The sequence below is a fragment of the Pollutibacter soli genome (assembly GCA_029269725.1).
GTDB classification, from domain to species: domain Bacteria; phylum Bacteroidota; class Bacteroidia; order Chitinophagales; family Chitinophagaceae; genus Pollutibacter; species Pollutibacter soli.
This window is the reverse complement of the sequence record JARJHS010000006.1, coordinates 288,356-346,026: the sequence shown is the minus strand read 5'-3', so window position 1 is coordinate 346,026 and position 57,671 is coordinate 288,356. Positions and strand designations below refer to the sequence as shown.

40 protein-coding genes (2 of these 40 running past the window's edge) are annotated in these 57,671 nt (G+C 41.6%); 17 read left to right on the top strand and 23 right to left on the bottom strand.

Annotation, left to right across the window (positions count from 1 at the left end):
- A protein-coding gene (locus P2W82_RS16580) for a glucosidase family protein (protein WP_336517031.1) crosses the window boundary here: on the bottom strand, window positions 1-966 show its beginning. 1,065 nt of this gene lie to the left of the window's left edge; 966 of the gene's 2,031 nt are visible here — the first part of the coding sequence; it begins with the start codon at window positions 964-966; its stop codon lies off the left edge, out of view.
- Window positions 967-1,109: 143 nt separating this feature from the next.
- On the opposite strand from P2W82_RS16580, the gene P2W82_RS24830 reads away from it, so the two are divergent.
- From P2W82_RS24830 to P2W82_RS16565, 3 genes are all read left to right on the top strand, one after another.
- Window positions 1,110-1,463, top strand: coding sequence for a DUF5763 domain-containing protein (locus P2W82_RS24830; RefSeq protein ID WP_419555721.1), 354 nt, complete (start codon window positions 1,110-1,112; stop codon window positions 1,461-1,463).
- Between the two features lie 386 nt (window positions 1,464-1,849).
- Window positions 1,850-9,643: a PKD domain-containing protein gene (locus P2W82_RS16570; protein ID WP_336517029.1), complete on the top strand. Its 7,794-nt coding sequence runs from the start codon at window positions 1,850-1,852 to the stop codon at window positions 9,641-9,643.
- A 6-nt stretch (window positions 9,644-9,649) separates the two neighbouring features.
- Window positions 9,650-10,669 (top strand): PorP/SprF family type IX secretion system membrane protein, encoded by a 1,020-nt coding sequence (locus P2W82_RS16565; RefSeq protein ID WP_336517028.1) that lies wholly within the window; start codon window positions 9,650-9,652, stop codon window positions 10,667-10,669.
- 9 nt (window positions 10,670-10,678) lie between these two features.
- On the opposite strand, the gene P2W82_RS16560 is transcribed toward P2W82_RS16565, so the two are convergent.
- The 4 genes from P2W82_RS16560 to P2W82_RS16545 form a co-directional block, all read right to left on the bottom strand.
- A complete protein-coding gene (locus tag P2W82_RS16560) occupies window positions 10,679-11,524 on the bottom strand; it encodes a hypothetical protein (protein WP_336517027.1) in 846 nt (281 codons plus the stop codon).
- Window positions 11,525-12,018: 494 nt separating this feature from the next.
- Window positions 12,019-12,801 (bottom strand): 3-keto-disaccharide hydrolase, encoded by a 783-nt coding sequence (locus P2W82_RS16555; protein ID WP_336517026.1) that lies wholly within the window; start codon window positions 12,799-12,801, stop codon window positions 12,019-12,021.
- 389 nt (window positions 12,802-13,190) lie between these two features.
- Entirely contained in the window at window positions 13,191-14,396 is a 1,206-nt protein-coding gene (locus P2W82_RS16550) for a hypothetical protein (protein ID WP_336517025.1), read from the bottom strand.
- Window positions 14,397-14,546: 150 nt separating this feature from the next.
- Complete coding sequence (locus tag P2W82_RS16545) at window positions 14,547-15,599, bottom strand: helix-turn-helix transcriptional regulator (RefSeq protein WP_336517024.1); 1,053 nt, start codon at window positions 15,597-15,599, stop codon at window positions 14,547-14,549.
- A 1,065-nt stretch (window positions 15,600-16,664) separates the two neighbouring features.
- Between P2W82_RS16545 and P2W82_RS16540 the strand changes: the two genes are divergently transcribed.
- Window positions 16,665-18,698, top strand: coding sequence for a DUF2779 domain-containing protein (locus P2W82_RS16540; RefSeq protein ID WP_336517023.1), 2,034 nt, complete (start codon window positions 16,665-16,667; stop codon window positions 18,696-18,698).
- 18 nt (window positions 18,699-18,716) lie between these two features.
- On the opposite strand, the gene P2W82_RS16535 is transcribed toward P2W82_RS16540, so the two are convergent.
- Together P2W82_RS16535 and P2W82_RS16530 are read right to left on the bottom strand one after the other, a co-directional pair.
- On the bottom strand, window positions 18,717-19,493 hold the full coding sequence (locus tag P2W82_RS16535) for a hypothetical protein (protein WP_336517022.1): 777 nt from the start codon (window positions 19,491-19,493) through the stop codon (window positions 18,717-18,719).
- 45 nt (window positions 19,494-19,538) lie between these two features.
- A complete protein-coding gene (locus tag P2W82_RS16530) occupies window positions 19,539-19,736 on the bottom strand; it encodes a hypothetical protein (protein ID WP_336517021.1) in 198 nt (65 codons plus the stop codon).
- 244 nt (window positions 19,737-19,980) lie between these two features.
- On the opposite strand from P2W82_RS16530, the gene P2W82_RS16525 reads away from it, so the two are divergent.
- Entirely contained in the window at window positions 19,981-20,499 is a 519-nt protein-coding gene (locus tag P2W82_RS16525; protein ID WP_336517020.1) for an exonuclease, read from the top strand.
- Between the two features lie 3 nt (window positions 20,500-20,502).
- Here the strand turns inward: P2W82_RS16525 and P2W82_RS16520 are convergent, their stop codons facing one another.
- From P2W82_RS16520 to P2W82_RS16505, 4 genes are read right to left on the bottom strand one after another with little or no spacing between them, the layout of a single operon-like run.
- Window positions 20,503-22,476, bottom strand: a complete 1,974-nt coding sequence (locus P2W82_RS16520; protein WP_336517019.1) for a hypothetical protein — start codon at window positions 22,474-22,476, stop codon at window positions 20,503-20,505.
- An 11-nt stretch (window positions 22,477-22,487) separates the two neighbouring features.
- Window positions 22,488-23,519, bottom strand: a complete 1,032-nt coding sequence (locus P2W82_RS16515) for a 3'-5' exonuclease (RefSeq protein ID WP_336517018.1) — start codon at window positions 23,517-23,519, stop codon at window positions 22,488-22,490.
- A gap of 55 nt (window positions 23,520-23,574) precedes the next feature.
- Window positions 23,575-24,090, bottom strand: a complete 516-nt coding sequence (locus P2W82_RS16510) for an ImmA/IrrE family metallo-endopeptidase (protein ID WP_336517017.1) — start codon at window positions 24,088-24,090, stop codon at window positions 23,575-23,577.
- 6 nt (window positions 24,091-24,096) lie between these two features.
- Entirely contained in the window at window positions 24,097-24,513 is a 417-nt protein-coding gene (locus tag P2W82_RS16505; RefSeq protein WP_336517016.1) for a helix-turn-helix transcriptional regulator, read from the bottom strand.
- A 636-nt stretch (window positions 24,514-25,149) separates the two neighbouring features.
- Between P2W82_RS16505 and P2W82_RS16500 the strand changes: the two genes are divergently transcribed.
- The 4 genes from P2W82_RS16500 to P2W82_RS16485 are packed head-to-tail and all read left to right on the top strand — an operon-like array spanning window position 25,150 to window position 29,385.
- A complete protein-coding gene (locus P2W82_RS16500; protein ID WP_336517015.1) occupies window positions 25,150-26,199 on the top strand; it encodes a CBASS oligonucleotide cyclase in 1,050 nt (349 codons plus the stop codon).
- A gap of 2 nt (window positions 26,200-26,201) precedes the next feature.
- A complete protein-coding gene (locus tag P2W82_RS16495; RefSeq protein ID WP_336517014.1) occupies window positions 26,202-26,690 on the top strand; it encodes an HORMA-1 domain-containing protein in 489 nt (162 codons plus the stop codon).
- The gene (locus P2W82_RS16490) at window positions 26,684-27,583 is read left to right on the top strand and encodes an ATP-binding protein (protein WP_336517013.1); all 900 of its coding nucleotides are present in this window, start codon (window positions 26,684-26,686) and stop codon (window positions 27,581-27,583) included. Before P2W82_RS16495 ends, P2W82_RS16490 begins: the two co-directional genes overlap by 7 nt.
- A 23-nt stretch (window positions 27,584-27,606) precedes the next feature.
- Entirely contained in the window at window positions 27,607-29,385 is a 1,779-nt protein-coding gene (locus P2W82_RS16485; RefSeq protein ID WP_336517012.1) for an SAVED domain-containing protein, read from the top strand.
- An 89-nt stretch (window positions 29,386-29,474) separates the two neighbouring features.
- Here the strand turns inward: P2W82_RS16485 and P2W82_RS16480 are convergent, their stop codons facing one another.
- The 6 genes from P2W82_RS16480 to P2W82_RS16455 form a co-directional block, all read right to left on the bottom strand.
- Window positions 29,475-31,328: a DUF2075 domain-containing protein gene (locus P2W82_RS16480; RefSeq protein ID WP_336517011.1), complete on the bottom strand. Its 1,854-nt coding sequence runs from the start codon at window positions 31,326-31,328 to the stop codon at window positions 29,475-29,477.
- 90 nt (window positions 31,329-31,418) lie between these two features.
- Window positions 31,419-31,748 carry a nucleotide pyrophosphohydrolase gene (locus P2W82_RS16475; RefSeq protein WP_336517010.1) on the bottom strand — a complete coding sequence of 110 codons (330 nt, stop codon included), beginning with the start codon at window positions 31,746-31,748 and terminating at the stop codon, window positions 31,419-31,421.
- A 149-nt stretch (window positions 31,749-31,897) separates the two neighbouring features.
- Complete coding sequence (locus P2W82_RS16470; protein ID WP_336517009.1) at window positions 31,898-34,030, bottom strand: DEAD/DEAH box helicase; 2,133 nt, start codon at window positions 34,028-34,030, stop codon at window positions 31,898-31,900.
- Window positions 34,030-35,343 carry an ATP-binding protein gene (locus tag P2W82_RS16465; RefSeq protein WP_336517008.1) on the bottom strand — a complete coding sequence of 438 codons (1,314 nt, stop codon included), beginning with the start codon at window positions 35,341-35,343 and terminating at the stop codon, window positions 34,030-34,032. The genes P2W82_RS16470 and P2W82_RS16465 overlap by 1 nt, the downstream gene beginning before the upstream one ends.
- Window positions 35,343-37,868 carry a tellurite resistance TerB C-terminal domain-containing protein gene (locus tag P2W82_RS16460; protein ID WP_336517007.1) on the bottom strand — a complete coding sequence of 842 codons (2,526 nt, stop codon included), beginning with the start codon at window positions 37,866-37,868 and terminating at the stop codon, window positions 35,343-35,345. Before P2W82_RS16460 ends, P2W82_RS16465 begins: the two co-directional genes overlap by 1 nt.
- On the bottom strand, window positions 37,858-38,526 hold the full coding sequence (locus tag P2W82_RS16455; protein ID WP_336517006.1) for a potassium channel family protein: 669 nt from the start codon (window positions 38,524-38,526) through the stop codon (window positions 37,858-37,860). Before P2W82_RS16455 ends, P2W82_RS16460 begins: the two co-directional genes overlap by 11 nt.
- A 333-nt stretch (window positions 38,527-38,859) precedes the next feature.
- Here P2W82_RS16455 and P2W82_RS16450 point away from each other — a divergent pair, with 333 nt between their 5' ends.
- Window positions 38,860-38,985, top strand: a complete 126-nt coding sequence (locus P2W82_RS16450) for a hypothetical protein (protein WP_336517005.1) — start codon at window positions 38,860-38,862, stop codon at window positions 38,983-38,985.
- A gap of 384 nt (window positions 38,986-39,369) precedes the next feature.
- On the opposite strand, the gene P2W82_RS16445 is transcribed toward P2W82_RS16450, so the two are convergent.
- Together P2W82_RS16445 and P2W82_RS16440 are read right to left on the bottom strand one after the other, a co-directional pair.
- The gene (locus P2W82_RS16445) at window positions 39,370-40,608 is read right to left on the bottom strand and encodes a T9SS type A sorting domain-containing protein (RefSeq protein ID WP_336517004.1); all 1,239 of its coding nucleotides are present in this window, start codon (window positions 40,606-40,608) and stop codon (window positions 39,370-39,372) included.
- A gap of 377 nt (window positions 40,609-40,985) precedes the next feature.
- The gene (locus tag P2W82_RS16440; RefSeq protein ID WP_336517003.1) at window positions 40,986-41,558 is read right to left on the bottom strand and encodes a hypothetical protein; all 573 of its coding nucleotides are present in this window, start codon (window positions 41,556-41,558) and stop codon (window positions 40,986-40,988) included.
- Between the two features lie 242 nt (window positions 41,559-41,800).
- Between P2W82_RS16440 and P2W82_RS16435 the strand changes: the two genes are divergently transcribed.
- Window positions 41,801-44,374, top strand: a complete 2,574-nt coding sequence (locus tag P2W82_RS16435) for a hypothetical protein (RefSeq protein WP_336517002.1) — start codon at window positions 41,801-41,803, stop codon at window positions 44,372-44,374.
- 829 nt (window positions 44,375-45,203) lie between these two features.
- Here P2W82_RS16435 and P2W82_RS16430 read toward each other — a convergent pair.
- A complete protein-coding gene (locus P2W82_RS16430; RefSeq protein ID WP_336517001.1) occupies window positions 45,204-46,520 on the bottom strand; it encodes a hypothetical protein in 1,317 nt (438 codons plus the stop codon).
- A 736-nt stretch (window positions 46,521-47,256) separates the two neighbouring features.
- On the opposite strand from P2W82_RS16430, the gene P2W82_RS16425 reads away from it, so the two are divergent.
- The gene (locus P2W82_RS16425; protein ID WP_336517000.1) at window positions 47,257-47,622 is read left to right on the top strand and encodes a BRO family protein; all 366 of its coding nucleotides are present in this window, start codon (window positions 47,257-47,259) and stop codon (window positions 47,620-47,622) included.
- Window positions 47,623-47,633: 11 nt separating this feature from the next.
- Window positions 47,634-48,089, top strand: coding sequence for a hypothetical protein (locus tag P2W82_RS16420; RefSeq protein WP_336516999.1), 456 nt, complete (start codon window positions 47,634-47,636; stop codon window positions 48,087-48,089).
- Window positions 48,090-48,331: 242 nt separating this feature from the next.
- Here the strand turns inward: P2W82_RS16420 and P2W82_RS16415 are convergent, their stop codons facing one another.
- The gene (locus P2W82_RS16415) at window positions 48,332-48,646 is read right to left on the bottom strand and encodes a hypothetical protein (RefSeq protein ID WP_336516998.1); all 315 of its coding nucleotides are present in this window, start codon (window positions 48,644-48,646) and stop codon (window positions 48,332-48,334) included.
- Window positions 48,647-49,054: 408 nt separating this feature from the next.
- Here P2W82_RS16415 and P2W82_RS16410 point away from each other — a divergent pair, with 408 nt between their 5' ends.
- From P2W82_RS16410 to P2W82_RS16395, 4 genes are all read left to right on the top strand, one after another.
- The gene (locus P2W82_RS16410; protein ID WP_336516997.1) at window positions 49,055-49,690 is read left to right on the top strand and encodes a TetR/AcrR family transcriptional regulator; all 636 of its coding nucleotides are present in this window, start codon (window positions 49,055-49,057) and stop codon (window positions 49,688-49,690) included.
- Between the two features lie 34 nt (window positions 49,691-49,724).
- Complete coding sequence (locus tag P2W82_RS16405) at window positions 49,725-51,107, top strand: TolC family protein (protein WP_336516996.1); 1,383 nt, start codon at window positions 49,725-49,727, stop codon at window positions 51,105-51,107.
- A 6-nt stretch (window positions 51,108-51,113) separates the two neighbouring features.
- Entirely contained in the window at window positions 51,114-52,154 is a 1,041-nt protein-coding gene (locus tag P2W82_RS16400; RefSeq protein ID WP_336516995.1) for an efflux RND transporter periplasmic adaptor subunit, read from the top strand.
- A gap of 66 nt (window positions 52,155-52,220) precedes the next feature.
- Window positions 52,221-55,271 (top strand): efflux RND transporter permease subunit, encoded by a 3,051-nt coding sequence (locus P2W82_RS16395; RefSeq protein WP_336516994.1) that lies wholly within the window; start codon window positions 52,221-52,223, stop codon window positions 55,269-55,271.
- Window positions 55,272-55,649: 378 nt separating this feature from the next.
- On the opposite strand, the gene P2W82_RS16390 is transcribed toward P2W82_RS16395, so the two are convergent.
- Together P2W82_RS16390 and P2W82_RS16385 are read right to left on the bottom strand one after the other, a co-directional pair.
- On the bottom strand, window positions 55,650-56,084 hold the full coding sequence (locus tag P2W82_RS16390) for a nuclear transport factor 2 family protein (protein WP_336516993.1): 435 nt from the start codon (window positions 56,082-56,084) through the stop codon (window positions 55,650-55,652).
- Between the two features lie 377 nt (window positions 56,085-56,461).
- On the bottom strand, window positions 56,462-57,671 hold the 3' portion of the coding sequence (locus tag P2W82_RS16385; protein WP_336516992.1) for a PKD domain-containing protein. 476 nt of this gene lie beyond the right edge of the window; only the last 1,210 of its 1,686 coding nucleotides appear in the window; its start codon lies off the right edge, out of view; its stop codon occupies window positions 56,462-56,464.

Genomic DNA, 57,671 nt, shown 5'->3' with positions numbered 1-57,671 from the left:
TGCGGCGATGATTCCTTTGTCATAACCCAGCAACGGAAAGAATGGCCCGCTATATTCCGCCTGGTCGTTGGCCCAGATGCCCACGTAGTAATTGCCACCACCAGGTGAATGCACCAATCCCATTTTCGAATCAAAAATGCTTTCAGCTGCCCGTATTTTGGAAAAATAAAACAGCTGATCCAGTACAGGATTGTTTGTCTCGAGTACAAGGTTATTTTGCATGAATGCCATGAAATCATCCCGCTCTTTTTCAACAGCAGCGAATTCAAATCCGGTCACAGGTTCATCATCAATGGCTGCAGCAAAATAAATGGCAAAACTGTAAGTAATGCCAGGTGCCAATGTGATTTCCGTTTTGGCTTCGCTGTAAGTATTGTTATGGTAAATGCCTTTGTAACCGGAAATTGTCGATTGTGTTGCATTATTACCAACTTGCAGTTTTTTAGAAATTGTTCCATTATTTGTCAGTGTCCATTTCTCAACAAACAATCTTCCCGACATCGACGGAAACAGTGTACGCGTGAGCGTGATTTCGTGAACCGGCGTATGATAAAAAACCAGTTTGCCATCGATCCTTACCGAATCAACTTTGTCAAAAACAATGGTCACCATGCTGTCGGTAATAGTTGGCTCGATCTCCGAACCATAGGTTAGTCTGCGATATGCGCGAAACTTCTGCCAGCTCACGCCATTCGTGCGGTCGTATGTACGCAGTTGCGGAAAGATGATATCGCGATGAAGAATGAGTTGTTTGTTTTTATTGATTTCGTAATTGATGATGGCAGATACCTTGGTTCCTGACAGTTCGATATGATCAGCATGGGGGAGTTGCGGGGATTGGGAGATGTTCCAGGTGATACCACCGGCGGAAGAAAGGTTCCAGAAATTTTGGCGAGGATTCTCCTGTGTTAGTGCCGGAAGACATCCTATAAAAAAAGCGAAAGAAAGAAACAATCGAATCATCATTTCCAGGGTTAAGAAAGTCAAATTACGATCATTGGTGGACAATTGAATTTCAGAGGCGAATAAAATCCATCGCTGTATTTCTTCAGTGAGCAACAACCACATTACCCCTACGTTTATCAGGAAACAATCACCTTTGATACACCATGAAGCTATTACTCCTGCTGGTTTTCACCCTGGTCGGTTATCTTTCTGATAATACAGTTGATAACAAAGTCCTGATATGTAAAAGCACCGGCGCTTATGCCTATCATTCGCATAATTGTCAGGGGCTGAGGCAATGCCGTGCCACTATTGAAAAAGTTACGATTGAGGAAGCAAAAAGACTGAGGCGGAAAGCTTGTGGGTATTGTTATGGAAACAACATTGCAGGCAAAAATTCATCTGATGACAACGATTCGGGAAACAGTAGCCTATCCCAATGTCGCGCCACAACCAAAAAAGGTACAAGGTGTTCGAGAAATGCAAAGAGCAGCGGATATTGCTGGCAACATGAGTGACTTGCATTAATAAATAATAATACGTATTTTTCGAACCGCTAACGAAAATTCAACTTCGCCGGAAGAACCACCCTGGTCGTTACAGACTTTAAATCCGGTCAGCCTCATCCACTCCTATTTAAGTCCTCGTTTCCTTCCATCCATTGAAATCCCAGACGTTCAAATTTCAATAATCATCAATAGCTCGATAAGTTATTGGTAATTGTATTGTTTCGTAATGCCCTAATGTATAGACTTACAGCTCACCCATGAACCCACCAGGATTAAGATATATTCTGACATTACTTTTTGTTATTGTCTCATCAATAACCTTTTGCCAGGTACAAACGGCCGGGAAACCTGTTTCAGGTCAACGGAAAGCATCACCTGTAAAGGCAAAAAAACCTGTGTCATTTTCCTTAAGAACTACAGCAACAGGAGATACTATCAGGTACACACAACCGCTTAGTTTTTGTCAGGGCGAATCTGTTCTTTTGATTGCTAATAATGCACCTGCTGGCGCTAGCTTTCAATGGACAAAAGATAATGCTGATATCAACGGAGCTATTGCATCCAGCTACAGAGCCAATACCAGTGGTAGATATAGTGTCGTAGTAACCTCCGGCGTTACAAAAACTTATTACGATACCCTGCGCGTTACCGTTTGGTCGAAACCGGTGGCAGATTTTACTTTCAATAACGACAGTACCTGTTCCGGTACCGTCATTAATTTTAATTCAACGGTTACCAATGGCACTGCGCCATTTACTTATGCATGGACTTTTGCTGACGGATCAAAAGCAACTGCTGCAGATGTAAACAGAGGATTGCAGGTCCTTGGATGCGGAACATTTTCCGGCTTCAATCAATTGATCGTCACCGATGCGAATGGGTGTTCGGATACAGTTAGAAAACCGATAAAAGTCATTCGTAAACCGGAAGTAAGTATCCGTGATCTCAATATATTCTCTCCGTTCAGCAATTGTGAAAATTCACCAACCGTCAATAATCCGAACTACACTATTAAAATTGATAATAATTCCCCGGATAAAAACTGTATATCCACTTACACGGTTAACTGGGGTGATGGTACTGTTCAAAATAACCTTACCGCCGCAAGTTTTCCTTTAGAGCATACCTATACAAAACTCGGTGCATTCAATCTCGCGATAACAGGAAAAGGAACAAATGGCTGCAGCAACACAGCGACTTATGTTGTAGCTAATCAAAGTAATCCTGCAGGTGGATTGGGCACCCTGGGAAATACAACAGGATTGTGTGCGCCGGCGACATTGCCATTCATCATCAGCAACTGGCAGGATAATTCTCCGGGAACATTTTATGTGTTGAATTTTGGTGATGGGGATTCGGTTATTCTGACTCACCCATTGAACCCGGGAATGACGCCGGACACCGTGTATCACACCTATACAAAATCATCCTGCCCGAATCCCACTTTTGTGGCGGTTCTCAAAGTAATCAACGCCTGTGATGTTACACCGTACACTGCAGGTAATATCCAGATCAGGATAAAACCGGAGGCCGCGATTGATTCCATCCTTCCGGTCTGCGTAAATCAAAACGTGTGCTTTGTAAACTCTACTATCCTTGGCAATTGGGGATCGACATGCAGCGAGCTTACGGAATACAGCTGGAATTTTGGCGATCCCTCGAGCGGATCAAACAACACTTCAACACAAACCAATCCCTGTCATACCTACGCTGCACCTGGAATTTATACGGTGACGCTAACCGCAAAAAACCCTTGCGGCACGACCACGGCTACACGAACCGTCTGCGTAATGCCGAAGCCTGTGCCGTTATTTTCTCTGGACAACAGTTCAGGTTGTGCACCATTTACAGTTAATATAACAAATAACAGTACCGGCGTTAATGGGTGTAAACCTGCGACGTATAAATGGACCGTTGATTATGCTAGTGATTATTGCGGAACCAGTGCGGATTGGAAATTTGCTGCCGGTTCTTCCGAAACATCTGCTGATCCGAAAATCATTTTTAATAATCCGGGTAAATACGCGATTAAACTCACCGTTACCAGTCCATGCGGTGAAGTCACCACCACAAAAATTGTTGAAGTAAAGAAACCGCCAACGGTAATAATTAAGCCTATCCCAACGTCATGCGGACCTACTACGTTCACTCCATCAGCAACCATTACAAATTGCGGTAATTCTGCATTGACCTATCTATGGACTTTCGAAGGCGGAACTCCTGCTACATCAACAAATTTAAACCCTGGCAATGTTAGTTTCAGCACTGCAGGCGTACACAAAATAACACTTGCAGTTACCAATGAATGCGGAACAACGACAGCGTCAGAAACTTTTATCATAAATGCTTTACCCGATTTGCAGATCCCCCAGTCAGATTCCGTATGTAATAATGCCAAGGCCGGACCTTATCTGTTTTCAAGTGCTACGCCAGGTACAAGTATTACGTGGGTAAGTTCAAATCCGAATATCGGACTACCGGCATTAAGCGGATCAGGCAATATTGCTGAATTTATTGCGAAAAATACATTTGCAGTACCGCAATCTGCAACAATTACAGTCACTGCAACACAGGGTGGTTGCAAGTCGGATAACAGCTTTATCATCAAAGTGAATCCATCACCGTCAGCACCAGTGGTTGTTTCACCTGTACAATATTGCCAGGAAGAAAATGCCGTTCCATTATCGGCGACGCTGACAGGAAAAAATTTAAACTGGTACGGGACTGAGACGGGCGGAACAGCGTCATCAACTGCACCTACACCTTCCACTGTTACCGTCGGGACAAAATCGTATTGGGTCAGTCAGACTTCATTCAGCGTTTGCGAAAGCCCAAGGTCGAGAATAAATGTTATTGTCAATCCGATCCCTTCCATCACAGGAAGTTTTACAAGCCCGCTGAATTGCGGATCAGCTACAGGAAGCATTATATTAAAAGGTCTTACAACAAATACCCTCTTTACAGTCCGTTACCTTAAAAACGGTAATGCACAAACGATTTCAGCGAATTCAGGTACTGCGGGTGAAATAGTTATCTCATCATTGTCGGCTGGTACATACAGCGAGATCTATGTAGAATCCACCGGATGTCCTTCCAATAAAGTCGGTCCATATACGCTAACAGATCCCAATCCACCAACCACACCTGTGGCAACAAGTAACGGACCGATATGCAGTGGGTCTGAATTGAAACTCATGTCGACGGGTACAGGAGGTATATTCAGGTGGACAGGTCCGAATGGATTTATAAGCACATCACAAAATCCGGTCATTCAGAATGCAGGCGTTAATGCGTCAGGATTATATACTGTCACGCGCGAAGTGAATGGTTGTTTATCAGTTCCGGCATCAGTGACGGTCACTGTTAATCAGACACCTTCAATCACACAAATAACCAGCAACAGCCCGATTTGCGAGGGGAATCCCCTACAGTTATCAGCAACTGTCGCGGGAAATCTTTCTTTGAAATATTCATGGAGCGGACCGGATAATTTCACCAGCGATGAAAGACAGCCGTTATTGCAAGTAACTAAAACGAGTTCGGCCGGTGAGTACAGATTGAAGATAGAAAATAATGCGGGAGGATGTTCTGATTCGGATCGTGTTCAGGTGGTGATAAAACAAGTTCCACAGATTACAGATATTGTATCAAATGATCCGGCCACCTGTAATTCTTCCTCTGGTTCCATTCAGTTGAAGGGACTGAAAGGTAGTACTACTTATCAAATCAAATACAAGCGCAATGGTGTACAGATAACAAACGTTCTTCAATCAAATGCGACAGGTGTACTCGAACTTATCAACCTGAATGCAGCGACTTATTCTGATTTCATCATCACCCTCGATGGTTGTAGCTCCGATACGGCAGGACCTGTTGTTCTCAGCGATCCAAATCCACCAGCTAAACCGGTTGCGGGTAACGATCAGGAAGTATGTACGGGCGGCAATGTAAATCTTACTGTCTCTGGCGCCCCGGCGGGAGCAATTTATACCTGGACAGGACCTGCTGGTTTCACAAGCAATCTGCAAAACCCATCTATACCATCGGCTACGTTAGCCAATGGCGGAATTTATACCGTATTCGTTACCGTTAGCGGATGTGTGTCCCCATCGGATACAGTAGTGCTGACCGTTCACCCGACGCCGGAAAATATTTCGGTAAAAAATAACGGACCTGTTTGTGCCGGTGCAGATGTATTGCTTTCGGCTTCTGCTTCAGGCGCAGGGAATCTAAGTTATCTGTGGTCGGGACCCGATGGTTTCAGCAGCACCGAACAGAATCCAAAAATCATTGCAGCAGCAGAAAAAAATGCTGGAACTTATACAGTGAAAATAATCGGTGAGAAAGGAAATTGTTCCGTTACCGGAAACACGCAGGTTATTATTCATAAACTTCCGCGGATCACCGGCAGCCGCTTCAACCATCCCACGAGTTGCGCATCATCGACTGGATCAATTACACTCAGCGGACTGGATGCAAATACAAATTATCGTGTCAGCTATAAGAAAAATGGAATTGCTCAATCCGCAGAAATTATATCAAATGCATTGGGTGAGTTAACCATTACATCATTGTCATCAGGGGCTTATACAGATGTACAGGTCACGCTTAATAATTGTCCTTCCAATGTTGCAGGACCGTTTACACTGTCGGATCCGAATCCTCCACTCCCACCAACTGCCTTATCAAATGGGCCGGTCTGCGCAGGCGCAACGATTCAGTTAAATGTATCTGGAGTTGCTGATGCTGGAATCACATATGCATGGACAGGTCCTCAAAATTTCATCAGTACAGATAAATCTCCAGTAATCCCGAACGTTACCTTGGAGAATCAGGGCGAATATAGAGTAACCGTAACCGTAAATAATTGTACCTCCCAACCTGGAAAAACAGTTGTTGTAATCAACCCATTACCTGTCGCACCAAAAGTGCAATCGCCAGTGGAGTATTGTATCGGCGCTACCGCCAGTCCTTTGACTGCTGAAGCACTGCCTGCACATCAGCTACGTTGGTATACCACCGAAATTGGTGGAACAAATCTTCCGCAGACGCCGACACCATCTACATTACAGACCGGCAATGCAGATTATTGGGTGAGCCAGGTTTCTGATAAAGGATGCGAAGGACCAAGACAAAAAATTACAGTAATCATTCGTCCCGATGCGAAAGCTGCCATCAGTGTTCCTGTGGATACCGCATGTACGCCGTTTGTCATCAGCATTGCAAATACATCTCCCGCAGGAATCAACAGCAACTATCATTGGTTTGCGGATCAGACGCAGCTTAATTCCGGTGTACAATTTCCGGGATATACTTTGAATAAACCGGATGATTCCGTAACGATAACCATGGTTGCGGTAAGTGTTTTTGGATGTAAGACCGATACAGTAAGACATGAATTCTATACGAAGCCTGTTCCTGTTCCATCCTTTACAATTTCAGATAGCATCGGATGCGGACCATTGACTGTTAGAATAACCAATACCACTCCCGAGATGAATAGGTTTAGTTTCCTCTGGGATTTTGGTAATGGTATAAAAACGAATGTTGCACAACCGGGAGATATCATCTTCCCACCTGATCCTGATTTTGGTGATACAACGTTCACGATCCGTTTGAAAGCGTTTGCGGGTTGCGATACTGTTATACTTCAGAAAACAGTGCTCGTGAAATCAAAACCAAAATCATTGTTCACACCGGATAAAAGTTTTGGATGTTCACCCATGCGCGTAGTCTTCACTAATATATCCCGCGGAAATGATATGAACTTTATCTGGGATTTTGGTGATGGACAAAGAACGGAAACCAGCGTCGCTGATACTATTTCGCATACTTTCTTCAGTGGAACTAAGGATACATTCTTTGTAAAACTGATTTCCCGGAACAGTTGCGGATCCGATACGATGCAGTATGCGATTGCTATTGCACCAAACAATATCAGGATCGATATGGCAGTAAATGCGACTGAGCTTTCCGGTTGTTTGCCACACACAGCGAACCTGATCAATAACTCGAGGGGAGCATCGCTTTTCAAATGGGATTTCGGCGATGGTACAACACATACATCAACAAAAAATATCGATACGGTTCGTCATACTTATCTGAAGGAAGGAATTTATATCGTAAGACTGAATGCATCCAACGGCTGTTCTGATACCAGTACAACGGAAACGATCAAAGTATTTTCCACTGCCAATGCTGCGTTCACTACACAAACGATCAACAGTTGTTCCGGTGATTCTGTACGCTTCATTAATCAATCGGATTCTGCGGATTCTTATCTCTGGCAGTTCGGAGATGGTCAGCAGACCTTTAATAAAAATCCTGTTCATTTCTTCAAAGCGCCCGGAACATATAATGTAAAGCTGACCACCTTCAGACAAAATCCGGATGGATTCAGTTGTTCTGATACTGCCGTTCAAACCATTATTGTAACACAGAAAATTCCTGATGGAGTTCTGATATACGAAGGCGGAAATAAATGTGTGACCGCGGGAGTAAGATTTGAATACAGGGGAAATTTCACCGACACACTGATCTGGAATTTTGGAGATGCAACAACCATTAAGACGACAGAAACGATTGTCTTCCATCAGTACACAACACCAGGCAAATTTGTTCCTTCTCTGCTGATCATATCTGCGAACGTATGTAGCATGTCTATTGTGGGGAAAGACACGATTGTAGTGGACAAAGTAGAAGCTGGATTCAGCCATTCTGTGCAAAATTACTGCGGATACAGCATGCTAAATTTCAAAGACAGCTCACAGGTATATTTCAGCAAAGCATCGGTTCACTGGTTGTTTGGCGATGGCACTGAGGGAACGGGAACGCAGATCAGTCACAGATACGCTGCGGAAGGCCAATACAATGTGTCGATGATCATCACAGCAGCGAGCGGTTGTACGGATACGCTGACGAAGAAAATTTATGTTGATGTTTTTGATGTTCCTCTTGCTTCGATTAACAAGGACATTTTTGGATGTACCGAAAAGGATAATCTGTTTACAGCAGTGGTACAGTCGCGCGATTCTGTAAATCTTTATAAATGGCTGACTTCTTCCAACGCAACCGGCAACACCAGTGTGTTCAACTTTAAACCGACGCTGACGGGCAATTACAATATTCAATTGATTGTGGGAACAGTGAATGGTTGTTTTGATACTGTTGCTACTACAACAGCGATTTATAAAACGCCGCAGCTGGCACGCATAGAAGATAAGACGATCTGTGCGGGAACCTCGGTAAAACTCGTAACAACGGGTGCATCCCAATATCAATGGCAGCCTGCTTCCGGTTTGAGTTGCAGCAATTGTGCAGATCCGGTGGCCAGTCCGAACGCGACAACAAATTACATTGTCCGAGGTATCAATGCAGAAGGGTGTTTCAGCCAGGATACGATACTCGTGAAAGTGATTCATCCATTCAAACTGCAGGTGAAATCTGTCGACACTTTGTGTATCGGACAATCGGTGACATTGAATGCAAGCGGCGCATTCTCTTACAATTGGACACCATCCACCGGCCTAAGCAATCCGAATATTCCGAATCCGGTCGCCAGTCCGGCATCGACTACCCGTTACCGTGTGATTGGTTATGATGAGAATCATTGCTTCAGTGATACGGCCTTTGTCGAAGTGGCAGTGGGCGGTTATTCAACGATCAGTCTCGGACCGGATGTAACTGTACCTACAGGTACGCAGCAGGTGTTGCAGAGTACGATTACAGGGCCGCCGGTGAAAACCTGGTCATGGGATCCGGGCACCAATCTATCCTGCAGCAATTGTGCTGATCCGGTTGCGACTGTGAAAAACAACATCATCTACACGGTGAACATCACAAATATTTATGGTTGTCCGGCGACAGATACCCTTCAGATAAAAACCTTCTGTGAAAATGCACAGGTATTTATTCCGAATGCGTTTACGCCGGATGGTGATGGTCACAATGATAAACTCCTCGTGCGTGCGAAAGGTATTGCGACGGTGAAGTATTTCAGGATTTTCAACCGCTGGGGCGAGCTGGTATTTGAAAGAAATAATTTCCAGCCCAATGATATCAACCAGGCATGGGATGGTAAAGTGCGCGGAAAAGTCGGTGGTCCGGAAGTGTTTGTATATACGGCTGAAGTCATCTGCGAAAACGGCGCAACCTATGTCTATAAAGGAAATGTTTCCATCATAAAATAGAAGCGTATGAAAAGAATTTTAATCGGAGTTTTTATGATTTGCTGCGGTGCACATGCCATTGCGCAGGACATTAACTTTTCGCAGTTTTATGAACTGCCGCTGTTGCGGAATCCGGCATTGTCTGGTTTTTACCGCGGCGATATCCGCGTCACCAGCGGATTCCGAAGGCAGTGGGGGAGCGTGACCGTTCCATTTCAGACGATGGCACTCGGGGTCGAAACAAAATTCAATGTCAGCGACCGCTCGGGTGATTATGTAAGTATCGGTCTTCAGACCACCAACGATATTGCAGGTGATTCGCGACTTGGAAAAACGCAGGTGATGCCTGCCGTTACCTACCATAAAACACTCAATGGTGAAGACAGTTATCTCTCACTTGGGTTTATCGGCGGTTTAGTACAGCAACGTTTTGATCCATCGCGTTTGAGTTTCGATGATCAGTTTGTGAACGGCTCTTATTCGGCTACGAATCCAACGAGTCAGACGTTTAACAACACCAATCTCTCTTATTTCGATATGTCTGTCGGGGCCGCATACAGTACGAGTTTTGGCTATGAAAGCAAGATGTACATTGGTGCTGCATATTTTCATTTCAACAAACCCAAAGTTGCTTTCAGTCGCGAGCATGATATCAGTCTCAATCCAAAAATTGTCTTCAATGTCGGCGTCAACACACCTGTCAGCGAAATCGATCAATTGTTTTTCTATGGTGACTTTTTCTATCAGGGCGGCAGCTACCAGGGGCAGGGAGGCGCATTGCTGAGTCATTCATTTGTAGAGGAAGAAGAAGACTACAAACTCGCGATGGGCGTCGGTTTGTTTTATCGCTGGAATGATGCGCTGGTGCCGTTGGTGAAATTTGATTATTATAATCTGAGTCTAGGAGTTAGCTATGATGTGAATGTGAGTAAACTGAAAACCGCTTCGCAGATGAAGGGTGGATTCGAGCTGACGCTGAGTTACAGGAATTATTTGAATATCAGGAGTAGTTCGAGCAGGCAGCAGAGGTGTCCGGTGGAGTTTTGAAAAGACCTGTTAGGTCTTTTTCATTTTCTTCACATGATTCATCGTTTTTTTATAAACCTCCGCTGCCAGTGCCGGATCAAGGCCCACCTGCTTTGCGATAGCATCAATGTCAGGGGACTTTCCGGATTTGATTGATGGCAAAGCAAGTTTCATGAAACGATTTAGTTTTTCAATTTCATCTGCTGTTTCCGGATCAGGAGGAGTTTCAAATAATTTACTATAAGGGTTCAATTCGATCTTTCTTTTGAGTATGGTGTCTGCAGTTGAAATCATTGAAGGATGCAGACTGATATCAGGATCTGGTGGCATATTGGAAATATGCTTGTTTAACAGGTTATATAGTTTGTGATACCCATTTTCCGTCATCGCTGATAATAATAAAAGCTCATCTTCTTCATCAAAATACGCTTCCGCGAAATGAGGTATTTCGGAAGTTTTTCCCTTCGTCAGTTTGTAAACTGGTTTCTTGTATTCAACTGAAAATAATTTTTTCAATTGCTGAAATTCATTTTTTGACACCGGAAACTCACCAACCTGATGAATCAGGTCAAATTCCTTATGCCTGATTCCGGGCGTACGCGACCCGCTGAACAACATCATGTATGGTATAGGGTTAGTTTCCAGGTCCAGTAAAAGGTCCTCCTGCTCCATGATGTCCGGATTAACTTCGGTTGCGAAAAAGAAAATATCATCAGGATCAAATGAAGCAAATCCTGTAAGAGGGCCGAAGGTTTCCCAGCACTGACCATTAAAACCTATCAGGTTCAACCAGAGTACCGGATGATTTTCATCGATGAGAATTTTTGCGGAAGGCGAATACAGTAAGAATTCGTCATCTGTGAAAACGTCGACCATATTATAGAAATCCGCTGCAGGGCTATCGAGAATGAAACTGAAACTGAAACGCCAGGGCGTGGTGGCGTTAAGTTGGAGAAATTCCCGTTCCTCGTGTAAAAGATTTTTAAACGCTGAATGATTCAGGTATTTATTGATCAGCCCACCTACTCTGAAAATACGGTGTGCGATGTATTGGACTTTGCAACCTTCCTTCCAGGTTTTAGGCTGCTTTGAAGTTATATGCGAATATTTTGCGACGCGCTGATCAAATTCGCGATCCAGTTTGTCGCGTTCAATGGCATAGTGTATCAGAAACCCTTCAAGTAATGGCGAAAAATCTTTTACCTTCTTGCAGTGGGCGTAATTTTAGTGTAATCTGGCATGAGGGTAAAATTAGTGGAATATAGGATTCTGTGAGGTCAACATAGATTGTGTTGATATAGAGAAACAAAGACCAACCCTGACAAAAACACCTCCGAGGTTTAAGATCTCCTGGCGAAAAAAAAAGAAAATTACGGTTTCAGATTCCGCAGGTATATATTTCTGAAATCGATCGGCTGACCTTCACTTTGCAAGGCGATATAGCCGGATTTCAACGGAGTTCCCGGTTTCCAGAGAATCGGGTCGTATCCCTCCACTACGCCACCACCCATAGTAGGTTTACTGTATTGCAATACCGTATCACCGTTGATCACGTGGGTGATCAGCGAGTCGTGCCAGACGATCAACTCGGCTTTTACCCATTCATTCTTGTCGATCGTGCGGGAGCTGGAATTCAGGCAATGGCCATCGTACAGTTTTCCCTGGTAAACAATATCTGTTCCGGGTGAACACATGTTTCCGGTAGGGCGTGGATTACCATCACCCAGGCCCGCCAGAAACTGCATTTCTACAGAAATAGGCCAGTTCTGTTCTTTCGGCATTTTCATCGGATCCTGGGAATGAAACATAACGCCGCTGTTGAGTAAGGTGTAAGATGGCGCACCTTTTTGTAATTCACCTGTGAACCGATACTCCAGTTGCAAATGGAAATCAGAAAAAGGCGTTTTATAATACAGGTGACCAAACTGATCGTTGAAATCCTGGTAATTGTCGTACCGCACCTGAATCATCCCGTCTTCGGTCCGGAAGGTGTTACCGAAATTTTCACCGGGTTCGTGATGGTGAATTTTCACGACCCAGTCGCTGAGGTCCTTTTCGTTGAATAGTTTTTTCCACTCATTCTTTTGCTGCGGTTGATGTCTGGAACAGGACGTGATGAAGAGCATACTCGTTGCGAAGATCATTAACCTCATAAGGTGGACTTAAAAAGTTTTATATTGAATAATTGTGCGTTTTAAGATACGAAATGTGTTGATCATCTATGGAGCGTGTTAAAAGGCAACCGTCTCCCTGATGCTTTCATATATCAGTTAAAAGATCGCTTAACTGAGTCCCGCGTCAATCCATATAGTCCTTATCGCCTCACTTACCCTATTGACTTTTTCATCCATTCAGAAAATAGAAAGCGTGAAAATTCCTTTACTCGGACAGAAAATTCTGTTTGGGTAAAGTTTTTTTCACTTGTTTTTTTCGAACTGGCTTTCGAAATTGCTGAAAGCTCCCACGTATCCGATACTTGCAAGTATCGGATACGTGGCGGAAAAATTTTCGAAGGATATTTTTCTCCGATTCTGGCGTGTTTTCACCTTGGTTTGTTCACCTGTGTCATTGCATTGTTGAAAATCTGTGTCGCAGTTTCGATGTCAATTCCTGTTTCGTTAGCGAGCAACTCCAGGTCAAATTTTTCTCCTGAATTTATCAAAGGAATCAATGAGGAAATAAAATGATTCAGCTTTTGTTCGACCTCAGGATCTTCTGATGGGGTATCCGGATGAAACAAATCGCTATATGGATTGAGAATAGCGGGTTTGTTCAGAATATCTTCGGTTAAAGCAAGCATTGGCAAATGCACACGGATATCGGGTTCTGTTGATGCATCAAAGCCGTGTTTCTGAAGAAGCCCCGTTAATTCAATGAAGCCATAATCGGTCATCGCACTTACTAAAATGATTTTCAAATTTTCATCTAAAAATACTTCAGCATAATGCGGCGGCAATGACAGGGCCTCGTGCTTTAAGTTGAATACCGTCTCTTTGTGTTCAATCATAAAGTCCTGTTTCAGCTTTTCTATATCAAAACCGGAGGCCGGAAATACACCTTGCTGCAGCACTTGTTCATATTCGCTTTGTATCGTTAACGGATAACGGGATCCAAAGAAAAGCATCATGTACGGAACCGGATTATTTTCAAGATCATCCAGCAGATCATCGTCATCTTCAATAGAATGATCCAGTTCGCTGGCAAAAAAGAAAATATCATCAGGTTCGAAACTGGAATATCCTGCTATCGGACCATAAGTCTCCCAGCATTCACCGTTAAAGCCGATCAGGTTCAACCATAAAATGGGGTTGTTCTCTTCTATCACCTTTTTCACAGATCTGGAATACAATAGAAATTCCTCACCTGTAAATACATCTTCCATTTCATAAAAATCAGGTGCAGGATTTTTATTGATTACACCGAAGCAAAACCTCCAGGGTTTTGACGACATCAGTCGCAGATAATCCTGTTCGTCTTTGTCAAGCTTTTTAACTGCGGAATGGTTCAGGTATTTTTTAATTAAGCCTCCCTCCTTGAAAACTTTGTGAATGATGTACTGTGTTTTACATTGATTTTTAAAGGCATCGGGAAACTGTGAGGTGATGTGTTTAAATTTCGCCACTCTCTTATCAAATTCAACAGCCAGCTTGTCCTGGTGTGCGGCATGATATACCAGGAACTGATCCAGAACTTCGGTGTATTTTTTCTGTTGCTGACAATGGTGGAGTATTTTTTTGTATTCGGGCATGATATAAAATTAGGGTAATCATGGATCTTAGAATAACTCAGTTAAAGAGCGGATTTATTTTGAGATACTGCCATTTATTCCGGCACTTTCCAATGTTTTTGCAAACTGAAAGTTGGATATTTTTCCAATTGAAAAATCGGCAATATCAACTCATCGTTTCCTTCTCCTGGCACTGTAGGAAGAAGCAGCTTTTTTCAGACTATTTGCAATTCGATCTGCCAGTGTCGAAGGTTGAATCACCTTTACATGTTCACCATAAGCAAGGATGAGTTGTACCAATTCCGGTGTATCGTACACTTCAATTTGTACAGTTAAAATATTCTTTTTCTTGTTGTAAGTAGTTTTCTGTGAATGATGCAGCGGATTATTCTGAATCATCGTAATGTAATCGTTGAACTGCAGCTTCACTTTTATTGGCGGACGATTGTGCCAATGCCAGATGCCGAGGCTGTACCTGAAATAATCAGATGCATTAAAATCCGGATCTGAAAAAAATCGTTTGTTGGAAGGAAGCAGTTGCCGAATGCTTTCAAGTGCGAAAACGTTGACTTTTTCTTCTCTGTCGCAATACTGATCATGTGCGACCAGGAACCATCTGTTGCGGTATTGCCTGATGAGGTACGGACTGATAAGTTTGGTACTGATACCTTTTTCAAAAGTATCATACTCCATCTCCAGTGCCTGTTGTTCAAAAATGGCTTCGAGCAGTGTATCGATCCACTGTGTTGCTTTTTCCGTATCCGGAAGATCCAGTTGAAAACCTGGTGGTGTTTTTGCAGTTTCTCTATCAGTAAAATTACTGCCTTTGGAAATTTTACCAACGAGCTGCTCAAATCTTTGTTGCAAAGATGTGCCCTTGAAGAAGGTAAACATATTCTTCGCCAGATCCAGCATCTGGTTATCATCAGTGTTCAGATCGGAACTGTATAAAGAGAAACCGGGTTCTGAATAATAAAATCCTTTAGATGCAGAATTCAGTAATCGAATTCCTGTCCCTGACTCTTTCAATTTTTCCCTCAGATAACTGAGATCACCATCGAGTGTTCTTTCGCTGATCTTACTGCTGAGTTTTGCATTGAGGCGTTGCAGAAGTTGCTTTCTATTTCCAACATGACTATATTTTCTCAACAGTTCATCGATCATTTTTACACGATCTTCAGCATGTGCTACGCGACCTGACGATGTATTTTTAAGCGCTGGCATTTGTTTAAAATAATGAAACTTTCAGATGAAATAGGCGGTTTGATTAGTAAATGACGTATGTACAAATTTACGACGAGTGCGCGCAGTGACGATTCGATTAAATTTAATGTAAGGCGAGTCCCGCGTGAAGAGCAAAGTCTGCGATATGGCACGGCGAGTCCGCGCAGTGACGATTCGATTTGATGTGACCTGATGCGAGACTCGCCTGGGGCGTTGCGGGGCAGTGCTATAAGGTGAGTCTCCGCGTGAAATGCAAGGTCTGAAATATTTACCAACACCTGGCACTCTAATGTCCGCGGGACTCGCCGCGAAATTCATCATCGACTCTACACGTTAATGCGGCAACTATCGCGGACTAAGATGCTACCCAACGTCACGGCGAGTCCGCGCAGTGACGTTTCGATTCAATTTAACCTGATGCGAGATTCGCCTTGGGACGTTGCGGGGCAATGCTATAAGGCGAGTCTCCGCGTGAAATGCAAGGTCTGCAATATTGACAAACAGATCGCACTCAAATGTGCGCGCGACTCGCCGCGAAATTCATCATCGACTCTACACGTTAATGCAGCAACTATCGCGGACCAAGATGCTACCCAAGGTCACGGCGAGTCCGCGCAGTGACGATTCGATTTGATGTGACCTGATGCGAGACTCGCCTGGGGCGTTGCGGGGCAGTGCTATAAGGCGAGTCTCCGCGTGAAATGCAAGGTCTGCAATATTCACCAACACCTGGCACACAAATGTGCGCGGGACTCGCCGCGAGATTAATCATCGACTCCACTATTTAATGCAGTCACCATTGCGGGCTAAGATGTTGCTCGGCTTCACGGCGAATCTCCGCTTGAAATGCAAGGTCTGCAGAACGCTCATTGAAGAATAGCATCGATTACCTGACCTGTTAGGTCTGACTCCCCCCTTCCCCCCTCTATCGCGCAGCGAGAGAGGGGCCGGGGGTGAGTCCGGTGGTGCCCCGCAACGACTTCGCAATTACCTTGCAAACTCCTTTTGTAAGTTTATATCCGGCTATGATGGTTTCAAAATAGCCGCGAATAAAATAGTTTATTTATGCCCTACTTCACCAAATCAAAATTCCGGCTCGCGCTCGATTGCCCGACCGGACTGTATTACGGCACGAACAAAAATTTGTATGCCGATAAAAATGTCGAAGACAGTTTCCTGCAGGCGTTGGCTGAAGGTGGCTACCAGGTTGGAGAGCTGGCGAAATATCTGTTCTGCGACGATCCGGTAAAAGAAAACATTACTGTCGACACGCTTGATTATGATGAATCGCTGGCTATCACCGCAGAGAAACGAAATCAACCCGGGCGAAAGGTAATTGCCGAGGCTGCTTTCCGGTTCGAACAGTTTTTTGTGCGTTGTGACCTGATCGTTGAAGAAAGCGACAGGATCGATCTTTATGAAGTAAAAGCTAAATCCTGGGATGAAACGGTTGAATTTCTTACAGAGGTTAAGAAGGGGCCGGAGCGGGGAACGTACAGGATGAACAAAGCCTGGAAAAATTACCTGTACGACGTTGCTTTTCAGAAATGGGTCATAGAAAAGGCAAATCCCGGAAAGATTGTGCGCGCTCACCTGATCCTTGCTGATAAGACCAGCACAGCAACGATCGACGGCCTGAACCAGTTATTCCGGATTGGGAAAGATGCAAACGGAAGAACCAGGATTTCGGTCAGGCCCGAAGTTACAGCTGCCGATCTCGGGCAGATTCCTTTACGGATAATCAATGTGGATGATGTTTATGAGTTTATACTCAACCATCCTGTTGACATTGAACTTCCCGAAGAATATGCGTTTGAATCACTGCTTTATTTTCTGAATGAAAAATTACAGGCCAACGAGATTATCTGGTCCGGGGTGGGGAAAAAGTGCAGGGATTGTCAGTTTGTGAATGCAGATTATCCCGATGGTTTGAGCAGCGGGTTTCATGAATGCTGGGTACATGCAAAGAGATTCAGCGATGAAGATTTCAGGCGACCACTGGTATTGAATTTATGGGCCGGAAAAGCTGGAGCAAGATCCATAGTGAATGATCTGATCACTAATGGAAAGGTTTTTCTGACAGATGTCGAGACCACCGATTTTGCTTCCCGTACCTGGGTCGATGATGGTGGTGATCGTCTGGATGCGACGAAACGCCGGTCGGTACAGATCATCAAATCGCGCAACAAGGATTACAGCCCGCACCTGGAAATGGATGGTCTCCGCCGGTTATTTGACGAGCTTCAGCCGCCTTATCATTTCATCGATTTCGAGACAACGATGGTGGCCCTGCCATTTCATAAGAAGCGTCGGCCGTATGAAGCCATTGCTTTTCAATATTCTTATCACCTGATGGATGAGACTGGTAATATCCGTCATCAAAGTCAATACCTGTCCTTCGACCGTGGTGCGTTTCCCAATTATGATTTTCTACGTTCTCTCCGTCGCGACCTGGAAGGAAAACCGGGAACCATTTTCCGTTACCACGATCATGAAAACAACTATCTCAACCACCTGCACAAACAGTTGTGGGTTGAAAGCATAACAGATGTGCCGGACAGGAACGAATTGTTGAAATTTATTGAAACCATCAGTACCAGTACCAATACGAACGGGAACAAGTGGCAAGCCATAAATCCCATGCAGGATCTGTACAAAATGGTGATTGAACATTTTTACAGTCTCCACGCCGGCGGTTCCAATTCGATCAAATACATCCTTCCCGCAGTGATCCGCAGCTCCGATGATATCCGTGAAAAATACAGTCGGCCTGTATATGGAGGAAATGGTATTCCCAGTCTGAATTTTTCCAATCCGCATGTCTGGATCCGCGAAGACAAAGATTTCAATCCATACAACACCCTCGCCTCACTGCCCGGCATACCTGAAAACCTTAACCTCGATCTCAACGATTCCACCGATATCGAAGTAAAAGACGGTGGCGCCGCTATGATGGCTTTCGCTAAATTGCAGTTCTCCGAAATGCCGGAGGCAGAACGGATCCTATACCGCGATGCGTTGTTGCGTTACTGTGAGCTGGATACGATGGCGATGGTGATGATCTGGGAATGGTGGGGGAAGGAGTTGGGGAGGTGGTGAGGAATTATCTTAAAGGCCTTAAGAAATGAAGTGTTCTTTTAAATTTTCTTTTAATTTTTCAATTTCGATGTTTGAAAAGTTTGCACCGGATGAAAGCTGTTTAAAGAAAATGAAACTTGTGTAAGGAATTTTTTCAGTCTCGGGTAAGGATTTTACATTATAAACCCCATACAGTGATTTCCTAATTTTCAAAGTGCAGTTTGAATTTTTTGAAAGATTTAATTCGTCTCGAAGCAACTCTGAAACTTTTTTGTTTAATATCAAAATTGTTTTAAAGCCTGTTTCAAGCATGGAAGTTAAACGTTTAACGGATTGCTTATGGTAATCAATGAGCACAGGGTCGTCCTTAAATCCAAGGCAAATTTTTGAATTCGTTGCTCGGAAAGAGTACAAATCATAATGAACGATTTTTTTTGGCACGATTAGTTGGGAGATGTGTTTTTGAATTACTTTGAAGTAAGGGTGGGCTTTATCACTGTATATTTGGTTTTGTTGAAAATCTGCTATTTTCGATACACTGTAACAAAGGTCAACCATTTTCAGCGAACTTAAGCTTTTCCAGGAAAAGATGGAATCACCATTCTGTTGCCGATATTCAGCATCAGACAACGAAGGGTTTAGACCGATAATAAGTAAATTTGAAGTATCCTGAAAGTCGTGTTCGTCATAAAACATTGGAGATATACCTGAAATATGGTGTCTACCTTTTCTATCAAATTGAATTGCAAAATTGTCTAATTGGGTAGAATATTGTTTCGTTAGATCAAATATATCCTGATTGATTTTCCACAACATTTTTAAACAGCTTTAGGTTGTTGTTACATGATCCTTATCTCTAATTTATTGCATGATTTCGAAACCGGTGATTCCAGGCTCGGAGAAACGCAGTTGATGCCTGCCGTCACCTACTATAATACCTTCAATGGCAAACACAGTTATCTCTCTCTCGGATTTATCGGTGGCCTCGTGCAGCGGCGCTTTGATCCCTACAGGCTGAGCTTCGATGATCAGTTTGTCAAGTGTGCCTAACAAGTACATAGGTTCATTTGGCTAGAATTTGGCATGTAGCTTTTGTTGAACTTGATTTCTGGAATCTTTAATGAATTAATTCACTAAATTTTTACTAATCCGTTTTTGGAATTGTCTCATATTATAACCAGTACTGAGATATTATTATATTGGTGAGTATAGTGAGTTGCGTACAATCATCTTATTATCTAAGGGAAAGTCTTAATATAGGCATCTAAATTTATGGTAAACCAAATCCAAAATTCACATTTTTATGGCATACATAATGGTAGATGTTGAAAGCGATGGTCCCATACCAGGTGACTACTCTATGATATCCTTCGGAGCTGTACTAGTTGACGAACATTTGGACAAAACCTTTTACGGCCGGCTTAAGCCAATTTCAGAGAAATATATTCAAGAGGCCCTTAATGTCTCCGGTCATTCACGGGATGAAACTCTATTCTTTGATGATCCAAAAGAGGTCATGGAAAAATTTTCTAACTGGATAAAAACTGTTGTGAAAGACAGACCTGTTTTCATTAGCGATAATAACGGCTTCGACTGGATGTTTATCTGTTGGTACTTCCATCATTTTACGGGTTCAAATCCTTTTGGGCACAGTTCACAAAATCTAGGGAGCCTGTACAAAGGAATTGTAAAAGACATGTTTCAAAATTTTAAGCATCTCCGGCAAACGAAACACACGCATAACCCTGTTGATGATGCGAAGGGCAATGCTGAGGCATTGTTAATTTTGAAAAACTCCCAAGATCTGAAGATTAAATTGTAGTACCTAAAACAGGGTTCCAGAACTTATATATTCATTAAACATTTCAAGCAGCTTTTTGCCATCCTTCTTTAGGACTTTATGTTGGCTCTTTAATTCTTTAAGAATTTCTTCAGCATTCTTCCTTTGAAAAATAGAAACAAATTTTTCGAATTCAATGTCCAGTTTTCCCTTTATATATTTATTGTAAAACTCCTGAAATCTTACGGCCACATCTACTTTCTCTACGCGACCATTCCCATGTTCAAGCGGCTCAGGTTCTGAGATATTGTCTTCCTCCAATCTGTTTAATACGGTCAATCTATTTGGAAAACCTTTTTTCAAATAATTGTCAATTTCATTCTGCAACATTTCACTTTTGTTATCGAAAATATATTTAAGAAAATTTCCGCTAGTGTTTGCAAACCCATTAAAAAGACACCAAAAACTATTACTCATCCATTTTTTATCAATTTCTTTGACTTCAGTATAATTTTCCAGGCTCTCCAGACTATCAATGTTAAAAATGAAAGCAACGAAATTTTTCATTACAATTGAAGACGCGTTCTCGATAGAATAATCGTTTATCTCATTATTAAGATATCGGTATAATCTTGTTTGCCTACCCCCATTTGTTTTATTTGTTTTATTCCCTGTTTCTTCTACAATAGTTAGTATCTGTTCTTTTTTTGCCTGACCTTTACCTACTTTTGGTGTTTGCAAAATAATATTTACAATCATTTGATATTCTTCTAACTCATGATCTTTCAAACCACCAAACCCTTGAGCAATAGAAATAGCTATTGTTTCAGGATTAAACTTGATCGACTCAAAATCTAGTCTTTTTGTCTCTCTTTTTGGAAGTAAGTTTTGTTCAGCAAACTTTGAAAGCTCATGCAAGGACTCCTTAAAATCATCAACAATGTTTGGATTCCCTTTCTTGCTCGAATTCCAATTTGAGGTTGCTAACCCTTTTGTAGATTTTTCGGCTACGGCCTTCAAATTCTCATAATGAACCGAAGGATCCATTTTTCCCGTTTCATTTAGATAGATAGTTTTTATTTGTTGAAACCCGTTTGTTCCAAGAAGTTCGTCATCTAGAATCTTGTATGATACATATCGTAAAGCCTCCTCCAATGTCTTTAAGCGTGGCGCTTTTATCGAGAATAGGTATTTAGCAATTTCTTCTTCTGTGATAATTTGGGGTGGAAATAAATCATAAAATAACTTTTGCGAAGTTGCAATAGCATAAACTAACTTATCATAAAATATTTTCACTTGACCTTGCCCAGTGCCAAACGTTTTTGAATATCGTGCGTCAAGGCCCTTCTGTTCATTTTCCTTTCGATTTCGTAACTCTGCAAAGCAATTAATAATTTCCTGGAAACTCCTTTTTATCGCTACTTCTTCTTTAGACTTCTCCCTTAGCATTCCTGCCGCAATGCCATATATAAAACCTTTAAATGTATTGTACAATCTGTCGTGGAATAGAGCCTCCCTTAATCTTTCGTTATCAATTTTAAATTGCTCGATATTTGAAAAATCAGTTTTTCTACAATCACTTTCATTAATCAGTTTAAAATTAGTAGAATATTTTCCTAAACCTTTTGTTGGCAGTGAAGTTTCAGATCGCAGGCATACAACCTTTTTGTCCGATTCAGAGAAAAATAGGATTTCAAAATTATCCTTGTCAAGGTAGATTGTTTTTTTATAGCCAATTATTCCGTTGTCTATGCTTATTATTTCAGTTTGATCAAGGCAATCCCTATTTATTGCTAAAATGAATTTGATAATATTGGAGTTGTTACTACCGGTTTCAAAGACGGGCGGCTCCTCGAAAAGAATAACTGCTTTTTCATGATGCACTTTTGGAACTTTATAAAAATAATCTATTCCAAAACCACGCTTGGAATAAAAAATGTATGGAGAAATGCTTTCACTTGCGAAAATATTCTCGAACGTAAAATCTTTTGAACACAACGGATAATAATAGTAACTCATTAGGTTTCTCCTTATTCGTATTTAGTAGGCGGTATGCCTCTAAAAAATGGTGTTAATCTTTCAGAGTATGTTAAATATAAATTTCTATAGCTTCTTGTTAGCGCAACATAAAGTGGGTTTCGATATTTGCTGACAAACCATCTGTCATGGCCTGGGAAATCACAGAATGGGATAAATATAGTTTCAAATTGCAGCCCCTTTGAACTGTGATAAGTCATCACTTTCGGTAGCTCAGAATCGAAATTCAAGTCCATTGTCTCATTAAATTTATATTCGAGGCTTACCCCAATAGAATCATAGTATTCCTTTACTGTTTGAATATTTCTATGAAAGTTATTATACGGTGCTGCTGGTACATCATTAAATGGCAACAAGATTGCAACATCCGTGTAATTCCTGGTTCTAATTTCTCCAATGATATAATTAAGTTCCTCTTGCCATGAATTAAATTTTTTAAGCCTTGGCTTGTTTGTTCCTGTCTTTACACATTTTTTTTCTAAATCTTTATCATTTCCTAAATGGGCAGCGAAAGACGCAATTAACTTTGGCAGCCGATAATTTTTAAAAAGTTCCTTCTCAACTAATCCTAATTGCTTTGCAATTTCCTCTGTTGAAAGTCTGTCATTATAAATCTGCTGCTGACTATCCCCATATAACATAATCGATCTTATTCTTGCGGCATTAAATCCATCAATATCTTCCTTTTTAAAATCCTGCGCTTCGTCAATAATCAAGTGATCAACCTGATTACCATCCCACTGATCAGAGTAAATTACTTGACGTGGGCCAATTCCGAGTTCGCGAATCCCAGATCGAATGAATGATTGAAGGGCTTTAGTATAAACGACCATAGTGAAGCTTGGAGTTTCCCCCTTTGCAATAGCTTCAATACGAATGTCATTTGCCCTGTACAATGCAAGTATTGTTTTTCCGCTACCGGCACATCCTTTAACGATGTAACTGTCTTCAATGCTTAATTCCCGTATTCCTCTTTGAAATTCGTCTAATTCTGCTGGATCAACCAACCATTTTTCTCTAGGCATAAGCACTAGTTTTGATAGTTAAAATTGGTGCAGGATTAAAAACGCGGCTAAGCTATCAGAACATTCCCAGACTGGAGATTCGTATAGACATCGCTGTTGTACTGACTTCAAAGATCTTTGCCAATTCTTTTATCGCTTCTTCGCTTCCAAGATCCATATTTGCTTTCTCAATTGCTTTTCTTACCTGGTCTGCTGGCATTAGAATCGCAGAGGCAAAATAATTTGCTTCCTGTTCCATTGCCTGGTTCACAGCGGTGTTGCCAGAATTCTGACTTCGATAAATAAATTGTTTATCGACGAAAAGGTCTGATTTTTCTTTATGTAGCTCATAATGGCCAAGTTCATGGGCAATTGTGAATCGCCGTCTTACTTTGGGCTCATTCTTATTATAACCTATAGTACCAATTCCATCCTGTATAGCAAGCAGACCCGAAACATCATCACCTAACGGATAGGGAATTACCTTAAGTCCTCGCATTTTCGCAATTTCTTCAATGTTGATTGGCAAACTAATATCAGATAAGCTTTTTAAGATAGCATTCACTTTGCTATTTACAAGCTTAATATTCATACTCTATTACTTTTGAATGGTCGATAAAAAATTACTAATAGCAGTTCGTGTGGATTTGCCAATTTTCTCTTGATCAGTTACTATATTGTTATTGTTCAATTCTTTTGATAAGTCAGTCTTTTTCCGTCTAGTTTTCTGTATTTCGTATGGAACCAATGATGAGTAATCTATCTGGAAAAAACTTGCGATTTGAATCAACTGGTAAATTGACGGTCGGTGCCTACCTTTCTCCAGATTTATGACCGATGCCCTTGTTAATTCTAAATGGTCACCTAGACTTTTTTGACTAATATCCCTTTTAATTCTTTCGCTTTTTATTCTTAGGCCGATTTCTTTGTAAAAGCTATCAACATCAAGTAACATGATACCAAGTCTTTTTAGGATTGTAAATGCAAAGATAACGTCAATCGAGTGGTTTTTCAAAAAGAAAGTTTATAAAACTTTACATTTAATTTTATAATACTTTACATTAACGGAAGTGGGTATAAAACTTTTCATTTTGTAAGGAAGAATTTATATATTTGTACTTGTGATGAGTTCTTTTTAGAACGATTTAGAGCGAAATGCGGCGATAGATAAGATAGTTTCCCGAATTGATCGGGGCATTTCAAAATATAGAAGATGATAGAAGACACATCCTGAAAATGCCGGTAAGAATTGGTCTTACCGGCGGAAAGTTGAAGACAAAGCTTCAGATAAAACGCACCCAAATATATTCCTATTTGGCTATTTGCAAGCGTCGTTCGGATATTTCCCTCCCATAATACCACTTCATTTAAGCTGACCTATATTAATTGTTCCTGCGGACCCAGGTTAGTCTGCACAGTTCATTTATTGCTTAATACTTCCTCAATTAAATAAAATAAGAATGAAACTTAAAAGATACTCAACCGATAAGTTAAGGATTAATTACAAAGGTGTATCTCTATTTGCAACTGGATCTTTGGCGAAAGTGATTACATATAGTCTTGTGGGGTTGGTAATATTAATTGGCATTGTTACCACCCACCGTGCATTCAACAATCATAACAGTTAATCATGTTAAAATAAAAAATTTATATGAGTCAGTTAACTACACATTCAATATTGCATAGTTGGTTATCCTGTTTTATCAATTGGATAAAACCAGACCCTGATAAAAAGGATGATAATTCCGAGAGAGCGGATCTGGTAACAAAAAATGTAAAGCAAAATGCTGAAGCCGATGGAATAGAAGTCACCAATACCCCGGAAGGAGGGTCGGATGCGAAAGATACCGGTCTTCGCCGTCATTATCGAGGTCACTCTGAGATTGATGGGTATGATATAGATCGACCAATAGTGATAAAGGAAAAAGATATAAATGGAGATAAAGTGGAGAACCCCTTGGAAAAATTTGAAGGATATGTCCGCACCTCATATCCCAATTCTGAAATAACTCCTACCAATAGCTCCGTCAATTTGAAATTTTCAGATGATCTGTACTTTGACATTGTTCCAATGTTTGCTACTGATAAGAAAGATGAACAAATAATCATAAAAAGAGACGGTACTAAAATCCGAACCTCGATTCAAAAACACAATGAGTTTGTAAGAAAACGCACTCGCCTGAGCAAGGAAAGTCCAGGCAGAGTAAAATTCAACGAATGCATTCGTGGTATTAAATGGTGGAAAGAGTTTCAGGCAGATAATTCTTATTACCTCTCTTATGATGAGTCAACGGATAAGGATAATAGGCCACCATCTGCACTGATTGATTGGTTGGCTGCCTATGCGTTTGATCGGCTCGGTGTTGAGAAAACGTATGCAGAAACATTTGCAAAGTGGTTTGGATTTCTTGCGGATGTTGTCAGAAATAAAAAACCAGTCTACTTCACAGATTATTATACAACACCATCATTAGAAGGTAAAACAGGCTGGATAGTGTTGGATCCAGTCAACCCCGACAATAACATTACTGGCAAATGGGATTCGAGCAAGTTAAATGAGTTTGCAACCTGGTTTGAAAAAGCCAGAGATAGTTGGAGTAGAATTATTCGATATGATATTGATGGCGAGAAAAATATGGCAATGAATGAACTTGTAAAATTATTTGGTAACCCATTTAAAAACCATTGTGAGGAGGATTAATCATGACTGGAACATATTCTCGTAGCGTAAGCGATACCTACACCGAAGCAAGAGCCCGTTATGTAATGGGCAAAGTTTATGACCACTTGGTCGGCCTTTATATGAGAGGCTTAATGACAAAGGCCGAAGCTGACAGAATGCGTAACGATATTTTATATCTTATGGACCGAAGAGCGGTAACTTATTTTCAATTGCAATTTAAAGCTCCAGGCTACGCTGACAGGGGGCTTCACTATGAAGTTCGCGCTGATTCCACAATATCTATGGATGACGAATCAGGGGGCTTAAATTTTTGGAGCTTGAGCGATAATACAACTGTTAGCCTGGTAGTACAATTGAATTACGCGTCTCCTCATATTGTAGAAGTAAACAGACAACTCGAAGCATGGGGCTGGGGAACTGCTTCTGCTTTGAGCGGCTCATACCAAGCATCCAAATCGTTTTCTAAAGATGGATATGGCTTAAAAGAATCAATTGTAGGAACATGGTAGATAATACACTTAAATTAACGGAATATGATCATCCGAGCAAGGAGGTTATGAAAGACTATAATCTCCTTGTCGGAATTGATGAACAGAAGAAAGAACTGCTGAAAACTTTGTCAATGCTACTTGATCACAAAAAAATTCAGCAGTGGGAAAAGAAGTACCATAATAAAGGATTGCCACTCATGGCCCACTTGAAAACCAGCAGTCCATTAGTTATCTTATCCGGTGAAGTCGGCTGTGGCAAAACAGCATTGGCTCAGTCAATCGGAACTCCGTTGGCTGAACTTTTGAAAACACCGGTAAAGGTATTTGAAACACCTACAAATATCAGAGGCAGTGGTTTAGTTGGGGAAATTTCCAACCGGATTACAGAAGTCTTTGAATCAGCAAAGGCAAGATTGAAAAATGATGAAGTGGGTTTGTTGATTATTGATGAGGCCGATGATTTAGCTACCAGCAGAGAACAGAACCAGGCGCACCATGAAGATCGCGCCGGGTTGAATGTTCTGATCAAGCAAATTGACTCTGTTAAAAAAAGCAATAAGCGCCTAGCCATCATCATGATCACCAACCGGGTTGTAGTACTCGATCCAGCCATTCGCCGACGAACAAGTCTTCACCTTACATTTGAGAGGCCTTCAGGCAAAAAGTTAGAAGAGGTATTAACCTGGATATTAGAAGGTATAGAGTGGAAAAAAGCTGATATGGATAAGCTTATTAAAACCTGTGATTCCCACTCTATTCCATATAGCTTTTCAGATTTGATTCAACGAGCAGCCAAGCAAACACTATATGAAGCGGTAGAACACAATGTTCCATTTAGTGTTAGCCTTTTCCAACAAGTATTAGAAAAGACAGAACCAACTCCTTTATTGGGAGATCATAAATTGAATTAATGCAGCTAATAAACTAATAATCAATGTCAGAAGGATATGTAATTATAAAACATCAAGTCTTTGGTGAAATCACAGATGCAGATGTGTTACAACAGCTTCCCAAGTCTGATGTTATTCCAGCATATAAAATTTTTGATTTAAAAAGGGAGATAATCCCTATGGAGAATATACATCAATTGGATAGCCTGGAATACAGAATTTATCAGAAGAATGTTATCGATAATGAAATTAAACCCTTTTTACGGGAGCATCCAGGTTATAAGGTTTTGTATTTCGGAACCGCAACAATTCCGCTGGCATTACACCTCGGCTATTGTTTCGGCTCCTGGAAGGATGTGGAAGTTTATTTACTACATCGGGAAAGAATGACTTGGCATTGGTGGAATGATGATAGTAACAAACAACTTCCTTTTTCGACCGATTTCGTAGGGGAAGAATTTGCAGGCCCTATTGACGTGATATTTAAAGTAGAGGCTACATACAGTATGCAGGAGGATGAATTGAAAAGCGTAGTGGAAAATGCAAACAAAGTAATTAGCCTTCGTTTGGAAGCTCTCGGTAAAGATGTTTTCAGAAATCAAGAACAATTGAAGGCATTTGCCCATCAATTTTCTTTAGGCCTCGATTCAGTTGCTAATTTTTTGCCTAACACGGATAAAATTCATTTATTCCCGACAGTACCGGTTGGGTTGGCATTCTTGATGGGCACAAAAATAAACCCTCTTGTCACAAAACCTATTGTGACTTATCAGTACAATGCGAATAAAACCCCCAAGCATGAGCAGATTCTAATATTACAAGAAACTGGTCAACCTGAAACGAATATTACAGAAGAAGACCAAAGATTTATTGATGAAGTCAAAAGTGATCTTAAGGCAGAACTGGAAAATAAGATTGCTGCTTTTGCCGGAAGCAAAGTAGAGGACAAAAAGAGATTTGGTAACACTTTAAGTTGGATTCAGTTTATTCTTCCTCGAGGAAATTATTCTGAAATGGAAAGAGGGCTGTGGAAATCCATCCCGGATGTAGCTGAAACGATTCTTAGCTCTTCCACTCTTTCAAAGTCAACCAATCAAGCGGCTGATGGCTTTTTTATTTCAGAAAGCAATGAGTGGCAGATTAACGACCGATTCGTTTTTAATATTATGAACCGCTTGAATCGGGATAAAGCCCAGATACTTCGGGCTTTCAGAATGTTCATTTTTCATGAGGCACTTCATTTACATCAAGGCTTAACAAACTATACGGCTCTCAATATTGGAAGATTTCCACGAGTTCTGGAGGAGGCAGACTATATAGCAGATGTGTGGGCAATGATTCATGAATATAGTTATTCAAAACTACATTATGGCCAGGATGCCAAAAATGAAAAGGAATTTTTTAAAGGAATTATTGATATTGCTTCAAAGACCATGTGGGCGTTTGACGATCTGGATGCAAATAACGAAGAAATGCAGATCAGGCGTGTGAACCGCTACCTGATATGGTACTGGAATTATCTACAAATAGAAGATCGCAACTGTAAGAATTTGGAAAATATCATAGCGATACTTGCCAATAAACCCCTATTAGAACTTCGCGGTCTTGATATCCGTGCACAAGCTCAGCGTACAATCTATAGATTAACCGGATTCAAAATAGAAGAGCTCGAAATAGGGTACTTAGATATTTCTGGGCGGATCAGAAGAGCTTCTAGTGCGGGAGGTTTTCAACTGAACGAAGTGGTAAAAGGGTTTAGAGAAAGGAATGGTGAGAAAATTTTATCACAACTAAAAAGTTGGTTTCACCAAATCAGAGAATGAACTAAATATAAAGATGAAAGTTTGAATAGAAAAGTCATACTTACCCAAAATATCTAGAAATTTTGGAAAGAAGCCTATGACAGAATTTGTTAAGATTTTGAGTGATTCAATCTAGTTTTAAACACCTCCTCCGCCTCCTTATTCATAAAATACACATAACAGCCCTTCATTCCCCGCGTAAACAGGATCCGGTAAATCTGCCTGACGAGTTTATTCAGGTCTTCCGGGCGTTTGGAAAGGCCCTGTTTGCCTTTGGCATCCTTATAATCGTTCCAAACGGTGAAGTATTTGCGGGTGGCAGCATCATAGCGCAGATCCTTGCCGATAATGATGCCGACATAATCAAACTCCAGACCCTGTGATGTGTGTACACAGCCGATCTGGTCGACACCCTCCGCATCCACGGCCCAAGTGGTTCCCACGCTGCGGGAATTCCAGGGCATCTGGAACTGGTGTTCCGGTATCTTCACATCCTCTACTTGGGCATTGGCATTTCCCTGGTTGGCAGGCGTCCATTCCCAGGCATAGCCGGCCAGCATCCGGGCCTTGTAACCTTCCTGTGCTTTTTTGTCTATTTCACTTTTCAGAGCATTGGGATCATCAACAATCCTGAATTCAAAATCATCACCATCCCAGCCGTCGTAATTGGCCGTCTGGTCGATATCCAGCACATCATCCACCCAGTTGATAAATCCTTCCGCACCTGAACAGCGGAATTGCGCTTTGAGATTGAATTCTGAAACCTCAGCCTGATGAAGGGCCGCAACTCTTTTTATCTCGGCCAGGGTACCAATATCATCAGGCCGGATAATCTGTTTTTCATCCACGAAAAAAATACTTACCCTCGCGGCGTTTACGATATCCTCCACCTGATTTTTACCCTTATACATGAACGCATTTTCGTTTTTCAGGCGATGTGCTTCGTCCACAACAATTACATCAAACGTATTTTTCTTCGAAGCATAAAAAGCAGCCGAACCTTTGAGCAGATGTTTTACCCGGCTGGTGTTTTTGTTTTCCGTGAGGCGGCTCAACATCACTTCCCGGAACGCCGCATTGGGTGCAACAAAAATAGCGTTCTTATTATGCTTGAGCAGACTGCCAAGCAGGTTCATCGAAATCACCGATTTACCCGTACCCGGTCCGCCGTTGATGATGATCACTTTTTTGCCCGAACCGGATAAGGCTAATTCCTTGGCGGATTCAAACGCCAGTTTCTGTTCATCGAGCAAAGTAAATTCTGCATTGCCTTCAATCAACCCGGTAACATGATCGATCAGTTTCTTGCTTGGCCTGATATTGCCGTTTTCGATCCGGTACAGAATGTCTTCACCCTTTCCTTTCCCTACATATATTTTCAGAAATTCTTCCAGCTGCAACTGATCGTCCCTGAAATAGATCGGCGCTTCTTTGATGATGGAACTATAGATCTCCGCTTTTAAAGGTTCCGGACGTTTCTCGGTATAGTTGTGCAGGTATGCGCAGGAGAAAGCCTGGATGGAACTGTTATAGATGCTTTCATTATAATCTTTCAGGTACAACTTATAGGAATATGCCTGGTAGGAAGGATGCGTGGTATTGCCATAATAATCCGTATGCACGATGCCATCCTTCATTGTACTGGATGCGCTGGTCCATTGTTTCAGTTCGATAATGATAAAGCTGGGTTTACCTGTTTCATCATGTCCGGTAACGATAAAGTCTACCCGAAGCGAGGTGGAAGGCAGGTTGTATTCGATCAGCACACCGCAATCATCAGCAATAGCCGCGCGCCGGATTACATTGCCCATGAATTGCATGGAATTGGTCCATGACGCTTCTTCATTCGCTTTGATCTTATTCCAGCCAAAAGCGTTGATCACGGATTCTTTTATCCTCGAGGAGATTTTGTTGGTTTCAACATCCGTGATAAATCCTTTCGCGGTGTTTTTGTAGACGATCATGGTTTGTTGATGGTGGTGGTTATTATCCGCAATATCGTGGATTCCGCAATATCGTAGGGGTGCGATGCATCGCGTCCCTACGATATTGCATCACAATTGATCATATTTTTTCGCTGTACCCTTTGCCTTCTCCACCGGATACTTAATCGCATTCATTTCTATTTTTTCCTCAATGATCTTTCCGATATCAAAACCATAATTATCCGCCAGAAGCAATGCAAATGAAAAAATATCTGCCAGTTCCTCTTTCACCTTTTGCGGATCAGCTTCGGAATCTTTTTTCCAGAGAAACTGTTCCAGCAGTTCACCAGCTTCGATACTGATGGCCAGGGCCAGGTCTTTTGAATTATGAAACTGCTTCCAGTCGCGTTCGTCTCTAAAGTTTTTCAATTTGGAAATTATTGATGAAATCTCATTCATTTGTTTTGGATGATAATTTAATAAGGTGATTCTAAAATTATAGATTGTTTGGGAAACCCGAATTATCAACTTTAAAGACGTCTCAAAGAAAAAAATCTATTCTTAAATAATGTAATTGTCTTTTCAGGCGATTTAAAAAATCGCTACATTCATTTAGGGAAATTAAATTTCACTTTTTTTATAAACGCCTCCGTTTCATTGAGGTCAAAATATTTTTGCTTCAATAAGCTAACCTGGTATTTTTTTGGCAGAAGTCCACCCCATTTTGAAAAGTCAAGCAAGGCAGGATTTTTGTCCAGGAGATCAAAAATATGAGCTTCTACATTTGGAATTAAGTTAGTGAGTCCCGACCATGTTTGCAGAAATTCATGTTTATCCGACTGAATATGAATAGCGCATTCGCAGTCTTTTTCATTAACTGTGTTTGACAACCCCGAAATTTCAAGTAGAAGGCTAATAGTGCGATTTACTCTTGTACCGATAAAGCTGAAGAATTCAATATGATTATTGTGTACTATCAGCGGGCGTTCCAGGGAAGTGTTTACTATTTTAAATGCAGAAAAATCTGATCGTAGCAAGCTCAATTGATTGTTACACTCCTCATTCAATATGTCAAACTGCTGTTCACTGAATAAAATTTCAAGCATCTTCAACCTTATCCTTGAATGAATATTTCCGCCACTACCAGAGAACATGGGTTTTTTGCCATCGTTGGCAGGAACAACTTCAATTCTTTTTGCTTTTTCATCTACGTCTTTTATTTTCCAGATCCGGGCTGCTAGCAGGATGTTTTCATCTATTCTGATTTGCGGAGAAAATGGAATTTCTCCGATCGGGTTTCGATTACTGACAACTTTAAAATTTTCTTCTGATTTGAATACAGAATAAAAGTCACGATTGTTTACTATTCGTTCGCCATCCACTCCAATGATAACCTCACTGCCGATCTTTTCCAGCCTATTTGTTTCAATGAGATAGATCAGAATTTCTTTAATTTCTGAGGATTCAACCTTACTAAAAGCAAAATTTGTTTTCAAAAGTTGTTCCAGTTCCTGCTGGGATATTCCTGATCGACCTTTCACAATTGATAATAACTGATGAGCCAATATGTCAAAAGGTTTTTCGGTCGAAAGAGGCGGCTCAATAAACCCCTCGGTGTACAATTGCCAACAGGCCAAGGATTGCAGTAAACTCCATTGATTGGTTGCGTATAAAAACAGCTTGCTGATTTCGCCGTCTCGACGGCCGCTTCTACCAACCCTTTGAATTAAGGAGGCGATACTAAAAGTAGCATCTATCTGTACAACCTCATCAACAGTTCCGATATCTATACCTAATTCAAGTGTGGAGGTACATACTATTGAAAAGCTTTGCCGATTATTATTTTTGGCGAAGTGCTCCACTTCTTCCCTAACTTCTCTATCAATTGAAGAGTGATGCGCAAAATAATTTGAATGGCCATTAACTTTTTGTGAAATCTTCTTCAGTTTAACAGCTATTTCTTCGACTTTACCCCTGCTGTTAGGGAAGATAAGCACCTTATTGTCTTTTGTTTCTTGGTAGAGATCGTCGATGAGTTTAATTGGTAACTCGTCTCCTGTATGATCAAAATACCGAAAAACCGCATTTATTTCCCGAGCTGTTTTATCAAGAAGCACTTTAGTGTTTTCTTCATCCCCGGTAAATCTCTTAGCTTCTATATAATCGCCGATTGTAGCACTTAAACCAATGATATTAAAAGGTATAGGATTTACAATTTGTAATCTAAACAAAATGGATTTAAGTTGGATGCCCCTGTCGGTACCCAAGAATGAATGAATCTCATCAATTACAATATACTTGAGATTGGAAAATAGGTGTTTAATATTAAAGGCTTTATTAACGAACATTGCCTCTAGCGATTCCGGAGTAATTAATACAATACCTTCTGGACTTTTAGTAATTCTACCTTTAAGGGTTTTATTAGCTTCTCCGTGCCACTTTGTTACTGTAACATCGAGGTATTTACATAACTCTTCGATGCGCTGAAACTGGTCATTTATCAAGGCAATCAGAGGAGATATATACAATACCTGTACGCCTTTTTCAGAGAAATCGACTTTTGAAAGTATGGGCAGAAAAGCAGCTTCAGTTTTACCCGAGGCGGTTTTGGAAGCCAGTATAAAGTTACCATCTCGGGAAAGGATTTTCGTAATAGCAGCTGCTTGAATTGGTCGTAATTTTTCCCACCTCTTATCGTAGACGTATTTGCGAATAGGTTCAGAAAGCAGATTAAATGCCATTATATCTCTTCGATTTCATCCAGTTTTCCTTCCTTCGGTCTTTCATCAGAGATTTCAAGATCACCAAAAAGCTTGCGCTTATCCACATCGGGATTCTGACGCAGAATATTCAGGATATTAAGGAAATCTCTGATTACCTCTCTGGGTGTCAAAAATTCGGCTGCACCAGGTTTATTAAAGATTTCTTCCATGAATTGATGGATATCCTCGTCCGAAACATCGATTTTCGTTTTATAATTGAAATCAAATATTGCTTTTAACTTATTAAGAAGTACAAATATTTCATTATGGTCAAGTGGCATTAGTCGAATCACTGGCTGTGCAAAGTCACGAATTTCTGATGTTTCAAACTTATTTGACTCGAGTCTTGTTTTTAATGCGTTATAGCTAAAAAGTCCCCTACGTTCATTTTCAAGAAATTCCTTTGTACCAGCGAAATTGATCATTAGATGGGTAATCTTTCCCTGGAAACAGTCGTTATATATAGAGAGAATCTTTTCATAATTCTTTTCTCTCATTACTGATGTCGAAATTTTATACAAATTAATTGCCTCATCCAGGTTAATCAGAAATCCGCTGTAGCCTAAACTAACAAACAACTTGCAGAAGTTTTTAAGCATGTCATAATAATTCAAATCATTGATTATTTCTCTTACCCCCAAATCTTGCTTAGCTTCAGTTTTAGTTCTATACTCGCCTTTCAACCATTTTAATGCATTACGACATAAATCCGCATTGTCAGTTATAAACCCTTCATAGTATCTAACTAATACCAATCCAAAGTCAAAACCTCCAACATCCGTTAATTCGTTTATGGTTTTCATGAGTTCGGACTGGATCAGGTTTAAATACTTCTCATTCCTGATTTCCGTAATCGTAATTTGATTTTCAGCGGCCGTTTTAGTTATTACCTGTTCAATCCATTTTTCTAATAAGGTCGGTAAGGCGCCTCCTTCTGGCTTTGTTTGTATCGAAATATTATCAACTATTGCCGAATAGAGCAAAACAGCCCTTCCATCGTTTGAATACAACCTGTTGTCCGGAGTGAAATCTGCATTCGCTACAACAAACTTCTGCTTTAATGCAACTGTATTTAACAAATGAAGCATAAATGATTTTCCAAACCCAAAATCACCTATCCAGAATTTAACCATACTATGCCCATTCTTTACATCGTCCAAGGCCTTCACGAAAGCTTCAATCTCCTCTGATCTACCCACGGTAATATGCTGGACCCCAATTTTAGGCACAACTCCTCCGACCAGAGAGTTAATTATTGATGTTGCTTCTTTAGGTTTAATATTGTCTATCATTATTTTAGAAGTCTTTTATAATATTCAGGATTAATTGAAACTGACTCTTCTACTTCTTCGATTAATATATCATCCAGACATTCATAACAAATTTCGTTAATGCCCTCAATTAGGTGATTTTTGAACACTGACTTGGATTTTGCAAATGCTTCGACATCTGATTGAAAAATTGAAAAATTGTTTTTTGAAAATATCAACAAAAGTTCAATTTGCACTTCGGAAAACCTAAGATCAGCTAAAAATACGGAAGAATGAGCTGTTGCGTTTTTCGGTAAAATGTCGATCTTAATTTCGTTGTTGCTTATTTGCTCGGTTTTGATAGTCGTGCTTTCATCTTCGTACTCATCTTTCAAATACTCATTTAAAAGTTCAACAGTATCTGAATGCAATTCCCGCACTTCCCTAATATGCTCAGAATTTAGCTGAATTTTTTTCCTCTTATTCTCATAAATAGTCGGTACAGCTTCGAGCGCAGCCTGGAGATTCCTGTCATTAATTAGATCAGACAGCAATTTTTCAAAACTGCGGAGCTGTTCATTGTTGGAAAAAAGACTTTTTTGGACTGTTTTTGTAAGTTTCCTGTTGTCAAAATTCGAGGAGTTCAGATCATGATGGATATAGTGAATGAACATTAGCAAAGAACTTTCTTTATCAATTTTGGCAAGAAACTTCGAAGCTTCAAAAAACAGATTTTCAATGGCTGGATTCCGACTGTTCTGACTGCCAAGTGATAAAACCAAGGCCGTAAATTCTTTTGACTTCCCACTAAATTTTTCACATAATTCTTCAAACTTAGGTTTCCACCTTCCAGTGTTTTGAGCGTTCAGCTCTAATTCTGTTACTTCGTCTGGTTCCTCAATAGTTTCAATTAGTTCAATCAATGCAGTATTTACTTTCTGAAAGACCCGAGAATCAAGTTCCTCCTTGGCTTCAGGAGTTGTTATAAAGGTATCTGTATTCAGTTTTCGTTTATGGCCATATCGTTCCCGGACAACATTTTCACAAAGCTTAAGGGCGTTTGAATAGATTTCAGCCTTAACATAGTTAATGCTGCTCGTGTAGTTATAGCTATTTGGATTATAATGAAAATGCTTCCTTAATGCAATGTCAACCACTGTTGTTATTTCAGTTTGTAGACTGCTTTGTGCCTTTTTCAACTTTTCATCCAGAAGTCTTATGACTGCGACAAACAGTTTCACTACGGTGTTTCCACAGTGATCAATTGAAAAAAAGTTATTAGTAGGACTCCAGAATGAATTTAAAATCTCAACTTCATTTGCCGTTAATGAAAGACTCGATTGAAACTTGGCACCAAGACGCAAACAATCTGGATCAAAGCTATAATTTGGACTGGGCGTTTGTTGTAAACTTTGAATTGAAAGGTTGTGTCTTGAGCGTAATCGTTGTAGAGAATAATGATCTCCAACTGCTTCCAATTTATCTAGCAGGGCAGAAATTCCATACCGGCTTGTCACAGGATAGTGTTGGCCGATTTCAGCTATTTGGTTTTCAATAAGAGCCAGACTTTTATGTTGCTTAAAAGCATCAATCATGTCAAATAAAAGAATAAAGCAATAATTGGTATTCCCATGCAGATCAAGATAATTGCCCTTAAGGAATTGCTGTTTAAAATAGTTATAAAACTGTTTCTGTTCTTCCGTGGCGTTGCTAATCTCGCTTGCTGAATAGACGTATTGATGATTCCAATGAGGCACATTAACATTACCTGGTGCTTCTCTATCGAATACCGAAAGATTATAGTTTTGATCTGAGACATCAATTATGGTTTCATCTTCAATGTTTTTAATAGTATCGTTTTTATCATCTCCCGTTTTGGAATAGTCAGGTGTTGTCTCGTTGAGGGCTTCATCTATTCCATGTTGATTTGTTCCAGTTCCCGCTGCATTTAACGTATTTATATCTTCAGGAACTTTACCAGGTTGTAACTTTCTGAAAATGCTGTTTCTGTTTTCAGTTTTGTCAAGATCACGAACATTTGTTTTTAAAGGAGTCTCAATGTTTATTTGAACTCCTGTTTTCGAATTTTTTTTGACTTTGTCTACCAATAATTCAATTTTTTCTGATTGAGAATTATTGTTGCGCTCAGCAGTGATTTTCAAAACTGAACCTTGTGCAGGCTCTTTTTTTTTCAACAAACTTAATATTATAAGGACCACCACAATTACAATTAAAATATAATAAGGCGTTCGATCCTCTTTAGTTTTTGATGTAGTTTGAGGAATAGGATTTGGAGCCAGAGAAACTGTGTCTGGCAAAGTTGAAATAAGCTTGCTTGAGATAAAACCAATTTTTCCGTTATAGTCAATTTTAATCCAGTTTGAATTCGTTTGCTCAACATGCCGCACATTTTCTCCATTTTTGATGATTATGATTGTACGATATTTGGCACCTGGGCCTGATCGGAGTTTTGCATCCGTATTGACTTTGTAGTTTGTCTGTGCCTTGCCAACAAAACTGAGAATTAACACTATAATCGTAAACAAGATTTTGGCTTTACTTTTCATTTGCAACTTCAGTTTTATTTTCTCCAATAAACCAGGAGGCCAAAAAAGCTGTGAATGTCCCGAAAAGGCCAACCCCTACTGTCATCAGTGCCACTGCAATTAATCTGCCTTCTGTAGTAACTGGAAATTTATCGCCATAACCCACAGTTGTTATTGTAGTATATGACCACCACAGTGCATCTTCCGCAGTTTTAATATTGCTTGATGGGTCAACTTCCACTTGCAAGATCGCTATTGATGAAAAGATTACCATCAGTATTGCAATTGTTATTGCGGCTGTCAGTGCTCCACGGGACTTTTGTCTGAAAATATATTGTACAAGATGTTTAGTTGACCGAAAAGCTCTCAAAATTCGAATCAGCCGAATCAGCCTTAATGCCCGGCCAACTCTCATAAAATCAAATGAAGGAATACTAGAGACAAGGTCTATCCATCCCCATTTTAAAAAAGCCAGCTTGTTTTGTGCCTTTCGAAAGCGTACTGCGAAATCAAATAGAAAAACAAAACAAATTAGGTTGTCAGTGATATAAAGGATACGGGAAACTTCTGAAGGTAATTTAATAAATGTGTCGAGCATAAGAGCAACAAGAACATATATCGACAGAATTATTATAATCAGATTCAAGAACGTAAGCTTTTCCGTCTTTGTTTGATCCATGGGAGAGGCTAATAATTTTAATAGTTTACTAGATTAGTTCTCGAGAAAAAACCTTAAAAAAAGCTCGATTTATTCAATCTCCTTTCAATATAAATTTAATTAGAGTCCACGAAATTATTGGGTAAAAGATTAATTTTCAATCTAGTACGTTATCCATCTGCATTTAAAGATTTTAAACGTTAGTAATTAGGCTAAATTGCGTTCATCTACCTAGATTCCTACAAATAAAATGAACTAGTTTTTTTCGGAGTTTTTACTCGCAACTTAATATGTAGCCTCCGCTAAAAATAGGACAGTTTTTAAACTAAACTTTTCTAAATTAAACTGTCAAATATGAAGAAATCAAGATTTTGCGAGACTCAGATTATCAATGCAATAAGGGAATACGAAGCGGGCAAAAGTGCTGCAGATTTGTCGCGAGCTTGGGATAAACAAGTAAACTTTTTACAACTGGCATAAGAAGTATAGTAGTAAGGGAAGCTAGGATTTAAACTAACTAAAGTGTCTTGAAGAGGAGAATTGCAAAACTGAAGCAGGTGTATGCGGAACTTGCGATGGATAACAAGGTCCTCAAAGCTGTGATTAAACCTATCAGCAGCATCTGCTCATGAGGAAAAAAGAGCGCTGGCCTTTCCCACCTTGACGTTTTTATGTTGGCAGGCATTATGTCTGCAAAACTACCTCAGACTTGAAAAGTTTGCAATAAGTTCTGATTGCTCAACATTTCACAGAGGAAATACTTGCATCCCAATAGGGTTTTAAAACATTGCTCTTGCTGGTTATAAACAGCCGTCTCTAGTCCTTCTTTAACCATACTCACTTTCTCCTTCTCTTCTGTTCTTGCTATTCAACCCTATTCAACATTACCTTCTCACTAAACACCTGGCTGTTTTTTCTGTTGCCGATTCTTACGAGGTAAAGACCTACTGAAGTTTTGGGAGGAAAAAATACTGTTTCAGTATGTGTAGTCGTTTTCACAGCGATTTTTTTCTCCAGGATAGTGCGGCCTGAAATGTCTGTCATTTTTAAAGAATAATCACCCGGCTCGATATTGGTGAGTCGAACCATGAATACGTTTTTCTCAGCAGGGTTGGGATATAATTTTATAAATCCGTTATTGCCTGCGAAAAAGGGGTTATTCTTTGCTGTTCTCGATGTTACCAATAAATTGCTGTTCGCCAGGTCAGAACTTCTGTACAGGCCCGTCTTCGGTTTGAATTCATATGCTTTCCATTCTGACGGATCAATTTTAAACCAGGCATCATTGTAGGTAGAACTGCTGACAAGGATTCTTCCTTCATCATCTACTGCAGCACCATTGGTATTAAACTTTTCCGGCAGACCGGAAATTTTTCCGAGGTAGCTGGTCTCCAGGGTGGAGATTTTTGTTTTGTACACCTGGTTCTGCGCTGTAATCAGGTATAGGTTACCGTCATCATCAGCAATCATATCACCACCACCTGTACCACAGGCATTGTGAATCGTGTTTTCATTATTTCCTTTAGCGTCGATTAATGAACCCAGGTCTTCTACTTTCGGTGTACCATCAGTAGAAAATCTGAACAGGTGATTACCATCATTTGAAATGCTGTATCCATATCCATCTCCAGCAATCACGAGCCTGGGCAAAGTACTCATGGGTTCCATTTTTGATCCGGCTGCTGCATAAAAACCTTTGCCATGAACACAATACACTTTCATGGAACTGAGGTCAATATAACGGAGCTGATCAACGTATTGCGGAATGTAAAAAACGCGATTGTTTTTTCTGTCGTACGCAAGCGCCGCCACACCTGAAGCAAATGCCAGCTGCGGCTGGTACATCTGGTTGGTATCCCGGATCTCCATTATTTTCCTCTGCTTGTTTTCAGCATCGTACAAAGTCATGTCCTTTTTGATACCGTCTAAAAGAACCTGGCTGAATTCTCCGGTTCGGATATTTATTTTTCTCAGTACAATCCAATTCATACCATCCTGCTTTGAATCAGTAACTGCATAAGCGAACCTGTCTGCCTGGGCGGTTGCAGAAAATATGGAACTGAAACTGAGGATGATCAAAAACAGGTATCTGAGTTCTTTCATTTTCAAACGAATTGGTCTAGTGCGGGGCATACTATAAGTTAATACAGTTTCTGGTTAGTCGCAAGCGGTTTTTTGCTTTCATTATCGGCGGAAAATCAGACCCGTTGGATCTGAAAGGTTTATGAGTTTTTATTTTTCGAAAATCATTTTGGCGACAATCAATAAAGTCCGGGCGGAAATTGAATCAATCGAAAAGATCTGCAAAGGGTTTCAAAAGGCCGCACCGTTTTGATCGTAGGGACGCGATGCATCGCGTCCCTACGATTAAAACGGTTGATCCCTACGATAAAAACGGTTGAATCCCTACGAATAAATTGGCGACGTGTAGGCAATTGCAACATCCTTTTCCTGCAACCAAACCGATGAAGAGATAATAATCAACCATTCGCCGGATTATCCCTGATATACTGCGCAATTCGTTTCAATTCCATTTCATTACGAATTGCATGTTCGTGAAATCGAGGTTGCCAGTTAAAAGGTATTCCCAGTTTACGTGCTGCTGTGGTAACAGACGATTTAAATCCGCGGATGATAGATGCGAGGTTTTTAGACTGCGGACCGAATTTGTTTGTATTGATCGTAGGGACGCCATGCATGGCGTCCCTACGATCAATACACATCGCGTCCCTACGATGGATACGCATCGCGTCCCTATGGTTGAAACAACGATTGAAATTATTAAACCCGATAATCCCATGAAAATGATCGGGCATCACCACAAATTCATCCAGAACTATATTCATATCTGGTCTGATGGACGGCGTTTTCAACCATTCCAATTCGACAATCTTCCCGATTTCAGATAGTAGTACTTCACCATCGGTGACCTTACCAAAATAAGGCAGCCGGTCTTTTGTATTTATGGTGACAAAATATAAACCATCATTATAATTCCAATTGGGCATACGGGCAGATTCATTACGGAACCTGTTTTTGAATTTTTCAGACATTGAATTTTTCAGGCAAATTGATTCAATTTGAAAAAACGGCCATGATGCATTGACGGCAAAATTTGTGATTATTCCCTGCCGATAATCGTGGAGACACGTAACAGATCACATTTCTATCAGACACTCTTGCATCAACCAAAATCCTAATGTATTTTGTCGCTGCCCCAACATCCCCAAAAAAATCTCCCGCTTGCTGATGACATCGCGATCTCAATTCCGATGTACCCCTAAATGCCCTGTTTATGAAACTTCTTCGGTGGAGCCCTTTTGCACTGATTTTCAGCTTCGTCATTTTCGCATGCCAAAAGAATAATATCGATCCCGATCCGGTTCCACCGTCACCACCCGACGATACAGCAACTGTCAACTATCCCACCAAATCAGTTCAGATTCAACTGCCTGCAAATGCTAAGATCGACCTCGCTACCCTCGAGGTGCATTCACTTTCGCAGAACGGAAAAGTCTCCGTGGCCGGGACAGCGAAAACCGCCTACAACAGCGGTTATCCCAGCATCGCATGGGTTTTCGATCAGCAGGACCGGCCATTACTCGCAGGTTTCATCACGGATAGTTCGTCAGAGATCAATACAAAATCTACAGCAAAAGTGCTGCTGTATTTCGGCTATGCGACACTGATGGAACAGTATGCGATGACAGCGGAATTTCTAAAAGGCATCGACCAGGTGAAAGGCAGCAGCGACTGGTACAAAGCATTCGACGACCTGTTTAAAGCTGATCCGCTGGTACTGGACAAAGGCAGCTTCAAAGAGCCGCTGCGGCAGGCACTGAAAAACATTTCGGGCGGACGAAAAATCAATACACCAACAACGCCAGCCGTAGCACCTATGACAGTCAAAAAAATCCCGGACGTAGAAGTTTTGGCGAACACCGAAAAAAGCGGTCTGCGCATTTCAAGTCTGGAGCTCGGCAAACTGCAGATGGAAAACATCTACCGCCGTCGCGCATGGGCTTTTTTGTATAAAGTGAAAACGACTTTTGACAATGGCAACATGACCACCGAAACAATTGAATCTACCACGCGTACTCAAACAGAAACTTCTGTAGATCCGTCCGGTGGATTTACTTCCGTCGCCGGCGTGCTCGGCGCATGGATCGAAGGTCCGGATAAAGTGCAGGAATTTTTCGCGATGAAATCAGGACCATTCGATATTCCGATGGCTGATGATGAAAAAGAAGGGGAGTATAAATTACGTATCGTAGGTCCGGGATTTCCGGGCACTAATAAAACAATCAGCAGCCAGGAGATTGAAAAGCTGACACAACTGGAAATTGAAACTCTCGCACTTGATTTTTTACTTCCGGTGATGATGGAAGTAGTAGGCAACAAGGATGATCTGGCGCTGATCGATGGCTCGCGGCATGTAACCGGTCCTTTGGAAACTTTCATTGAGAAAACCGGTTCCGCAATTAAACTGATGCCACCGGTATATGAAGAAATGCGAAAAGGAAATTACAAAGGCGCGACTCAGAAGTTCATCGAAGCATTGTACCTGGAACTCAATGCTGCTTTGTTTGAAGATATGGTGAAACTAACAGCAGGCGTACTTGAAATGCTCGCGCAGCAGAAATATTATATCCCATCGGGAGCTGATGTGTTCAAAGATGCGGAACGAAAAACAAAAATCCTGAAAGTAATTGATCTCGGACTATTCGCCACTGACCTCGCACGTATGGGATTCCATATCGCCAAGTCATCACAACTCGAAGAATGGACCGTTCGTGCACGCGGACCTAAAGTGACCCTGTTGCCGGATAGTTCCACACTGGTTCCGTTGATGGAGCAGAAGATTACCTGCGAGATCAAAAACTTCGTGGAGAGTGGTGGCGATACGCACGCGTTTTACGAATGGAAAACGAGCGGCAAATACGGGAAGATCTCAGATACCAAAGGACATGTGAACCAGGTGTCGTTCAATACATCGGATAATATCGTTTCTTATCAAAGCCTGGCGACGGCATCACAATTGAAAGATGGCGATAACATTGACTATATCTATGTCACTGTCAAATTCGGCAGCACCGTCATTGGCCGCGATACAGCGATAGTCAATGTGAAGAAGAACAAATTCGAAATGAATCCGAAAGGTGTGACGCTGAGTGGAAAAAAATACGCTGGCAGCTGGAATGAAGTGATGATGAAACTGAATAAGGTCGACAAGAAAAATGAGATTGGTGCGGATCCGGATGTCGACTGGAAAATTGTATGGAGTACTGCCGGTAAATACGGCAAGCTGCTGGGTCCGGGCGTAGACAATATGACGACGATCACGCAGTACAATACCAATTCCATCAGTTATGAGTGCCAGGACGACGATACAAAAGAAGCTGTTGAAAAAATTTCTGCAAAGATTTATTCGAAATTAAAAATTGAAACAGAGTATGTGTTTTATGATGAAGTATTTGGAGAAGTGAAGATCAACAACGACGATAAGAAAAAAATCCTGCATATACCATTCAGTTTTGTTCATGGTGATACTTCCACGCCAGCGTCAACGTATACGTCTTATAAATGCTGGAAGGGCAATGGAGTATTTGTGCCCAGGGATCCGGAAGCTAAAATGTATACACTCAGGTTTTATAATATTAGTTCAGTCACCATTGGTGCGCCAAGTACGGTGAGCTGGTATGCTGATAAAAATCCGGGTTATGCGCCGGCGGCTTATGCAGCAGATGGATGGGTGGACGGCAAGTGGTTTGTGACCTATTCCTGGGGCTCGGCGAATGGGCCACGGCCGGGACATAGCAGTGCTGGGCCAAAGAGTGGCATGGCGGAAGTGACGATAATATTAAAATAACAGGTGAGAGGTAAAAGGTTTGAAGTAAAAGTCAAGCGATCTAAAATGCAAAGATGCAATGCGTCCCGTCTTGTAATGCGGCTGGCTACCTGTTTTAGATGATATGTCTGTAGGTATAAAACTAACAAGGTTTTGTGCAGCTTTCGGATCGCTGAGGATATACAACCAGATTTCATGCAAACAGTTTTGCGCAGAATAGGACAGTCGCAGAGAGGAGATTGAATTCGCTCAAAATTATTTTGCCATACAAACTATCCGGGCAGATGTTTTAATCGTAGGGACGTGATGCATCGCATCCCTACGATTAAAACGGGCCCTTTACGAATATTTGGCAGCAGGTGTGTGTAATTGGCACTTCAAAAAATTACATCATCAGGTATTTGCCGGATTATCACTTATAAACTGCGTGATACGTTTCGATTCCATTTCGTCACGAATAGCATATTCATGAAGTCTTGGTTGCCTTTCAAATCGTAAACCTATTTTTCGGGCAGCAGTAGTAACAGATGATTTAAATCCCCGGATTATTGAAGCAGGATTTGAGGATTGAGAACCAAATTTGTTTTTTGAATGCGTTATTGTCGTGGCTGTTTCAATCGCAGGGACGCGATGCATCGCGTCCCTGCGATTGAAAAATTTAAATCCAAAATCGATGGAAATGATCAGGCATCATCCTAAATGCATCCAGGATGAAATGCAGTGCTCGTCGGATGGATAGTGTTTTGAGCCATTCCAATTCAACAAGTCTTTCATCTTACCAACTTACTCAATAAACTTTCCAGACCTGTTAGGTCTTAGGTGCGCAGTCCTGTCAGTTCAGATCTTCTCTTCATTTCTCAAACTCGATGATATGTGCCGAAGCGTACACGCTTCTTTCCGGCCGAATGAATTTTACAAACAACTGCGCACGCTTACCGAGATTCATACAGGTATAACGGTTACGGATATCCTCTTCACTGTCCATTGGCTGAAGTGAAGGATACCAGAGAAAATATCCGGGCCGGTCCATGATGAGTTTTGGCGCAGACCATTGCTGCGCATTGTTGCCGGCACCCAGATCTTTGTTTTTATTAAACGAAATGTATATGCTGCTACCTGCCCAGCTGAGGCCTGTCACTTTTACCATCATCATCACCCAGCATTCCAGGTAATTGTTCCAGCTAACGGAAGGACCCCAGTAAAAACCGCCTGTAGGAGATGATGCAGGACCTCCGCCACTATCCACAGGAATCTGAAGCGATGCAACTGGTTTTCCTGCCGCGTTCCATGCAGCGTTGAAACCTTTACCGTCCCATCGTTTAGCCTTCCCCTGCGGGTCATCGAGATCGATCAGGCTGATCCGTGCAACACTTATGCACTGCCCGCCGGATTCTGTTTTCGGATCGTATGTTGAAGAATCGAACGGCAGGGGAAAGCTGTATTCACCAAAAAATAAGTACAGATAATCACCGGATCGAACTGCAGAGGGATCGCCTACACCACCCGCAAAAGTATTGGACGTATTGAATGGTTTCAAGATCATGCGCTCCTGAAGATCCTCCAGAAATAACCCTTTATTCACCCACGAGTAACCGCCGTCAGTGGATTTTACAATTCCTATTCTGCAGACCGCTGCAGGCGATGAAGGGCCCTGCAATCCCTGCGGCCAGCGGTAATTGATGTAGCCCTGCCCGGTCAATTTATCGTATGGTAAATTCTGCGGATAATTTTCATTATGGTAAACTGCATACAACGTTTTTCCGCTGGTGTCCTTATCACTCTGATAAACTGTTTCGAACCACATCGCACCATGAAAACCGGTCTCACTTATGGGTGCAACAACAGGTAACTGCGGACGTTTAAAAGCGGCAGCATTGGATGCAAAAGCTTCCGGCGCATTGCGACCATCTGCAAAAAGAAGTTCGCGTGCTTCACCCCACACGGTATCCTCACCATATTTGCCGGGAAATATCCGGAAAGTATCTGCAATCCATGCTTCAGCCATATTGCAATCAACAAAGGAATTGAAGAGTACTGTGTCGATATTCTTCAATACAAAACGAGGTGTTGGCTGATCATTCGAAGTAAGCCCGTTTGAATTGCATCCCGCGAGAAAATATGCTGTGATCAAAATAAGAGGAGAACAAAAGAAGGAGTATTTCTTCATGCTGTTTGAATCATCAATTGAAAAATCATAAAAGTGTTGAGTTTGTAAATTAGTTCTTTTAATAACCTTGTTGAAATAGCATCAGATTGCTGGATTTGCATGAGCGGTTGGGATAGCCTCCCTCCATTGAAAATCAATTTGAGCCGAAGATGGATCATAAGAATGCTCAAAATAAAAAGAGTATTTGAGGCTGCAGGCAGGATGTAAGGTAAGTTTCTCAGCTTTATTGGTACAAGACCTGCCGCGGCTGAAAAAACAAGAGAAAATCCCCGTGGTCCGATAGTATATTCTGTTTTAAAACCGTTTTTTTCCCTTGTTTTTTTCAAAAAGGCTTTCGAAATTGCTGAAAGCTGCCAGGTATCCGATACTTGCAAGTATCGGATACCTGGCGGAAAAATTTTCAAAAGAATTTTAAGCTGCCTGCATTTACTAGCATACGAATACTTCGTTGGCATTAGGCTTGTAAAAGCCCACCACCCCCATATGTGCTTGTGACTGTTTTAAAAGTCTTGCAAGGATTTTCCAAATATTCGAAATTGGAAAAGCCCCGGATTTAAGTAGAATTTGCTAAGCAATGAAAGATTTTTTCTCTCGCTTTATTCTTTAATTGTTTCGATATTGCCGAAAGCTGTATTTATCCGAAACTTGCAGATATAGGATGTGATGAATTCTAACCGTTTTTGATAATTCCGCGATAATATTATCACTAAACTTGGAGGTGGTAACACAATTAAAAATGAAATCTGAGGAAATAAAAAAACTATTTGAACAATTTGAATCAGCCGCCACAGAGGTAGAGGGTGTGGAATGCTGGAGCGCACGTGAATTGCAGCATTTACTCGGCTACAGCAAATGGGAGAATTTTGAGAAAGTCATTCAAAAGGCGAAAGATGCCTGCAAAAACGCCGGCGAAGAAATTACCGATCATTTTCCTGACATCAGGAAAACGATCGCGATGCCAAGGGGAGCCGGGAAGGAAATAGTAGATATTCTACTCACGCGTTATGCTTGCTATCTTATTGCGCAGAATGGGGATAGCCGAAAGAGGAGATCGCATTCGCTCAAAATTATTTTGCTGTACAAACCCGCCGTGCACAATTAGTAGAACAAAGATTGCTGGAGTACGAGCGCATAAAAGCAAGAGAAAAGTTGAGCCAGACGGAAAAACAGTTATCCGGAATACTATATGAAAGAGGTGTTGACAGCCAGGGATTCGCGGTGATCAGGAGTAAGGGCGATCAGGCACTATTTAGATTAAGTACACACGTACTGAAGAAGAAAATGGGCATACCTGAAAACAGACCGGTAGCTGATTTTCTACCGACGATCAGCATCAAAGCGAAAGACCTTGCAGCTGAAATGACCGGCCTGAATGTGCAGACTAAGGACCTGACAGGACAAATTAAAATCGAGGAAGAGCATATCGATAATAACCAGGCTGTTCGTGATATGCTTACCCAACGGGGCATTGTACCCGAAAATCTTCCCACGGCTGAAGATGTAAAAAAGCTTCAGAGAAAGCTGGAAAGCGATGAGAAGAAATTGATTAAGGGAAAGAAGAAGAAATAAGGTTTTAAAACTGGATACACCCGGAACGTTTTCATTTTAGTTTTAATCGTAGGGACGTGATGCATCGCGTCCCTACGATTAAAACGATCGCGTCCCTACGATGGAAACCATCACAATTTCAAAATTTAAACCGCTATCCTTTTCATTTAAACGATCTGTTCCTGATCATTTTTCAGGAACGCTCCTGCGATAAATTGTTATCAAAAAGATGTTAATTAGACATTCGCCGGATTATCCCTTATCTACTGCACGATTCGTTTTAATTCCATTTCGTCACGAATAGCATGTTCATGAAATCTTGTTTGCCAGTCAAAAGGTAACCCCAGTTTACGAGCAGCTGTGGTAACCGATGATTTAAATCCGCGGATGATAGGTGCGAGGTTTTTGGACTGCGGACCGTATTTGTTTGTATTGATCGTAGGGACGCCATGCATGGCGTCCCTACGATCAATACGCATCACATCCATAGGATTGAAACAACGATTGAAATTATTAAACCCGATAATCCCATGAAAATGATCGGGCATCACCACAAATTCATCCAGAACTATATTCATATCTGGTCTGATGGATGGAGTTTTCAACCATTCCAATTCGACAATCTTCCCGATTTCAGATAGTAGTACTTCACCATCGGTGACCTAACCAAAATAAGGCAACCGGTCTTTTGTATTTATGGTGACAAAATATAAACCGTCATCATAATTCCAATCAGGTATACGGACGGATTCATTACGGAAACTGTTTTTGAATTTTTCAGACATTCAATTTTTCAGACAAATTGAAATAATGGAATTTCCCGGCCATGGTATTTCAACAGCAGAATTGGTAATTTTTCCGGTTTATCATAGGGACCCAATGAATCGCGCCCGTATGATAAAAACGATCGCGTCCCTACGATTAAAACAGCCACAAAAAATAAATTTTGAAATATTAACAGTGTTAAGTTATTTTGTGTCCTGATCATGGGTATCAAGGAACGGAAAATAAAACACAAGGAAGATCTGAAGCAGAGCATCCTCGATGCGGCCAAAAAATTATTCCAGGAAGATGGTTACCAGGCCACTTCTATCCGGAAAATTGCGGCGGAGATTGAGTTCAGCCCGACCACGATTTACCTGTACTACAAAGACAAGCAGGAGATCGCCCATGCCCTGCATGAGGAAGGGTTTAAGATCCTGTCTGACCGGTTCCGGTTACTGGCCAATATCGACTCGCCCTTTGAACGACTGAAAGCCATGGGCAGGATCTATATCCAGTTTGCTCTCGAAAACCGTGATTATTACGACATTATGTTTGTAATGAAAGACCCGATCCAGCACATCTGCGAAGGCCCGCAGGAAGAGGAATGGACCGAAGGCGCCACAGCGTTTTTTGCTCTCGTGGAAACAATTAAAAGCTGCCAGGAAGAGGGTTATTTTAAAGCCTATGATCCCGAAACTTTGTCGCTACTTGTTTGGAGCACCATGCATGGCCTGTGTACCCTCAAGCTCGACGGTCGGATGGATATGGTAGTCAGTCATAAACAAATCCTGACTGATGTACCTGATGTTTTGCAACACACATTTTCTATCTATATAAAAATGCTGGAAAGGCTGTAAAATTTTTTTGCATCAAAACTTAACACTGTTAATAATGAGAACAATATTAATAATCGCCCAAAAATGCAGTTGGATTCTCCTCATTTTCCTGGGTATTGGAGCAACAGCCCAAACCAGTGTGCTTGATCAGTATATCGATACTGCCTTCAGCCGGAATATTGTGTTGCGACAAAAGAACATTTCGCTGGAAAAAGCCGGTTATGCATTACAGATAGCGAAAGGATTTTACTATCCTACAGTTGCTTTCCAGGCAGGTTATCAAACCGCCGATGGTGGGCGCGACATTCAGCTGCCTATCGGTGATATGCTGAACGGTGTATATAACACGCTTAATGAGCTGACACAATCCAACAAATTTCCTCAGCTGAAAAATGAAAGCATCAACTTCCTTCCAGCAAATTTTTATGATGCGAAAATCCGCACCACGGTACCCATCTTCAATGCCGATATATCATACAATAAAAAAATCACAGAGCAGCAGGTGATCATCAGTGCCTATGAAATCGATATCTATAAACGCGAGCTGGTGAAAAATATCAAGACAGCCTATTTCAATTATCTCGCCGCGCTGCACGCCATCGACATTTACAAAGCATCACTGGAACTGGCGGAAGAAGGAAAACGTGTGAATGAAAAATTACTCGCCAACGGAAAAGGTTTGCATGCCTATGTGATCCGCGCAGAAGGCGAAGTGGAACAGATGAAATCGCAGATCACCAATGCAGAGCAGATGGCTTTTAATGCAAAAAGCTGGTTCAACCTGTTGCTGAATAAACCGCAGGACAGTTTTGTCGACACCGGGTATAACGTAGAAAACGATGTAGCGGGCATTGCAGGACTGCTGACCTCTGAAGAAAAAAGCGCAGGTCGTGAAGAACTGAAAGCGCTGAAGCAGGTAGTGACAGTCAATGAAACCGTTTTGCAGATGAACAAAGCGGTGTACTATCCCAAACTAAACGGATTTGTTGATCTCGGTTCGCAGTCACAGAACTGGAAATTCAATTCGCAATCGCGTTATTACATGCTCGGCCTGCAGATGGACGTCCCCATATTTGCAGGTAACCGTAACCGTAATAAGATCAGGCAATCATCTCTTGATGTGAAAAACGCGGAGCTCAACCTCGAGCAGACTTCACAGCAGTTTGACCTGAATGTGTCTACTGCCAGAAATAATCTCAAATCTGCCTGGCACACATTTCATTCATCAGAAAAACAACTCGAGGCGGCAGAAACCTATCAGCGACTGATCGAACGTGGCTACAGGGAAGGCGTGAATACCTATATCGAAACCGTTGATGCACGTAGTCAGCTGATCCGCGCGAAACTCGCAGTCACGATCAACCGAAACAGATTGCTATCATCTGCCGCCATTCTGGAACGCGAAGCCGCCACCTATAATTTAACCGCTACTAAATAAAGTCTTATGCGCTATTTAACTGCTATCATCATGTACAGTCTTTTCATCATCGGCTGTAAAACCAAAGCCGAGTTTGAAACCATTAATGAAGATCTGATCCCGGTCACTACCATTTCCCTGCAACAGGATACCGTGTTCCAGGAGATCAATACCTCCGGTCAGTTCACTACGGATGAAGAATCCAATCTTTCCTTCAAAAGCGGTGGGATCATCAGCCGGGTATTTGTACAGGAAGGCGATGCAATCCGCAAGGGACAATTACTCGCCACACTCAATCTTACCGAACTGAATGCGTTAGCTGAACAGGCGAACCTTGCTTACCAGAAGGCCAAACGCGATTATGAACGTGCGGGTAACCTTTACCGTGATAGCGTGGCGACGCTGGAGCAAATGCAGAATGCAAAAACTGCAATGGACCTCGCACGTCAGCAATATACTTCTGCGGGATTCAATCAGCAGTATGCAGAGATCAGGGCTGTACGTAACGGATTTGTGTTACGAAAATTTCTGAACGAAGGACAGTATGCTGCTGCTGGCACGCCGGTATTACAGACCAATGGCGCGGCTGAAAAAGGATGGATACTAAAAACAGGAGTGAGTGATCGCCAATGGGCCGCACTGAAACCTGGTGATGCGGCTGTAATCACTACCGACGCATTGCCCGGAACTTCTATCAAAGGTACTATCTGGAAAAAATCAGAGGGGATCGATCCGGTGAGCGGCACATTCAATATTCAGATTAAATTATCAGAATCTCCAAAATCAGGCATCGCTTCAGGATTGTTTGGAAAAGCAGTGATCAGACCTGCGCAAAAGACGCTCGCATGGAGCATTCCTTATGATGCATTGCTCGATGGCAGCTCTGACAGCGGATTTGTATTCGCTACCAACGATAACAAAACCGTGCAGAAAGTGAAAGTAGGTATCGGATCAATTGAGAAAGATTATGTCACCATCAACAGCGGTCTTGAAAATGTGAAAGCAGTGATCGTTTCCGGTAGTGCTTACCTGAATGAAGGTTCACAGATCAGGATTGCCAATCGCTGATGATCTGTTGTTCCTATTGAAACAAATTTTCTCTTCTGCTTTTCAAACGCATTCAAATTTATTGAAATGAAAATCTCCGAATACGCCATCAAAAATTACCAGTTCACGCTCATCATGGTTTTGATGGTCATAGCCCTGGGTGTTTCCACTATTCTCAATATGCCGCGTTCAGAGGACCCGGCGCTGGAGTCTCCCGGATTTCCCGTAGTGGTTGTATATCCTGGTACCAGTCCGAAAGATATGGAAGAGCTGGTGGTGAAACCGCTGGAGCAAAAATTTTATGGACTCGATAATATCAAGCGGATCAAAACCAATGTGCATGATGGTCTCGCAGTGTTACTGGTGGAATATAAATACGACAGCGATGTGGACGATAAATACCAGGAACTCGTGAGAGAAACCAACGCTCTTCGTCCTCAGTTGCCGCAGGACATTCATAGCATCGAAGTACAGAAAATTGACCCCTCGAATGTAAATATTCTGCAGATTTCGTTGGTGTCAGAAAATGCATCCCGGGATAAAATGAAAAAAGCTGCAGAGGATTTGCAGGATGTGCTGGAGAAAGTACCGGCTCTTAAGAACGTGGAGATCCAGGGATTGCCGGAGCAAATCATCCGGGTTGATCTTCAGCCCGATAAAGCTGCGAATTTACGTTTGCCCGTGAGTGTTATCGCCGGTGCATTACAAAGTGAGATCGCAAATATCCCCGGAGGAAATATCAGTGAAGGAAATAAATCCTTCAATGTAAAAACCAATGGCAATTATCAGAATATCGATGAAATCAGGAATACCATTGTGTACAGCGCGGAAGGTAAAAATGTTTTCCTGAAAGATGTCGCCAATGTATATTTCGATTTTACCCAGGAGAAACATATCACACGATTGAATGGACATCGCACCATATTTGTGATCGCAGCCATGAAAAACGGTGAGAACATTTCCAATATTCAGAAACAATACCTTCCTGAAATTCAAAAATTCAAAAAAACACTGCCTTCGAATATTGATCTCGTTTTGAATTTTGATCAGGCGGATAATGTGAATCGGCGGTTGTCCGGGCTGGGGAAAGATTTCCTTATTGCGATCGCACTCGTGATGCTGACCTTACTGCCGCTGGGTACGCGCGCTTCCATTGTGGTTATGATCTCCATACCGCTGTCATTGGCGATCGGTGTGATGTTGGTCAATCTCTTCGGATATAGTTTGAACCAGTTGAGCATCGTTGGATTTGTGGTAGCACTCGGTTTGCTGGTGGATGATAGCATTGTGGTAGTGGAAAATATCGAGCGTTGGATGCGCGAGGGTCATTCCCGGATGGAAGCTACTTTAAAAGCGACCAACCAGATCGGAAAAGCCGTATTGGGTTGTACTGCCACGTTGATTATTGCATTCCTGCCGATAGCATTCCTGCCGGAATCATCAGGTGATTTTATTCGTAGCCTGCCCGTTGCCGTTATGTCGACCGTTTTTGCATCGATGATAGTAGCATTGACTGTGGTGCCTTTTCTTTCAAGTATAATATTGAAGCCGCATGCGAATGCAGAGGGAAATATCTTTCTTCGCGGTTTGCAGAAAATAATTCATGGAAGTTATTCGAAGTTGCTCGATAAAGCGTTGCATTATCCGGTAGTGACAGTGATTGTTGCTGGAGTGATTTTTATCGCTTCTCTGCAACTCATACCAGTCATTGGCTTCAGTCTTTTTCCATCTTCGGAAAAGCCACAGTTTTTGATTGATATTTCAACTCCTTTGCAATCCAATATTTATTATAGTGATACCATCACCCGACAGATTGAATGCGATCTGAAGCAGGTGCCCGAAGTTCAGTACTATGCATCCAATACCGGAAAGGGAAATCCACGCATTTATTACAATGTGAATCAACAGAACGAACGTTCAGATTTTGCGCAGATTTTTGTTCAGCTCAAACCTGAAACCAATCCGAAACGCAAACTGGAAGTGATCGAAATGCTGCGTCAGAAATGGACGCCTTATCCCGGCGCAAAAGTGGAAGTGCGGAATTTTGAGCAGGGACAACCCATGATTTCTCCTGTGGAAGTTCGTATCATGGGTGATAACCTCGACAGTCTGCGGAATATTGCATCAAGGGTGGAACAATTGCTGAAATCGACTGACGGAACTCTGTATGTAAACAATCCTGTGAAAAATCTGAAATCAGATATCCGGGTTAATATCAATAAAGAAAAAGCACAATCGCTGGGTGTTCCTACAATAAATATCGGAAGAGCTGTTCGCATGGCGGTGGCTGGTATGCCCATAGGCACTTTCACGAATCCGGATGCTGACGGTGACGACTATACGATTATGCTTACTACTCCCGGCGCTTCTTATCCGGGCCTGGAAATATTCAATAACCTTTTTGTGAACAGCAACCAGGGTAAGGCTGTTCCGCTTGCACAGTTGGCAGAAATGCGTTTGGAAACTTCGCCGCTCAGCATTAATCATTTTAACAAGGTCAGAACGGTATCTGTCACTTCGTTTGTTCGTAAAGGCTATCTGAACGATAAAATAAACAACGCGGTGATTGAAAAGATGGATAAGATGAATTTACCTGCAGGGTATAATTATGAAATGGGTGGTGAGCTGGAAGGCCGGAATCAGTCCTTCGCTGGTTTCGGAAGTATTGTGATGATGACTGCATTCCTGTTTATCGCGGTATTGGTACTTCAATTCAAAACTTTTAAAAGCACATTGATCGTTTTGTCGGTTATTCCTTTGGGCATTGTGGGTGCGGTGCTGGCTTTACTGGTCACAGGAAATTCGATGTCGTTTGTAGCGACCATCGGTATCGTAGCTCTTGCGGGAATTGAAGTTAAGAATACGATATTGCTGGTGGATTTCACGAATCAGTTGCGGGCGGAGGGTATGGGGTTAATCGAAGCTATTGAGAAAGCTGGCGAAGCTAGGTTCCTGCCGATTATCCTGACGACATTTACCGCTATCGGCGGGTTGATGCCAATCGCATTATCAAGTAATCCGTTGGTGTCACCATTGGCGATAGTGATGATCGGCGGACTGATTAGTTCGACATTATTGTCGAGGGTAGTTACGCCGGTGATTTATAAACTGATGCCTCCGAAGATTGCGGCTGCATGACAACCTGGGAGGTCTAAGACCTGCCAGGTTTAAAGACCTCGCAGGTCTCAGACCTGCGAGGTTTCAGGTAGCAAGGTTGTATCAAAATTGGTAGAAATCAGCCTTGGTTCAGCGGTTATCGGTAAGTATTCTTTCATTTTATGCGAACCTTAAATATTTGTATACTCCCCCGCAATTTCCACCCCCAACCTGGGAGGTTTAAGACCTCTCAGGTTTAAAAACCTTCCAGGTTTGAAATACCTACCAGGTCTAAAACCTGCAAGGTGTTAGGTCGCAACTCATTCTATGAAAAGACACCCAAGCACTTTTCAGCCTGATAATCCCAAATAATCCTGCAATCGTTTTCTAAATTATTTCCGGGAAAATCAAGCGGCAACCCTAATTCGTGCGACTTTTCCGGTACGAATTTTTTATAGCAATTTTCCCATCACGGAAAGTAAACAGGTCACAGCCGGTGACTTCCACTTTGACACCGTCCGCCCGGGTTCCGGTGAAAGTCCATTCAGAAAATCCCCGGTCACCAGCAATAAAATGTTGCGGGTTATTCCAGCGCGCATCTTTGAAAGTTTCAAACACTTTTTCAAATGCCATCTTTACTGCATATTGGCCGGAGAATTTTTCACCGTCGGTATCGGGGCCGGCTGAAGCCTGGAAAATACAATCTTCAGTCATGTGCGCCATGATTGCCTTTGAGTCATGCGCATTGAAGGCATCAGCAAAGGACTGAAGAAATGATTCTGTGATCATTTTTTTAGGCTGAGATTTTAACATTAAAGGTGATAAAATTACAAGTGTTATTAGCAGATTTTTCATGTCAGAAAAATTTGGTGAGTTTTTAGGAGGTCTTCGACCTACTTGGTTGGAGCATAAGACCTCGAAAGTAAAACCTTCGAGGTTTAAGACCTAGAAGGTTTTTTAAACCTGGCAGGTTTTATAAACCTAGGAGGTTTAAGACCTCCCAGGTTGGGGCATAAGACCTCGAAAGTAAAACCTTCGAGGTTTAAGACCTAGAAGGTTTTTTAAACCTGGCAGGTTTTATAAACCTAGGAGGTCTAAGACCTCCCAGGTTGGGGTAAAAGACCTCGATTTAAAACCTTCGAGGTTTAAGACCTAGAAGGTTTTTTAAACCTGGCAGGTTTTATAAACCTGGGAGGTTTATAAACCTGGGAGGTCTAAGACCTCCCAGGTTGTCATTTCCCTTTCAACGTCACCACACTATTCGCCTTCACCACAAATGCTTTTCCTGATTCTATATCATCATCTTCCTTACAATTATCCGTTGCTGAACTGGTAATTTTTTTTAAGGACGCGGGTAAACCGGCACCGGATAATTGCACTGCCTTACTTGCCTCCGTATCATTTATCAAAACGATCGTAGTCGATTGATCTGAAGGATCGGTAAAAGCAAGTGTGTAAAGTTTTTCCGTTTCGGAAATATCAGCTTTTATCCGAACCGCACCCGGACGAACATATTTGTAGAAATTCTTCGATACAAAATATCTTTTGCTTTTTTCACCAGCGCTGCTCATCAAACAATATTCATCCAGTTTCGATGTACTCAAGGACCAATACAACCACGCAGAACTATTGCCGAACTTGATCGCGGTGTACATGGCCTTTGCGAGTGCCATCGCACCACTCCAGTCGTTTTTGTATCCGGAAGTTTCAGTCATCCACAAGGGCTTCCCATATTTCGCGCCCCAGCTGTACATAGTTTGCCAGGTTTGTGCTTCAGGACTGTTGGCGGTGTATCCATCGAGCTCATAACCATGTACTGCAATGATATCTGCATATCCTCTCGCTTCATCATCATTCAATGTCGGTTGTATCATTCCAGACACTCCATCGAGATAACCAATGTCTTCAGGGAGGAATAGTTTTGTGCTGATGTTTTCTTTTTTAAATCTTCTTCCTACCACTTTCAACAAATCACGCAGTGCATTTCCATTGTAGACAGTAGAGGCATAGTATTGCGAGAAGCGAGGTTCATTCTGAATACTCAGTGCATATACATCAATGCCCGTTTCCTGTTTGATGATTCGGATATAAGCAACACACATCTCTGCAAATTCTTCATACATATCTACCCGCAGTTGATTGTCAGCGGCGGTCGGACTTGGATTATAGTTCGGTGCCGAATTCTGCGTTGTACCGTTATTAATCTTTCCGTTCGTTTTCATCCAGGCCGGTCCGCTCCACACGGAAGCAACCATCTTATTCAAACCTGCCGCTTGCATATCTTTTAAATACTGAAGATGATCAGCTAGTTTTCCATCATTGCCCGGACTCGAAGCGTTGATATTGTATTTCGTAAGATCAGTTACATTGGGATCATCATTGTCATTAACGATCTCAAAATTGGTAGGAATATCATCTCTCAGAATCGTCAGACCAAGATCA

Excerpts from the sequence above, each read along its gene's own strand:
- P2W82_RS24830 (WP_419555721.1), top strand. The coding sequence starts at position 1,110 with ATGAAGCTATTACTCCTGCTGGTTTTCACCCTGGTCGGTTATCTTTCT.
- P2W82_RS16565 (WP_336517028.1), top strand. The coding sequence starts at position 9,650 with ATGAAAAGAATTTTAATCGGAGTTTTTATGATTTGCTGCGGTGCACAT.
- P2W82_RS16560 (WP_336517027.1), bottom strand. The coding sequence starts at position 11,524 with ATGGTCGACGTTTTCACAGATGACGAATTCTTACTGTATTCGCCTTCC.
- P2W82_RS16555 (WP_336517026.1), bottom strand. The coding sequence starts at position 12,801 with ATGAGGTTAATGATCTTCGCAACGAGTATGCTCTTCATCACGTCCTGT.
- P2W82_RS16550 (WP_336517025.1), bottom strand. The coding sequence starts at position 14,396 with ATGCCCGAATACAAAAAAATACTCCACCATTGTCAGCAACAGAAAAAA.
- P2W82_RS16545 (WP_336517024.1), bottom strand. The coding sequence starts at position 15,599 with ATGCCAGCGCTTAAAAATACATCGTCAGGTCGCGTAGCACATGCTGAA.
- P2W82_RS16540 (WP_336517023.1), top strand. The coding sequence starts at position 16,665 with ATGCCCTACTTCACCAAATCAAAATTCCGGCTCGCGCTCGATTGCCCG.
- P2W82_RS16535 (WP_336517022.1), bottom strand. The coding sequence starts at position 19,493 with ATGTTGTGGAAAATCAATCAGGATATATTTGATCTAACGAAACAATAT.
- P2W82_RS16530 (WP_336517021.1), bottom strand. The coding sequence starts at position 19,736 with ATGTACTTGTTAGGCACACTTGACAAACTGATCATCGAAGCTCAGCCT.
- P2W82_RS16525 (WP_336517020.1), top strand. The coding sequence starts at position 19,981 with ATGGCATACATAATGGTAGATGTTGAAAGCGATGGTCCCATACCAGGT.
- P2W82_RS16520 (WP_336517019.1), bottom strand. The coding sequence starts at position 22,476 with ATGAGTTACTATTATTATCCGTTGTGTTCAAAAGATTTTACGTTCGAG.
- P2W82_RS16515 (WP_336517018.1), bottom strand. The coding sequence starts at position 23,519 with ATGCCTAGAGAAAAATGGTTGGTTGATCCAGCAGAATTAGACGAATTT.
- P2W82_RS16510 (WP_336517017.1), bottom strand. The coding sequence starts at position 24,090 with ATGAATATTAAGCTTGTAAATAGCAAAGTGAATGCTATCTTAAAAAGC.
- P2W82_RS16500 (WP_336517015.1), top strand. The coding sequence starts at position 25,150 with ATGAGTCAGTTAACTACACATTCAATATTGCATAGTTGGTTATCCTGT.
- P2W82_RS16495 (WP_336517014.1), top strand. The coding sequence starts at position 26,202 with ATGACTGGAACATATTCTCGTAGCGTAAGCGATACCTACACCGAAGCA.
- P2W82_RS16490 (WP_336517013.1), top strand. The coding sequence starts at position 26,684 with ATGGTAGATAATACACTTAAATTAACGGAATATGATCATCCGAGCAAG.
- P2W82_RS16485 (WP_336517012.1), top strand. The coding sequence starts at position 27,607 with ATGTCAGAAGGATATGTAATTATAAAACATCAAGTCTTTGGTGAAATC.
- P2W82_RS16480 (WP_336517011.1), bottom strand. The coding sequence starts at position 31,328 with ATGATCGTCTACAAAAACACCGCGAAAGGATTTATCACGGATGTTGAA.
- P2W82_RS16475 (WP_336517010.1), bottom strand. The coding sequence starts at position 31,748 with ATGAATGAGATTTCATCAATAATTTCCAAATTGAAAAACTTTAGAGAC.
- P2W82_RS16470 (WP_336517009.1), bottom strand. The coding sequence starts at position 34,030 with ATGGCATTTAATCTGCTTTCTGAACCTATTCGCAAATACGTCTACGAT.
- P2W82_RS16465 (WP_336517008.1), bottom strand. The coding sequence starts at position 35,343 with ATGATAGACAATATTAAACCTAAAGAAGCAACATCAATAATTAACTCT.
- P2W82_RS16460 (WP_336517007.1), bottom strand. The coding sequence starts at position 37,868 with ATGAAAAGTAAAGCCAAAATCTTGTTTACGATTATAGTGTTAATTCTC.
- P2W82_RS16455 (WP_336517006.1), bottom strand. The coding sequence starts at position 38,526 with ATGGATCAAACAAAGACGGAAAAGCTTACGTTCTTGAATCTGATTATA.
- P2W82_RS16450 (WP_336517005.1), top strand. The coding sequence starts at position 38,860 with ATGAAGAAATCAAGATTTTGCGAGACTCAGATTATCAATGCAATAAGG.
- P2W82_RS16445 (WP_336517004.1), bottom strand. The coding sequence starts at position 40,608 with ATGAAAGAACTCAGATACCTGTTTTTGATCATCCTCAGTTTCAGTTCC.
- P2W82_RS16440 (WP_336517003.1), bottom strand. The coding sequence starts at position 41,558 with ATGTCTGAAAAATTCAAAAACAGGTTCCGTAATGAATCTGCCCGTATG.
- P2W82_RS16435 (WP_336517002.1), top strand. The coding sequence starts at position 41,801 with ATGAAACTTCTTCGGTGGAGCCCTTTTGCACTGATTTTCAGCTTCGTC.
- P2W82_RS16430 (WP_336517001.1), bottom strand. The coding sequence starts at position 46,520 with ATGAAGAAATACTCCTTCTTTTGTTCTCCTCTTATTTTGATCACAGCA.
- P2W82_RS16425 (WP_336517000.1), top strand. The coding sequence starts at position 47,257 with ATGAAATCTGAGGAAATAAAAAAACTATTTGAACAATTTGAATCAGCC.
- P2W82_RS16415 (WP_336516998.1), bottom strand. The coding sequence starts at position 48,646 with ATGAATATAGTTCTGGATGAATTTGTGGTGATGCCCGATCATTTTCAT.
- P2W82_RS16410 (WP_336516997.1), top strand. The coding sequence starts at position 49,055 with ATGGGTATCAAGGAACGGAAAATAAAACACAAGGAAGATCTGAAGCAG.
- P2W82_RS16405 (WP_336516996.1), top strand. The coding sequence starts at position 49,725 with ATGAGAACAATATTAATAATCGCCCAAAAATGCAGTTGGATTCTCCTC.
- P2W82_RS16400 (WP_336516995.1), top strand. The coding sequence starts at position 51,114 with ATGCGCTATTTAACTGCTATCATCATGTACAGTCTTTTCATCATCGGC.
- P2W82_RS16395 (WP_336516994.1), top strand. The coding sequence starts at position 52,221 with ATGAAAATCTCCGAATACGCCATCAAAAATTACCAGTTCACGCTCATC.
- P2W82_RS16390 (WP_336516993.1), bottom strand. The coding sequence starts at position 56,084 with ATGAAAAATCTGCTAATAACACTTGTAATTTTATCACCTTTAATGTTA.